The organism is Olsenella uli, from assembly GCF_016900775.1.
In the GTDB taxonomy this organism is placed as follows: Bacteria; Actinomycetota; Coriobacteriia; order Coriobacteriales; family Atopobiaceae; genus Thermophilibacter; species Thermophilibacter uli_A.
The window spans coordinates 1-56,369 of the sequence record NZ_JACJKN010000002.1 but is presented as its reverse complement, the minus strand read 5'-3'; the positions used below and the strand labels follow the sequence as shown (position 1 = coordinate 56,369).

Here is a 56,369-nt window from a genome sequence, read left to right as displayed (position 1 = left end):
AGCGGCTGGTCGAAGTCCTCCTCGGGCAGCGTCGTGGCGTCGATGTGCTCGGCGCGGATCATGCGGTCGACCTCGCGCGTGGTGATGGAGACGTCCACGTCCGCGTCGCCGCAGGCGTCGTTCATGACGGGGATGGCCACCTCGTGCTTCTTGGCCGTGCACGGCATGATCTCAACGCAGAAGATGTTGTGCGGGTCGATGCCCTTGAGCTCGGCGAAGTAGCTCTTGGTCACGGCGCCGAACATCTGGCCCGGGGACTTGGAGGTGGAGAGGTTGTCGGTCAGCTCGGGGCGCACGGCCTTGACGTAGCGCACCCAACCCGGGCAGCAGGAGGTGAACATCGGGAACGTGTTCGTCTCGTCGGCGGGGTCCTCGGCGCGGCGCGCGAGCTTGCGCAGAAGCTCGGTGCCCTCCTCCATGATGGTGAGGTCCGCAGAGAAGTCCGTGTCAAAGACGTAGTCCACGCCCATCTGGCGCAGCGCCGCCACGAGACGGCCGACGGTGGCCTCCTCGCGCGGCAGGCCCAGGCTCTCGCCCCAGGCGGCGCGCACGGCCGGCGCGATCTGCACCACGACGACCTTCTCCGGGTCAGCGAGCGCGTCGAAGACCTTCTGCGTGTCGTCGCGCTCGCGCAGGGCCCCCGTCGGGCAGTGCGTGATGCACTGGCCGCAGAGCGTGCAGTCGGACTCCTGGATGGTCATGCCGCCGCGGACGTTCACGCTCGTGTGCGTGGCGCGGTTGGCGAGGTCCCAGACGCCGAGCCCCTGGATCTTCTCGCACACCTGGATGCAGCGCAGGCAGTTGATGCACTTGTCGTTGTTGCGGATGAGCGGGAAGGACTTGTCCCACGGGTCGTGCATGAGGCGCTTCTCGTAGGGCAGCTCGGAGATGCCGAGGTCGTTGGCGAGCGTCTGCAGGGTGCAGTTGCCGGAGCGCACGCAGCTCGTGCACTCGGAGTCGTGCGTCGCGAGCAAAAGCTCCATGTTCATGCGGCGCGCCACGCGCACCTTGGGGCTGTTGGTGCGCACGACCATGCCCTCGAGCACGGTGTTGTTGCACGCGGCGACGAGCTGGTCGATTCCCTCGACCTCGACTACGCAGACGCGGCAGGCGCCGATCTCGTTGAGCTCCTTGAGGTAGCAGAGCGTCGGGATCTTGATGCCCACGGTGGCGGCGGCGTCGAGAATGGACGTACCCTCGGCCACGCTCACGGCGCGGCCGTCGATGGTGAGGTTTACCACTGCTCGATCCTCCCCCCGCGGAACGCGCCAAAGCCGAAGTGGTCGCAGCGCAGGCAGCGGGATGCCTCCTGGTGCGCCTCCTCGTCCGTGAGGCCGTTCTCGACGATCTCGAAGTCGTTGATGCGCTCGGCCGCCTCGCGCTCGCGCATCTCGCAGCGCGCGCAGGAGATCTTGCCCTTGAACTGCACGGGCGGCAGCTCCACGTCGAGCTCGATCTGGTGGTTGTAGCCGAGGTAGTTGTCGATGTTGCCCGCCGCGACCTTGCCCGCGTTGATGGCGCGGATGACGGTGGCCGGGCCGCTCTGGCAGTCGCCGCCGGAGAAGAGGCCGTCCTGGCCGGGCACGGCGCCGGACGCGTCCGTGACGATGCGGCCCCACTTGCAGGGCACGCCCTGCTCCTCGAAGGTCGCGGAGTCGATGTCCTGGCCAATGGCCACGATCACGCGGTCGCACGGGACCACCACGTCGCCGCCCTCGGCCGGGCGCGGGGCGGGGCGGCCGCGCTTGAGGCCGCCAATGATCTGCGGCTCAACCTTGAGGCCCGCGACGTGGTTCTTCTCGTCCACGACGACCTCCTTGGGCGCGTGCAGGTCCATGACCTCGCAGCCCTCGGCCTCGGCGCCGGCAATCTCCTCGTCCTGGGCCGTCATGTCGGCCACGCGACGGCGATACGCGATGATGACCTTCTTCGCGCCCAGGCGCACGGAGGTGCGGGCCACGTCCATGGCCACGTTGCCGCCGCCCACCACGGTCACCGTGAGGCCCTTGAAGTCGGGCGGGTTGTCGTCTCCCATGTCGCGCAGGAGCTTGACGGCGGACATGACGCCCTCGGCGTCCTCGCCCGGAAGGCCGAGCTTCTTGTCCGCATGCGCGCCTATGGCCAGGTAGACGGCGTCGAACTCCTCGCGCAGGCGCTTCATCTCCTCGCCGTCCACGCTGTGGTTGAGCTCGACGTCAATCCCGCAGTCGAGGATCCACTGGATCTCGGAGTCAAGCTGCTCGCGCGGCAGGCGGTAGTTGGGGATGCCGTAGCGGAGCATCCCGCCGAGGTGTGCGCGCTGCTCGAAGATCTTGACCTTGTGGCCCATGAGGGTCAGGTAGTAGGCGCAGGAGATGCCCGCCGGGCCGCCGCCGATCACGGCCACGGTCTTCTTGGTGGGGGCCTTGATGATGGGGCGGTAGTCGCCCGCGTGGTCCACGGCGTAGCGCTTGAGGCCGCGGATGTTCATCGGGTCGTCCACCATGCCGCGGCGGCAGTGCATCTCGCAGGGGTGCTCGCAGACGAGGCCGCAGACGAGCGGCAGCGGGTTGTCCTTGCGGATGAGGCGCACGGCCTCGGTGTAGCGGCCGGCCTCGACGAGCGCGATGTAGCCGGGGATGTCCACGCCCGCCGGGCAGCCCGAGACGCAGGGCACCGTCTGGTGCTGCGCAAAGCCGCAGGCGTGCTTGGTCACGTGGTGCTCGAAGTCGTCGCGGAAGCCGCGAATGGCCATGAGGGCCACCTCGCCCGCCTCGTAGCCGATCGCGCAGTCGCTCGAGAGGTAGACCGTGCGGGCGGTGGACTCGATGAGGTCGAGCGTCTCCATCGTGGCACGGTTGTTCAGGACGTCGTTGAACAGGTGGCGCAGCATGCGCAGGCCGTTTCTGCACGGCGTGCACTTGCCGCAGCTCTGCGTCGCGCACATGGCCACGTACGAGGCCGTGAACTCGACGGGGCACGGAGCGAGCGAGCTCACCGAGAGGCGCTTCTCGAGCATCTCGTGCATGCTCGACATGATCGCCTGGGACTTGCTCTGCTCCATGACGTGCATTCTTGCCATAGGCCCTCTCCTTGCACATCGGGGAGTCGTGCGTGCCGGGTCCCCTCGACCTCGACACAGTGTGAGAGATGGTAGTAAACGGCACGATGCGTGACGGTGCGGAATCGGCGAGAAGCTCGTTTGGTTGCGTGGGCGGCTGCGACGCACCGGGCCGATGCAACACGCCGCCCCCGGGGCAATGCGCTTACCGACGCATAATATTCCCCCTCCCCTCCCCTGAAAGAAAGCTGATACACTCCGGCCAAGGAAGGCGAAGCGAAGGGAGCATCATGAAGCGTCGTGCCCTTAGGTCACTTACCTGCTCGATCATTGCCGTGCTCGCCCTGGGCGCGAGCCTTGTGCTCGGCGCGTGCGCGGGCCCCAATCCCGAGACGGCCATCCGCGAGGACCTCACGGCCAGCCTCGACCGCATCAAGAACCTCGATGACGCGACCGTCGAGGAGCTCGTCGGCAGCATGGACACCGGAGAGCTCGAGTCCTACGGCATCACGGGCTCGGACGTGGTCAAGTCCCTGCTTGACGGCTTTGACTATGAGATCGGCGCCATCACGGTCGACGAGGGCGGGGAGAGCGCCGTCGCGTCGGTGGACGTGACGTGCAAGTCCGCGACCGACTTCTACGAGCAGGTCGAGCAGGCCGCGACGGACCTTGTGGCCGAGCTGGTGAGCGACCCGTCAAGCCTTGAGCTCCTGAACGACGAGGAGGCCTTCAACGCCCGCGTCGGCGAGGTTCTCATGGAGACGCTCGACGGCGTTGAGCCCCGCCAGACCACCGTGGAGGTCAGCTACTCCAAGACCGACAACGGCTGGACCGCCAGCGACACCTCCCAGCTCTCCCAGATCTTCGCGTAGCCCGCAGCCGCAGCGCACCATCGAAATATGATCGCGCCACGGGCGTCGGGCCCGTTCGACACGCAGGATGGGCGGTCGAACGGGCCCGGCGCCCGTGGCGCATGGGATGTGCGGTAGCCGGCTACCGCACGCGGAAGAACGCGAGCGCGATGGCGCCCGGCCCCACGTGCGTGCCGATGGTGGCGCCCACGGAGGTGATGGGCAGCTCGTCCTCGGCGACCCTGCCCTCCCAGATGGCACGGTTGTCGTCAAGGTACTTGCGCAGGACCTTCTGGGAGAGGCCCGTGTAGCCCAGAAGGACCGGCATGGTGAAGTCGATGCCGTGCTTCTCGACCTGCTGGTGCAGCTGGTTGCGGCCGTTCTTGGAGCCGCGCGCCTTGCCGAGCATCACGACCTCGCCGTCCTCGACGCCCACGACGGGCTTGATGGAGAGGAGCTCGCCGATGGTGCCCACGCTCTTGGGGATGCGCCCGCCACGCTTGAGGTACTCGAGCGTGTCGAGAAGGGCGAGCAGGCAGACGCGGTCGGCGGCGGAGGCGAGCTCCCCCGCGATCTCCGCGGCCGTGCGACCCTCGTCGAGCATCCTCAGCGCAAGAAGCACGAGGAGGCTCTGGCCGATGGTGACGTTCTTGCTGTCGACCACGTGGACCTCGGGGAAGTCCACCGCGGCCGTGACGGCGCTCTGGTAGGTGCCGGAGAGCTTGGCGGAGAGCGTGATCACCACGGCCTCGTCGCCGCGGGCGCGCACGTCCTCGAAGATCTGCTGATAGGTGAAGGGCGTGGCCTGGCTCGTCTTGGGCAGCTCGTCGCTCTCGATGAGCAGCTCGTAGAAGCGCTCGTTGGTGAGGTCGACGCCGTCGGCGTAGGTGGTGGTTCCAAAGGTGATGCCCAGGGGCACCACGGTGACGCGGGGGTCAACCTCGCCGGGGAGGTCGATGCCGGAGTCGGTGATGATGCGGACGGCCATGATCGTTCCTTTCTCTGCTCCCGACGAGCCGCGCCCGGAATGGGCCGACCCCGCGCTAGTCGCGCGCGAAGGTCCTCAGGCGCTCGAAGATGTGGTTGAGCGAATCGTACATCTGCATGCGCTCGCGGTAGGCAAGCTCCCCGCCAGCCTCGTCGAGCACTCGGTGAATGATGTCGTCGAGCGGGCGCGCGGCCTCGCGGCCCTTCTCGGTGAGCGTGATGGGCGCCCGGTAGCGAGAGGCGTCGTCATCGGAGCCCCCCACCTCCACAAAGCCGTCCTCGGCCAGGTGCGCCACGGTGCGCGACATGGCGGCGCGGCTCACGTCGGCCATGCGCGCGAGCTCTGAGGCGGCAAGCCCCTCGGGGTGCTTGACCAGGTAGTAGAGGCACATCACGTCCGAGCCGCGAAAGCCGAGCCGCCTGGCCTCGGCCGTCTTGATGCGCTGGATCTCCTTGTTGAGGGCGCCGATGATGCCCACGAAGTCCTCGAAGCGCTGCTCGGTCACGCCGACTCTCCCCCGTCAGGGCCCTCCGGGCCCGCACCATCAATGTTAACTAATCAACATTATTCCCGAGAAGGACGGCGCTTCAACCGCGGCCACGCGATATTCACATGCGCGGCGATTGTTTCATCCGAAAAAACACCCTTGCGCGCAAGGCGGCGGGCGCGTATTGTGACGGCAAGCACAGAGACGCCTTTAGGCCGGACACAGAGAGGAGCGCCAGACATGAGTCGCATCGCACGCACGTCCATGAACTGGTGGTGGCGCAGCCTCTCCGCGGTCGGTCGATCGTGAGTCTTCTGCGCCGAAAATAGCGCTTGAAGGGCTCCCGGGCGACCGGGGGCCCTTTTTTCGTGGCCACGAGAGGGCCCACGCCACCCAGCGCCGGAAGCGCCCAAGCCAAGAAGAACCCCCTCAGGAAAGGAACTGTCATGTCCCAGAACGTCACCAGCCAGAGCGCCCAGCCCGTCGCCCGCACCGTCGCCGCCGCCGATCACGGCAAGCTCGACATCCAGGCCCTCGTCCTTCTCGCCGTCCTTCTCGCCGCCGGCTTCATCCTCAACTTCACCGTGGGCAAGGCCATCTCAGGCATCTCGGGCGGCCTCATCAGCCCCGAGTTCATCATCTCGGCCTTCTGCCTCACCATCCTCGTGGTGCGCCCCAACGTGGGCCAGGCCCTCGTGATCGGCCTCATCTCGGCCGCCGTCATCCAGATCACCACCACCTCGCCCTTCATCGACTTCGCCGCCGAGGGCATCGCCGCCATGCTCATGGCGCTCATCGTGCGCGCCGGCATGGAGAGCGGCGCCAAGAAGGCCATCCCGCTCATCGGCTCCTTTGTCACCACGGCGGTCTCCGGCGTGATCTTCATGCTCATCAAGATCGCCATGGTGGGCGCCGCCGGCGAGCTCGCCGCCGCCATGCTCCCCGTGGTTCTGCTCACCGCCGTCTTCAACGCCATTCTGGTGCAGGCCCTCTACCTTCCCATCAGGAAGGCCCTCAAGCTCGCCGACTAGTGTGACAATGTCATGACAAACGACCCTGTCACCTTTGTCAGGACTGAAAGGCACCCATGACCGAGGAACCATCTACGATCATCCGGCTCGACGACGTCTCGTTCACGTACGCGGACGCCGTCGAGCCGGCGCTCGACCACGTCACCCTTGAGGTCCCCGAGGGGGGCTTCGTCGGCATCATCGGCCCCTCCGGCGCCGGCAAGTCCACGCTCGCCGCGCTGCTCTCGGGCGCCATCCCCCACCACTACCGGGGAACCCTCTTTGGGTCCACGCTCGTGGACGGCCGCGATACCTGCGAGGTCACGCTCACGGACATCTCCCGCATGGTGGGCAGCGTGGCGCAGGACATCGACTCGCAGATGGTCGCCTCCGCCGTGGAGGACGAGATGCTCTTCGGCCTTGAGAACTTCGGCGTGCCGCATGACGAGATAGAGCCCCGCATCACGGGCGCGCTCGAGGCGTGCGGCGTGCTCGACCTGCGCGAGCGCGAGATCGCCACGCTCTCCGGCGGCCAGAAGCAGAAGGTCGCCATCGCCGCCATCCTGGCCCTGCACCCCCGCGTGCTCGTGCTCGACGAGCCCACGGCGGCGCTCGACCCCGCCTCCTCCACCGCCGTCTTCGAGACCCTGCGCGCGCTCAACGCGGAGGGGGTGACGGTGGTGGTGATAGAGCAGAAGGTGGCGCTGCTCACCGCCTACTGCGACCGCGTGGTCGTCCTGAGCGAGGGCCGCGTCGCCTTTGACGGCGCGACCCGCGAGGTCTTCTCGCACGCCGACGAGCTGCGCGCCCTCGGCGTGGACAGCCCGCGCGTGGCGCGCGTCTCCAACAGCCTGGCGCAGCACGGGGTCATCCCGCCGGCCCCGCCCTGCCTGAGCGTGGCGGAGGCGGAGGAGCTCGTGGCCGGGCTCGTGCGCGGCCGCACCGGGCGCGGCGCCAACATCGCGCCCTTCCGCGCGGGCTCGCGCCACATCCCCGCCGCGGGCGCGCGACCCGCCGGCGCCACGCCCGTCGTGAGCTTTCGCGACGTCCGCTTTGCCTACCCGGGGAGCGGCGCCTGCGTGACCGACCTCACCTTCGACGTCTACCCCGGCGAGCTCGTGGGCATCATCGGCCAGAACGGCGCCGGCAAGACCACGCTCACCAAGCTCCTGAACGGCCTGCTGCGCCCCTCGTCCGGCTCCATCCGCGTGGCCGGGCTCGACATGCGCGACACCCCCACGAGCACCGTGGCCGCGCACGTCTCCACGCTCTTCCAGAACCCGGACCGCCAGATCTGCAAGGACACCGTCCTCGAGGAGGTCGCCTTTGGCCTTGAGCTCACGGGCGCGCCCGCCGCCGAGGCCCGCGAGCGCTCCCGCGCGGTGGCGGGGCGCTTTGGGCTGCCCCTCGACGAGGCGCCCTTCTCGCTCTCCCGTGGGCAGCGCCAGATGGTCGCCCTTGCCTCCGTCGTGGTGATGGAGCCCGAGGTCATCCTGCTTGACGAGCCCACGAGCGGCCTTGACTACCGCGAGTGCATGACCGTCATGGAGACGGTGCGCGAGATGGCCGACCGGGGCTGCGCCGTCATCATGGTCTGCCACGACATGGAGGTCGTCTCGGACTTTGCCGAGCGGCTCCTGGTCATGGCGGACGGACGCATCCTCGGGCAGGGCGAGACGCCGGAGGTCTTTGCGGACGTTGCGCTCATGGACCGTGCTCGCGTGGAGCCGCCGCAAATCATCGCCCTCTCGACCGCGCTCGCGCGCGACGTCTCGCGCGAGTTCGCGGGCGTGAGCCAGGTCTCGGGCATCGTCGACCTCGTGAAGGAGCTGGTCAGCCATGATTAACGTCATCGACTATGTCCCCGGGCAGACGCTCCTCCACCGCCTCAACCCCGTGGCCAAGCTCGCGCTGGCCGCCGCCATCATCGCGGCCACCTTCCTCGCGGACTCCTACGCCCTTCTCCTCGGGCTTCTGGCCCTCACGTTTGCGCTCGCGGCGTACGCCGGGGTGGCGGGAAGGCTCGCACCCCTCCTCAAGGTGCTCGTCCCGCTTGCCGTGGTGATGTTTGCGCTGCAGCTCGTCTTCGTGCGGACCGGCGCGCCCGTCTGGGGGATCGTCACCACCGACGGCCTGGTCACGGGCTCCAAGGTCTGCCTGCGCCTGCTCGGCGTGGCGCTGCCGCTCGTGCTCGTGCTCACGGTAACCAAGCTCACCGACCTCGCCAACGCGTGCGTGGAGGTGCTCCGCGTGCCGTACCGCTACGCGTTCACCTTCACCACCGCGCTGCGCTTCGTCCCCGTGTTCTCGCAGGAAATGAACGCCATCATGGAGGCGCAGACGGCGCGCGGCGTGCAGTACGACACCAAGAACCCCTTCAAGAAGCTGCAGCTCATGCTGCCCCTCTGCGTGCCCCTGCTCGTGAGCTCCGTCGGCCGCACCGACGCCACCGCGCTCGCCGCCGAGCAGCGCGGCTTCTACCTGCGCACGCGCGAGAGCAGCTACAAGCGCTACCCGCTCGCCGCGCGCGACTGGCTCGCGCTCGCGTGCTGCGTGGCGCTCGTCGCGCTCGGCGTGGCGTTCTAGGCGCGGAAGGCCGGTTCGAAAGCCCCGGTGCCGCCTTGCTCGTTTGCAGTGTACTCATTTGCCGCTATGCAAAGTACACTACATTCGAACAGCGAAAAAGCCGCAGGTAAGGAAATGGCACCCGTCAGGCCGTACTTGAGCGGGTCCCAAAAAAGTACACTACTTCTGAACGGAAGCCCCCGGGACGTCGCAGAGGGCCTAACGGGGGCGCCCGCCCGCGTGATATGCGCGGGCGGGCGCCAATCGCAAGGCGCGACATGAGGCGGGCGCCCCGAGAGGCGCCCGCACGCATCCGAAGCCGTCAGCGACTAGTCGTCGTAGCGATCGTCCAGGTCGTCGTCCCAGTCGTCGCGGTCATCATGGTCGTCGTCCCAGTCGTCGCGATCATCGTCCCGGTCGTCGCGATCGTCGTCCCAGTCGTCGCGATCGTCGTCCCAATCGTCATCGCGGTCGTAGCGATCATCGTGCCAGTCGTCCCAGTCGTCGCGGTCGTCCCAGTCGTCGTTGCCGTCGATGTCGGCCTCGAGGACCTTGCCCGTGCGGGCGTCGACCTCGTACTCGTACTCCACGCCGCCGGAGGTGAACTCCATCTCGTAGACGCCGTCGTCGAGCTCGTACTCATGGTCGTTGAAGGAGGCCTCGGAAAGCCCCAGCTGAGAGAGCACGATGTCCTTCGCCGCGTCCAGGCCGATGTAGCCGCGGTCGTCCAGCTGCTCGGGGGCCACGGCGAGCGCGTCGGACTCCAGGCCAAAGCCGCCCACCGTGCTGCGGACGTCATCCTCTATCCCGCGCAGGAAGTCGTCGCCCGGATAGCCCGACCCCTGCTCGAGCTTGACCACCACGTTGCGGTCGTGCCCGTCGACGGTCTGGTTGAAGTGCCCGGCCTCGTAAATCTTGCCCACGAGCTCGGAGACGACGGTGCGGCACTCCTTGCCCCGATAGTCCGAGTAACCGCCCACGATGCCCCTGCCCTCGTCGTTCACGCCCTCGATCTCGGTGACGAGCCCGGCGTCGTCGTACTCGATCTCGATCTCGGGGTTGACGCTCAGGAGCAGGGTTCCCGCGGCCTGGGCGACCGGGGTCTCCCCCGCGTCGCCCGACGCCTGGCCGGAGGGGGTGGCGGGGGTCGTTCCGCATCCGGCGAGAACTGCCGCAAGGGCGGCGCCCATCGTGGCGGTGGCGAGGATGCGCTTCAGGCTCGTGGTCTTCATGGTGTCCTCCTTGGTGTCGGGGAGCCTCTTCTTTGCCTTGCAGTGAGAGGTTGCGCGGGCACCGTCTCAAAACCGGGGTCGACGGGAAATTTTTTTCGCGACCCCGCGTCGAGAAGGGCGTCAGGCCGGTCTAGTCGTCGTCATCGTTGTCATCATCGTCCGCGTCGTCGTCATCGTCCGCGTCGTCGTCATCGTCGTCATCCGCATCGCCATCGTCGTCCCAGCCGTCGTCCCGGTCATCATCCCAGTCGTCATCCTCTGCCGGCGGCACGACCCCCTCGTCGGGTGCGGACTCGGGGGACGGCGCCTGGACGGACGGCGCGGAGGGCTCGGGGGCCGGGGCGGGCGCGGCGGTCTCGCCGGCGCCCGTCACCACCACTCGGTGGTCAAGGTGCACCTCAAGCTCCACGATCAGCCGGTCCTCGGTCGCGGTCTTCCACTCCTCGTCGTCGGACTCCACCGTGAGCTCGATCGTTCCGCCGTCATCCAGATAGCCCCGCTCCTCCGCGCGGTCCGCAAGGCCATCCGAGACCTCGTCTATCGTCCTCCCGTAGTACGCGAACCCCTCGATGAGGTCGTCGCCGTCGCCGTTCTCCCCGTCGAGCCCCACCACGCGGTCAAGGCGGTTGACCGCGATGCTCACCTCGGGGTTGATGCTCATGTAGACCGTGCCCACCGGCACCTGCCAGACCACGGCGCCCGCGATCACCGCTACGGCGAGGCATGCCGCGGCGGCAAGCAGCGCCGCGCGGCGGCCGCGCGTCCTTCTCGCCCGGCGCGCCTCGAAGGGGATGACGTCGGCCTCCCCGAACGGGCTCCCCTCGAAGGTGACAACGTCGTCGACTTCCTGGCCCACCTCGTAGCCGAGGTTGGGGACCTTTACGAAGCGGCCCTCCTCGTCAAGCGCCACGGCATAGCTCGCGGCGCACTCCATGATGAGGTAGCTCATCGAACGTCACCCCCCGTCGGCCCCACGATCTTGTGGAGATGCCCGCGGATGATGTCATATCCGTTGGTGTAGGCCACGAGCAGCGCCACGAGGTAGCGCCGGTGCCGCTCGAGCGTCTTGCGCTCGACGCCCGCCCCGCGCGCAAGCTCCGCGATGGGCAGCCTGCCCGTCTCGGCGACCCCGTCGAGCAGCTCCTGGCGGCCGCGCGCATACGCGAGGGCGCCCCGACACGCCTCCAGGGTCCGCTGCTGACGGGGGCTGTTCTCGGCAACGTCCGCGAGGCTCACCCCAAGACGCTCGAGCTGTCGGGCAAACTCGAGAATCTCCGCCCGGCTGGCGCGGCGCGTCTCGCGCTCCCCGATCTCGTCGCGCTCCGACGCCAGCCGCTCCACGAGCGGGCGGTCGTCCTCGTCGTCCGCGCCGCCGCGGCGCTCGTCCAGCGAGGCAACCTCGGCATGGCGGCGCTCCCGGCGCCGAAAGTCGATCAGCCGGTTCCTCATGCTTATGGACGCGAGGGGCAGAAACGCGCCTCGCCCCTCATCGTACGCAAGCACCGCCTCATGAAATGCGAACATGGCGATCCCCAGCTCGTCGTCTCCCTCCCGCGCGGGCCGACCCGTAAACCGGGCCGTCTCCGCCTTGATGAACGGAAGGTAGTCGCGCACCAGGCCGTCCGCTGCCCGCGAGTCGCCCTTCGCGGCCCGGACGCGGGCGGCCAGGTCCTTGTCCCGTCTCATCGTCCCCCCTCGGCGATAGAGTGCGCACGGGGCATCCCGTTTTCGGGGTCGCGCCATGAATTCGTCTGAACTTTTTCAGGTTACCGGGGTTATCCGCCTGCGATGTAAGCGCCACGTAAGGGCTGACGGACGGTCGCCCGGCGCGCCCCCCGCGATTGACGCGCGCGTCGCGCGGCGGACGCATAGCGCGCACCCCACGCAGTCCCCTCGCGCATCCGCCCGGGATGGCAAGAGGGACTTTGCGCGGGGTGCGCGCTACGAACGACCCGATTTGTCGCGCGTCCGCTACTCCGAGTAGAACGACCCCATGTAGCGGATGTACTCGTCCTCGGTGTGGTTGGCCTTCCAGTCGTGGACGGAGGCCTTGTTGCGCTCGCCCGCGATCACGGAGAGCTCGTGGCCAAGCTTCTCGAAGGCCTCGTCGACGACCTCCTCGGGCGTCTGGGCGATCTTCATGACGGCCTCGCCCTGGGGACCGCCCGGCAGGTTGGAGAGCAGGCTCGGGGTGAGCGTGGTGCCCAGCGTGATGACCTCCACGTCAACGCCGGTCTTCTCGCACTCGCAGGCCACGGCCTCGGTCATCTTGAGGATGTAGGCCTTGCCGGCGCCGTACTGGCCGTTCCAGGGAGAGCTGGAGATGCCGGTCATGGAGGAGACGTTGATCACCGCGCCGCGGTCCTGGGCGGCGAAGATCTTCATGTAGTGATAGAAGCACTTCATGAACGTGACCACGTTGACGTTGATCATGGCCTGATGCTTCTCCCAGGGGGTGTCCTGGATCTTGCCAAAGGAGTGCAGGCAGGCCACGTAGCTCATGAAGCCCATGTCCAGGCCCTCGGTGGCGGCAAAGACGGTCTCGGCGGCCCCCTCCTCGGAGAAGTCGGCGCGCACCACCTTGGTCTCGACGCCGTGGTCCGCCTCGATCTGCGCGGCGAGCTCGCGGAGCTTCTCCTCGCGCCGGCCCACCATGACGACGCTCATGCCGCCGGCGGCGACCTTCTCGCAGAACGCCTTGCCCACGCCCTCGGTGGCGCCAAGGATGACCGCCCACTCGCCGTACTTCTCGCGCAAGTTCATGCTCGTCCCTTCGTCGGTTCCGCTTGATGCGCCGCCATGATGGGACATCGCGGGCGTAGGGACGGCCCTCCAATCCGCGGACGGTAGCAAACGAGGCCGCGGTCAGACGCCGTGGGCGCGTGCGCGCGAAGCGCTATAGTGTCACACAGGTGGCACGCGTTCGGCGCCTTGCGATTAACGCGCACTCGTGCACGGGCTCTTAAATGCCAACTGGAAAAACGCGAGAAGAACCGTGCACGAGTGCGCGTTATTTCTCGTCCCGGGAGTCGACCGCCCGGCGCGTCTGTCCGGCCCGAGGCGTACCATGGCGTAAGACACGCGTCGCGAGGAGCGCCATGACCACACCGCCAACCGCCCTGGACATCCTGCGAGACACCTTTGGCTACCAGAGCTTCCGCCCGCACCAGGCGGAGATCGTGGACGCCGCGCTCCGCGGGCGCGACGTGCTGGCGGTCATGCCCACCTCGGCCGGCAAGTCCATCTGCTACCAGGTGCCGGCGCTTGCCCTCGCCGCGCGGACGGGCGGGCTCACGCTCGTGGTCTCGCCGCTCATCTCGCTCATGGCAGACCAGGTGGGGGCCCTGCGCCAGGCGGGCGTGGCCGCCTCGTACCTCAACTCCACGCTCTCGGGCGGCGAGCGCGCGAGCGTGCTCCACGGCATTGCCTCCGGCGCGCTCGCGCTCGTCTACGTGGCGCCGGAGCGCCTCGACGACCCGGCCTTCGTGGAGACGGTCTCCGCGCGCGGCGTGGCGCTCGTCGCCGTGGACGAGGCGCACTGCATCTCCCAGTGGGGCAACGACTTCCGCCCCAGCTACCAGAGAATCATCGAGTTCTTGCGGGCGCTGCCGGCACGCCCGCCCGTGATGGCGCTCACGGCTACCGCCACGCGCGCCGTGCGCAAGGACATCGTGGGCGCGCTCGGGCTCGTGGACCCCTTCGTGGTTGTTGCCAGCTTCGACCGGCCCAATCTCTCCTTTGCCGTCCAGCGCCCTCGCGGGCGCGCCGAGAAGGACCGGATGCTCGTCGCCTTCTGCCGGCAGCGCGCCGAGCGCTCCGGCATCGTCTACTGCTCGAGCCGACGCGCCGTGGAGGAGGTCTGCGACGGGCTGCGCGACGAGGGGCTTCTCGCCACGCGCTACCACGCCGGCCTCACGTCCGAGGAGCGCGAGCGCAACCAGGACGACTTCCTTTACGACCGCGCCCGCGTGATGGTGGCCACCAACGCCTTTGGCATGGGGATCGACAAGTCCAACGTGAGCTACGTGGTCCACTACAACCTGCCCTTCTCGCTGGAGAACTACTACCAGGAGGCCGGGCGCGCCGGGCGCGACGGCACCAAGGCGGAGTGCCTCCTGCTCTACTCCCCCGGCGACGTGCACACGGCGGAGTTCCTGCTCTCCCGGGGCGAGCCGCGCGAGGGGCTCACGGACGAGCAGGTCGAGGCGCTCGCGGAGCGCGACGCCGAGCGCCTGCGCCAGATGGTCTTCTACGCCACCACCACCGAGTGCCTGCGCGCCCACATCCTGCGCTACTTCGGCGAGGAGGCGCCCGCGTACTGCGGAAACTGCGGAAACTGCCTCACGGACTTCGAGGAGGTGGACGCCACCACCGACGCCCTCAAGGTGGTGAGCTGCGTGGCGCGCATCGCCCAGCGCGGGAGGTCGGCCGGGGCGGCGATGATCGTGGACGTGCTGCGCGGCTCGCGTGGCGAGAAGGTCCTGCGGCGCGGCTTTGACACGCTCTCCACGTACGGCATCATGGCCGACGTCCCCGCCGCGCGGGTGCGCGAGCTGATTGACGAGCTGGTCTTTCGCGGCGTGCTCGCGCGGACGGGCGGGGACTACCCCACGATCGTGCTCACGGGCTCGTCCGGCGCGTTCCTGCGCCGGGAGGCGCCCTGGGACGGGCCCTTCGTCCTCAAGGTGGCACGCGGCGTGCCCAAGGCGGCGCGCATTCCGGCGGCGCCCGAGAAGACCCGCGCGGCCACGGACGTCTCCGAGCTGGACGAGGTCGGGCAGATCCTCTACGCCGAGCTCACGGAGCTGCGCGGCGAGCTCGCGCGCGAGCAGGGCGTGCCGTCGTACTTCATCTTCTCCAACGCAACGCTGGTGGACATGTGCGCCAAGCGGCCGCGCACGCGCGAGGAGTTCCTCGGCGTCTCCGGCGTGGGCGCCAAGAAGGCCGAGCGCTACGGCGACCTCTTCCTCGCGCGCATCAACAGCTGAGCGGGCGGCTCCTGGATTGTCGCCGCGGCCCCGCAGACTGGCCGCGCGGGGGTTTGGCGACGTTTCGGCTGGCGGAAGTGTCGCCAGCACTCCGCAGCGCGGCCGCGCGGAGGGTTTGCGACGCTCCGGGAAGCCAAACCGTCGCAAAGGCCCCGCATCCCATCTGGGCGGGGGTTTGACGACGGTTCGGTGGGTGAAAGTGTCGCCGCGGCCCCGCGACCCTACGTGCCCGCTCGGAGCCCCACCGTGTAGAGCGGCTTGTAGCGGGCGCCGCGCGGCTCGAGGATGCTCCGGAAGAGCGTGACGTCCCGGGCCTCGTCGGGCAGCGGGAACGCCAGGTCGCCGAGGTCGCCCCGGGGCATGCGGGCGCGCCGCGCCAGCGTGACGTGCGGCAGGAAGCCCTTCTCGTCATAGGGGAGACCGCGGGCGGCAAGCTCCTCTCGCACGCGACGCGCGAGCGCCATCAGCTCCGCGTTCTTCTCGACGCCCAGCCAGAGCGTGGCGTCACGGCCCCGGCCAAAGGTCCCCAGGCCGCCCGCCGCAAGCGGCACCGGCCCCACGCCCGCGCACGCCGCGTCGAGCGCGGCCATGGCACGCCGCGCGTCCGCCTCGTCCACCTCGCCCAGAAACGCCAGCGTGAGATGGAGGTTCTGGGCAGGCAGGAACCGGCCCTCGCAGGCCCCGGAGAGGCGCCGCGCAAGGGCCGCGACCTCGTCCGCAAACGCCTCCGGCAGCTCAAGCGCAACAAACGCCCGCATACGACCTCCCTTGCCGAGACCCCTCACCCGAGGGTATCACGTCCCTCCCCTACCCAAAATGACACCTATTTACTATCATTAACCTCCCAGACGACCGAGCGACGGGAGACCCCGTGAACGTAGAGAAGAGAGACGGACGCACCGAGAAGTACGACGGCGAGAAGATCGTCTCGGCCGTGACGCGCGCCTTTGCGGAGACGGGCCCCACGCCGCCGCGCGCGGAGCTCGACGCGATCCGCGCCGACGTGGAGGCGCGCCTCGGCGGCAGCGCGCGCGTCGAGGAGATTCAGGACCTCGTGGAGCGGGCCCTCATGCGGCGCGGCCACTTCGACGTGGCAAAGCGCTACATCCTCTACCGCCACCGCCGCTCCGAGCTGCGCGCCGCGCGCGACGAGGTGGTGCGCGAGGTCGCGGGGGACGACGCCGCGCTCGCCTCCGAGCTCTCGGCCGTCCTCTCCCGCGCGCAGCGCGACTATCCCGACGAGGCCTACTCCCTCGCCGCCCTTCTCGCCCGCCTGCGCGGCTTTCTCAAGGGCGGCATGCGCCCGGACGAGCGGCTCTCCGCGCTCGTCCGCTCCGCCGTGGAGCTCACGAGCCAGGAGGCTCCCCGCTGGGAGATGATCGCCGGCCGGCTGCTCGCGCTCTCCGCGCGCCGCTCCATCGCGGACGCCTGCGCGCGCCGGGGCATCTCCGGCTTTGCCGACAAGGTCCGCCACCTCACGGACGAGGGCCTCTACGGCGCCTACATCCTCGAGCACTACGCCCCCGCCGAGCTCGAGCGCGCGGCCGCCCTCATCCGCCCGGAGCGCGACGACCTGCTCACCTACGCCGGGCTCGACCTCCTGCTCAAGCGCTACGTGATCCGCTCGCACGACCACGTGGCGCTGGAGGGCCCCCAGGAGATGTTCCTCGGCATCGCGCTGCACCTCGCCATGGAGGAGCCCGCCGAGGTCCGCATGGCCTGGGTCGGCCGCTTCTACGACGCCCTCTCCACCCTGCGCCTCACCATGGCCACGCCCACGATGGGCAACGCGCGCAAGCCCCAGCACCAGCTCTCCAGCTGCTTCATCGACACCGTCCCCGACAGCCTCACGGGCATCTACCGCAGCATCGACAACTTCGCCCAGGTCTCCAAGTACGGCGGCGGCATGGGCATGTACCTCGGCAAGGTCCGCGCGCAGGGCGGCTCCATCCGCGGCTTTTCCGGCGTGGCGGGCGGCACCACCCGCTGGATCCGCGTGATCAACGACACCGCCGTGGCCGTGGACCAGCTCGGCATGCGCCAGGGGGCCGTGGCCGTCTACCTGGACGCCTGGCACCGCGACCTCCCGGAGTTCCTGCAGCTGCGCACCAACAACGGCGACGAGCGCATGAAGGCGCACGACGTCTTCCCGGCCGTCTGCTGGCCCGACCTCTTCTGGCGGATGGCCGAGAAGGACCTGGACCAGGACTGGTACCTCATGTGCCCGCACGACATCCTCGTCGCGAAGGGCTACGCGCTCGAGGACAGCTTCGGCGAGGAGTGGGAGCGCCGCTACTGGGACTGCGTGGCCGACCCGCGCATCAAGAAGCGCGTCATCTCCGTCAAGGACCTCGTGCGCCTGGTGCTGAGGAGCGCCGTCGAGACGGGAACGCCCTTCGCCTTCATGCGTGACGCCGTGAACCGGACCAACCCCAACCCGCACGCCGGCGTCATCTACTGCTCCAACCTCTGCACGGAGATCGCCCAGAACACCTCGGCGATCGAGGAGGTGAGCCGCGAGGTCGTGAGCGAGGACGGCGACACCGTGGTGGTGACCACCACCCGCCCCGGCGACTTCGTGGTCTGCAACCTCGCGAGCCTCACCCTGGGCCGCATCCCCGTGGAGGACGACGCCGCACTCGCCGAGGTTGTGGAGACCGCCGTGCGCGCGCTTGACAACGTGATCGACCTCAACTTCTACGCCCTGCCCTACGCCCGGCTCACCAACCGTCGCTACCGCTCGGTGGGACTCGGCGTCTCCGGCTACCACCACCTGCTCGCCCGCCGCGACATCTCCTGGGAGAGCGAGGAGCACCTCGCCTTTGCGGACGAGCTCTTCGAGCGGATCGCCTACCACGCCATCAACGCCTCGGAGCGCCTGGCCGAGGAGCGCGGCGCCTACCCGCTCTTCCCCGGCAGCGACTGGGCCACGGGCGCCTTCTTCGAGAAGCGCGGCTATGCGTCCGAGCGCTGGCGCGAGCTCGCGGCGCGCGTGGCCGGGCACGGGATGCGCAACGCCTACCTGCTCGCCGTGGCCCCCACGAGCTCGACCTCCATCATCTCCGGGACCACGGCCGGCGTGGACCCCGTCATGCGGCGCTTCTTCCTCGAGGAGAAGAAGGGCTCCATGCTGCCGCGCGTGGCACCCGACCTCTCGCCCGAGACCTACTGGTACTACAAGCCCGCCCACCTCGTGGACCAGCGCTGGAGCGTGCGCGCGGCCGGCGTGCGCCAGCGCCACATCGACCAGGCGCAGTCGGTGAACCTCTACATCACCAACGACCACACCATGCGGCAGGTGCTCGAGCTCTACCTCGAGGCGTGGCGCTCCGGGGTGAAGACGATCTACTACGTGCGGAGCAAGTCGCTCGAGGTCGAGGAGTGCGAGAGCTGCAGCAGCTAGCGCCCCTCGCGGTACGGCCACCGTTCTTCTCAGGTCGAATCTCTACAACCGTTTCTAGACGCAGGAGGCCATCGTGAACGAAAAGCTTACAAGAACGCCGCTGTTCAACCCGGGCGGGGACACGGACGTGAGGCTGCGCCGGATGATCGGCGGCAACACCACCAACCTCAACGACTTCAACAACCTGCGCTATCCGTGGGTGTCCGACTGGTACCGCCAGGCCATGAACAACTTCTGGATCCCCGAGGAGATCAACCTCTCCCAGGACGTGAAGGACTACCCCCTGCTCTCGGAGACGGAGCGCACGGCCTATGACAAGATTCTCTCGTTTCTCGTGTTCCTCGACTCGCTGCAGTCCGCAAACCTGCCCAACGTGGGCGAGTACGTCACAGCCAACGAGGTCAACCTGTGCCTGCACATCCAGGCCTTCCAGGAGTGCGTCCACTCACAGAGCTACTCCTACATGCTCGACACGATCTGCTCGCCCGAAAAGCGCGACAAGATTCTCTACCAGTGGCGGACCGACGAGTGCCTGCTGGCGAGAAACACCTTCATCGGCGAGCAGTATAACGAGTTTCTTGAGCATCAGGACGCCTTCACCCTGCTCAAGGTCATGATGGCCAACGTCATCCTCGAGGGCGTGTACTTCTACTCGGGGTTCATGTTCTTCTACAACCTCGCGCGCAACGGCAAGATGCCCGGGAGCGCCCAGGAGATCCGCTACATCAACCGTGACGAGAACACGCACCTGTGGCTCTTCCGCAACATGATCGTGGAGCTCCAGCGCGAGGAGCCCCAGCTCTTCACGCCCGAGCGCGTCGACGTGCTGCGCGGCATGCTCGAGGAGGGCGTGCGCCAGGAGATCGCCTGGGGGCGCTACGTGATTGGCGATGACATCGACGGCCTCACGGGGCAGATGGTCGAGGACTACATCCGCTACCTCGGCAACCTCCGCTGGCACTCGCTCGGCTTCGGCACGCTCTTCGAGGGATGCGACCGCGAGCCGGCCGACATGGCATGGGTCTCCCAGTACAGCAACGCCAACATGGTCAAGACCGACTTCTTCGAGGCCAAGAGCACCGCCTACGCCAAGTCCACCGCCCTCGTCGACGACCTGTAGGCCCGGTTGTGACAAAGGAGGCCTGTCACCTTTGTCAGGCCGCTAAACCGAACAAGTGTTGCAGAAATGGTGAGCGCCCCGGGCAGGATGATTTGTGTCCGGGGCGCGTTGCATCATGGTCTCACGAGAAGAACGTCTGTTTGGGAGCAGCCATGGGGAACGCCTATCTCTGCATTGACCTCAAGTGCTTCTACGCCTCCGTCGAGTGCGTGGACCGCGGGGAGGACCCGTTCGAGTATCGGCTCGTGGTGGCCGATCCCGAGCGTGGCGAGAAGACCATCTGCCTTGCCGTATCCCCGGCCATGAAGGCGGCGGGGGTCCGCAACCGCTGCCGCGTCTTCGAGATTCCGGACGGCATCTCCTACGAGAAGGCCAAACCGCGCATGCGGCGCTACATGGAGGTCTCGGCCGGCATCTATGGCCTCTACCTCAGGTACTTCTCGCCCGAGGACATCCACGTCTACTCGGTGGACGAGGTCTTCATAGACGTGGGGCCGTACCTGGCGCTCTACGAGACGACCCCGCGCACGCTCGCCGCGGAGCTCATCGAGCTCGTGCGCCGCGAGACGGGCATCTGCGCCACGGCAGGCATTGGGACCAACCTCTTTCTTGCCAAGGTCGCCCTTGACGTCACGGCCAAGCACGCGCCTGACAACATTGGGGAGCTGGACGAGGAGCGCTACAAGTGCCTCATCTGGCCGCACCGGCCCATCACGGACATCTGGGGCATCGGCCCCGGCATCGCGCGGCGGCTCGCCGCGATGGGGGCGCATGACATGGGCGGCGTGGCCCTTCTCCCCCAAAAGGCGCTCTATGACGAGTTTGGCATCAACGCGGAGCTGCTCATCGACCATGCCTGGGGCATCGAGCCCTGCACGATGGCCGAGATTCACGCGTACCGCCCGCGGGCTCACTCGGTATGCTCAGGACAGGTTCTCTCGCGCGACTACGAGTTCGAGGAGACGCAGGTCATCCTGCGCGAGATGGTGGACGCGCTCGCACTCGACCTTGTGGAGAAGGGGTTGGCCGGCAACCACATCTCGCTCTTCGTGGGATACGCGCGCGAGCGTGGCCCGCTGGAGGAGCTTGAGGGGCCTCCCGGGGGCATGTCGCCGGAAACGTTCACGGGCGAGCACGGGACGCGCCTCATCGGGCGGCATGGCGAGGGGGCGAGCGCCTCGCGCGGCATCGGCGCAGCCACCAACTCGCGCGAGGCCCTCACGGCAGCCTTTCTCACGCTCTTCTCGGAGATCGTGGACCCCAACCGGTGCGCGCGGCGCCTCAACCTCTCCGTGGGCGGACTCGTGCCGGAGGAGTTCTCCGAGCTCACGCTCTTCTCGGATCCCGAGGCCGAGGCCGCCGAGCACCGCCTTGCCGAGGCAACGATCGCGGTGAAGCGGCGCTTTGGCAAGAACGCGCTCGTGAGGGGCATCAGCTACCGTCCCGCCGCAACGGGACGCGAGCGCAACCGGCAGGTGGGAGGACACCATGAGTAGGCAGGGGGCGGCCAAGGGGCGCCACGCGGACCGGGCCGCGCAGTTCATGCCCTTCGCCGCCCTTACGGGCTACTACGACCTCGTGCGGGCGCAGGAGCGCGTCTCCGAGCCGCGCCACGAGCTCACGGAGGAAGAGGCCGGACGCATCTCGGCCGAGCTTAGCGCCGTGCGCAAGGGGCAGCTCGTCCGCGTGACGCACTACGAGCGCGACGCCTACGTCACGACCGAGGGAATCGTGACCGGCATGGACCCCGTGGCGCGCGAGCTCACAATCGTGCGGCGGCGCATCCGCTTCGACGACATCTGGGGCGTGAGGCCAATCCCCTAGCCCTGGCGGTAGTGGGCGAAGAAGTCCGCCAGGTCGGTCATGGCCTCGCGCAGGACCTCCATGCGCGGCAGGTAGACGATGCGGAAGTGGTCCGGCTCCGGCCAGTTGAAGCCTCCCCCGCGCGTGATGAGGATGCGCTTCTCGTGCAGCAGGTCGAGCGCGAACTGCTCGTCGTCGGTGATGTTGAACTTCTTGACGTCGATCTTGGGGAAGATGTAGAACGCCGCCTTGGGCTTCACGGCCGTGATGCCATCGATGGCGTTGAGCGCCTCATAGACGTAGTTGCGCTGCTCGTAGACGCGCCCGCCCGGCTCCACGTAGCGCTCCACGCTCTGGTAGCCGCCGAGCGCCGTCTGCACGACGGACTGGGCGGGCACGTTGGAGCACAGGCGCATGTTGGAGAGCATGTTAATGCCATAGACGAAGTCGCGCATGCAGCGCCTGTTGCCGGAGAGGACCATCCAGCCGATGCGGTATCCCGCGATCATGTGGGACTTGGAGAGGCCGGAGAACGTGACGCACGGCAGGTCGGGCGCGAGCGAGGCAATGGAGACGTGCTCGTGGCCGTCCATGCACAGGCGGTCGTAGATCTCGTCCGAGAAGATCATGAGCTGGTGGCGACGGGCGATCTCCACGATCTGCTCGAGCACCTCGCGCGGGTAGACGGCGCCCGTGGGGTTGTTGGGGTTGATGATGACAATGGCCTTAGTGTTGCTCGTGATCTTGGACTCCATGTCGGCCAGGTCGGGGTTCCACTCTGCCTGCTCGTCGCAGAGGTAGTGCACCGGCGTGCCGCCGGCGAGCGTGGCGCACGCCGTCCAGAGCGGGTAGTCGGGGCTCGGGATGAGAATCTCGTCACCGGTGTCCAAAAGGGCGTTCATGCAGAGCTGGATGAGCTCGGAGACGCCGTTGCCCGTGTAGATGCCGTCCATGCTCACGTTGGGCAGGTGCTTGAGCTGGGCGTACTGCATGATTGCCTTGCGAGCCGAGAAAAGGCCGCGCGAGTCCGAGTAGCCCTCGCACTCGGGCAGCTGCTGGCGCATGTCGTGGACGACCTCGTCGGGCGTGCGGAAGCCGAAGGGCGCCGGGTTGCCGATGTTGAGCTTCAGGATGCGCAGGCCCTCGTCCTCCATCCGGGCCGCCTCGTCGGCGACGGGTCCGCGGACGTCATAGAGGACGTTCTCGAGCTTTGAGGACTTCTTGAACTCTCGCATGGGAGTGCTCCTTTGCTGGTACGGGGTACGGGAAACGGGCTCGCTCGCGGTCTCAGGCCGCGCGGCAGCTCGCGCGCCCTCCCCCGTAGCAAGCCAGCTATCATCAACGGAGAGCAGGTCGGCGAGCAGGCGCATCACGTTGGCACGCGGCACCACCTTCCCGCTCACGTATTGGCTGACCTGGCTTTTGCCCAACTTCTCACCGCGCTGCCCCGCGGCATGAACGAGGTCTGCCTGCTTGAGGTTCTTCTCGGCCATTGCCTGGGCGAGCCGCTCGGCAAAGGAGTTCTGCGCCATGACGCTCCTTGAGGTTCAATTCGCTCATAGAATTGAACTACTCGTCACGTAGTTCAATTTCAGGCGAGTATAGCAGTTCATAATTGAACTCACAAGACGATCCTGTGCCCTGGCGCGCCCGGCTATCATGGAGGGCGTCACCGAGAGACGAGGAGGCGGCAATGCCGCGAGAGACCAAGCAGGCCAAAGTTGAGCGTGCCATAGAGGTATGCCGACGCCTTGACGAGAAGTACGGCCCCGTCGAGTGCTTTCTCGACCATGCGAACCCGTTTCGTCTGACCATCGCCGTCCTGCTTTCCGCGCAGACCACAGACGCGCAGGTCAACAAGGTGACGCCCGCGCTCTTTGAGCGCTTTCCCACGCCGGAGGCCATGGCCGCCGCCACGCCCGAGGAGATTGCGGAGTACATCCACAGCCTCGGCTTCTACAAGTCCAAGGCGCGCCATTGCGTGGAGTGCGCACAGATGATCGTCTCCGAGTTCGGCGGCGAGGTGCCGCACACGATGGAGGAGCTCACGCGCCTGCCCGGCGTGGGGCGCAAGACGGCCAACATCGTGATGAACGTGGGGTTTGGCATCGTGGAGGGGATCGCGGTGGACACGCACGTCAACCGCATCGCGCATCGCCTCGCGCTCTCGCCCAAGACGCACGAGAAGGAGCCGCTCAAGACCGAGCAGGACCTGCTACGCCTGCTGCCACGCGAGCTCTGGGGCCCGGTGAACCACCAGTGGATCCGCCACGGACGCGACACCTGCGTGGCGCGCGGCCCGCACTGCGACGGCTGCGTCCTCGAGGACATCTGCCCGAGCGCCCACCGCTGCTGAGCCGTGGGACAAGGGGGCGAACCCGTCCCCCTTCTCTCCCCCCGTCTCACAGGTAGCGGCCGGTGACGCTGTCGGGGCAGGCGGCGACCTCCTCGGGCGTGCCGGCGCAGACGATGCGGCCGCCCTCCTCGCCGCCGCCGGGGCCCATGTCAATCACGTAGTCCGCATTGCGAATCACGTCGAGGTCGTGCTCAATCACGATCACGGTCGCGCCCGCCTCCACGAGCCGCTGGAACACCGCGAGCAGCGTCTGCACGTCGAGCGGATGAAGGCCAATCGTGGGCTCGTCGAAGACGAAGACGGCGTCGTCCTGCGCGCGACCCATCTCGCTCGCGAGCTTGAGGCGCTGCGCCTCGCCGCCGGAGAGCGCGGGCGTGGCCTCGCCGAGCGTGAGGTACCCCAGACCCAGGTCGTGCAGCACCTGTAGCCGCGAGGCAACACGTCGCAGGTCAGAACAGGCGTCGAGCGCCTCGTCCACGGAGAGCGCCATCAGCTGCGGCAGCGTGAGGCCCGTGCCCGCCGGCTCGCCCTTGCGCGGGCGATGCACCTCGTCCGCCGCCGGGGCATAGCGCGATCCGCGGCAGTCCGGGCACGGGATGTCCACGTCCGGCAGAAACTGCACGTCGAGCGAGACCTCGCCCGTACCGTCGCAGGTGGGGCAGCGGAGCCGTCCGGTGTTGTACGAGAAGTCGCCGGCCTTGTAGCCGACGGCGCGCGCCTCGTCGGTGCGGGCGTAGGCGCGCCGCAGCTCATCGTGGACACCGGCATAGGTGGCCACGGTGGAGCGCACGTTGATGCCGATCGGTGTGGCGTCGATAAGGTTCGCGCGCCGCACGCCCTCGGCGTCCACCCAGCGCACGTGCGCGGGCAGCCGCTCCCCCGCCGCCGCGGCGGCAAGCGCCGGTACCAGCGTCTCCAGCACGAGCGTGGTCTTGCCCGAGCCCGAGACGCCCGTCACCACCACGAGCCGCCCGCGCGGCACCTCCACGTGAAGCGGGCGCACGGTATGCAGCGCCTCGGTCTCCATCGAGATGGTGCCGAGGTCGAACATCTCCTCTGCGTCCGCGCGCGGGCGCGAGAGCACGTCCTTCTCGCCCGTGAGAAAGCCGCCGACGCGCGAGGACGGATCCGCCGCCACCTCGGCAACGCTCCCCTGGCAGATCACGTGGCCGCCATCGGCGCCGGGCCCCATCTCGATGAGGTGGTCCGCCTCGGCGAGGATGCGCGCGTCGTGGTCAACCATCACGACGGAGTTTCCGTCCGCCAGAAGGTCGCGCATGACGCCGAGAAGCCCGTCCACGTTGGCGGGGTGCAGGCCGATGGACGGCTCGTCGAGCACGTAGAGCACGCCCGTCGTGCGGTTGCGCACGGCACGGGCCAGCTGCACGCGCTGACGCTCGCCGGTGGAGAGCGTGGCCGCCGCGCGGTCGAGCGAGAGATAGCCAAGGCCCAGATCCAAGAGGCGCTGCGCCGTATGCCGGAAGGACTCGCAGATGCTCTCCGCCATGGGCCGCACGTCGCTCGGCAACGTCGCGGGCACCGCGGCAACCCACGCCACGAGCTCGCCAAGCATCATCGCCGTGGCGTCTGCAAGGCCAATCCCCGCCACGCGCGGGGCCCGGGCCGCGTCTGAGAGGCGCGTGCCGCCGCAGTCCGGGCACGGCCCCTCCGTAAGGAACCGGCTCACGCGCTTGAGGCCCTTCTCGTCCTTGACCTTGGCGAGCGCGTTCTCAACGGTGTAGACCGCGTTGTAGTAGGTGAAGTCGAGCTCGGCGAAGTCGTCGCCCTTCTTGGACTTGTAGAGGATGTGCTTCTTGACGGCGGGACCGTGGAAGACGATGTCGCGCTCCTCGGGCGTGAGCTCGCAGAACGGAACGTTGGTGCGCACGCCCATGGCGCCGCAGACCTGCTTCATGAGGTCCCACATGAGGCTGCCCCACGGGGCCACCGCGCCCTCGTCGATGGAAAGGGACTCGTCGGGCACGAGCGAGGCCTCGTTCACCGTGCGCACCACGCCCGTGCCCTCGCAGGCGGGGCAGGCGCCGCCGCTGTTGAACGCCAGGTCCTCGGCGCCGGGGCCAAAGAACCTCTCGCCGCAGGCGGGGCAGCTGATGGGCTGGTCCGTGGCGACGGCCGTCGAGGGCGGGGCGTAGGCACCGCAGTGCGGGCAGCGGTGGCTCGCCACGCGCGAGAAGAGGAGGCGCAGGCTGTTGAGCAGCTCGGACATAGTGCCAAACGTGCTGCGCACGCCCGGAACCGCGGGCCGCTGGTGGAGCGCCAGCGCCGCCGGGACGTAGCGTACGTCGTCCACGGCGGCGTGGCCCGCCTGCGTCATGCGGCGGCGCGTGTAGGTGGAGAGCGACTCGAGGTAGCGGCGGCTGCCCTCGGCGTAGAGCACGCCAAGTGCGAGCGAGCTCTTGCCGGAGCCGGAGACCCCGGCCACGCCCACGAGCTCGTTCAGCGGGATGTCAACGTCGACGTCCTTGAGGTTGTGCACGCGGGCGCCGCGGACCTCGATGTGGTCGGGCGCCGCGGCGCCGCGGCGCGTGGGCATGCTAGACCAGCTTGCCCTTGCAGTGGTCGACCATGTGCTGGATCATCTGTGCGGTCCAGCCCATGTAGTCGCGGCGGCGAGACTTGAGCTGGCCGTCCACGAGCTCGTCGAAAGAGACCTTGATCTTGGCGAAGCGCGTCACGCGCACGGGCTCCTCGTGGGAGAGGCAGGCCTCCTCGACCTTGGCGCCCCCGAGCCCCATGAGGACCTTGGGGTTGTACATGACGTGCGCGGCGCCGTCGTCGTCCTGGTAGGCAATGATTGCCTTGGTGACGCCGATCTGGTTGGCAGCAAGGCAGACCGCGTCCTCGATGGATGCGAGGGTGTCGACGAGGTCCTGCGCCACGGCGGCGTCCTCTGCGGTTGCGGGCTCGCACGGCGTGGAGAGGATGGCCTCGTCCTTCACCAGCTCCTTGATCATGGAAGTCCTTTCAATCCTTGGAATCATGCACGTTCAGTATACCGGGCCTCAGATGTGCAATCAGGGCCTTGGTGCGAAACTTTTGCCTCCTCTTGCGCAATCAGGGCCTTGGTGCGAAGCAGTTTTCCCGATAACGGGGCCTTCCATGAGGTATCAGCACCAGAAAGGCCAGTTGAGTATCGCGGGCACCCTCGAAAGAGCTACGCACCAAGGAGCCGATTGCGCAAAAGCGGGCGCCTGCTTCACACTTAGGGGCTGATTGCGCAGACCAGCCATCACAAGGGAGCCGCCTCTCATGTTCAACGTCGTGCTCGTGGCGCCGGAGATCCCGGCAAATACCGGCAACATCGGACGCACCTGCGTGGTCACCGGCTCACGCCTGCACCTCGTGGGTCCGCTCGGCTTCTCGCTGGATGAGAAGTCGCTGCGCCGCGCGGGCCTCGGCTACTGGCAGAGCCTGGATGTCACCGCATACCGCGACTGGGATGCTTTTGTTGACCAGAACCGACTCGTCGAGCACGATGCCCGCCTCCACCTTCTCACCAAGAAGGCTCGTCGCACCTACGCCGAGGCGCGCTATCGCGACGGAGACTTCCTCGTCTTTGGCTGCGAGAGCGTAGGGCTGCCGGAGGGCCTGCTTGCGGCGCACGCAAACGGCTGCGAGCGCATCCCCATGCTGCCTGACGCCGCCGCGCTCGAGAACGCGGACAGCTGGCGTGCGGCGGACGAGACGGGCGAGGCGCGCGACCACGCCGCGCTCCTCGCCCAGGACGTATGCGGCAACTTCATAGACCCGGAGGACCACCGCATCAGCGCACTCAACCTCTCGAACGCCGCTGCCATCGTGCTCTACGAGGCACTCAGGCAGAACGGCTTTCCCGGCATGTAGGAATCACGCGGTCAGGGCCCGCGGCGTGCCCGCGCGCTCCGCTGGCACGCCCACGAGCTCCGCTCCGGCAGAGGCAAGATACTCGTCGACGGAACGGCGCAGCTCGTCGAGCGACTCGCGGTCCGGGGACGCGGCCGAGTCGTCAAACGGGATGAACTCGCTCGGACGATGCCGCCCCAACCGGTCGCAGAGGCGCGAGTAGCGCAGCGCGATCTCGTGCGCCCAGGGGTCGTCCGGCGACACGCCGGCCGCCATGAGGCCGAGCGCGGTCACGATGACGTCTCGCCACTGTGCCGCCTCCCCCGGCTCCTCGCCGGGCCTGCGCGACCGCTCCTCATGCATCGAATGCCTGAGTGTGGACGGATTGGACCCCGACTCGTCGATGAGCCCGGCGATGCCCGCCCAGTCGGGACTCTCGCCGTCCCCGACCTGCGCCCTGAGGGCGCGCAGGGCAGACATGCGGTGCATGAGCCGCACAAGGTCTCGTCCGAGCAGCTCCACCTGCCGGTCAATCAGCTCGGAGAGCTCACCGCCGTCAAGCTTATGCGCAAGCACCTTCCTGATGTCGGAAAGCGAGTTTCCCAAGAACTTGAGGACGAGGATCCTCTGCAGCTCGCGCTCGTCCTCCTCCGAGTACAGGCGACGGTTCTGCGGCCCCTTGGCCGAGGGGGCGAGCAGCTTCTGCTGGTCGTAGAACTGCACGGTTCGTACCGTCACCCCCGCGCGTCGCGCGAACTCTCCAACGGTCCAATACTCTGACATCTCTGCCCCTCGCACGTTTCGTCTCTATACGTAACGGCTACCCAGTTTGTTATTCCTCAGACCACGCTTTTCCAAAAATGATGCTTTTGACATAAATTCAGTCACAATTTGCTCTCGAGCTTGACCGGCGTGCGCACCACGTCCCATAGAGTACAAGCGCGCCCACGAAAAAACGCGACTCCCGCAGCCTCGGACGAGCGAGAGAGGTCCCCCGTATCTGGAACGGCCTGCCGGGAAGGCCGCCCGGCATCCCCCCTGCGCGCTCATCGCGGCGATGTCCTCGTCGGAGATCTTGTCCGGGAAGGGGCTCTCCACCGTCTGGCTCGCATCGAGAAGATAGGGGTTGTCCAGCGAGTCCCCGGGGTAGGACTCCGCCCGGGCCACGCCCGCGGGAAGCGCGACGCCAGGGACGAGGGCGAGAAGCGCCGTCAGCAGCAGCGGCTTGGTACGCATCATGTGCGGCCTCGATTCTCGAAGAGTTGAGCCACGTTACGGCTGTCCTTGGCCAACGCTACGAGACGACGCAAGGTAGCTGTCAACGGTAATTCCCACCCCCGGCCTCGGAAATCTCGCTCGCCGATGGCATGCGGCGCCAAGTGGCCTGCCCCGGCACAATGGGGCCACGTCACAAGACAACGAGAAGGGAGCCCCGATGCTCGACCACCTGATCATCCGCGTGTCCGATCCCGAGGTCATGGTCCCCTACTACGATCGCGTCATGGCGACGCTCGGCTACCGCAGGGGCGTGGAGTACCCCGGCGGCACGCAGTTCGTGAACGACGAGGACGGAGACTCCGTCTGGATCTCCCCCGCCAAGGAGGGCGTGGCCCCGTCGCCGAGCCACTACGCCTGGCGCGCCAAGACCGTGGCCGACGTGCAGGCCTTCTACGAGGCGGCGCTCCAGGGCGGCACGGACAACGGCGCGCCCGGGCCGCGCGACTACCACCCCGGCTACTACGCCTGCTTCGTGCTGGACCCCGAGGGCAACAACATCGAGGCCGTGCTCCACGACTACGGGGGATAGCGCCGAGCGGCACGCTGGGCCGTCGTGACGTATGATGTATGGAATCGTTTACGCTTCTTTCGGGAGGTCCCATGGACATCGTGTCCATCGTGCTCGGCGCGCTCTCGCTCGCGACGGCATTCACCCCGTTCATCTGGCTGCAGGTCATCGGCGGCTTCGTCGGCATCGCCGGCATCGTGCTCGCGCGCAAGGCAAAGAAGGCCGACTACCGCAAGAGCCTCACCACGGCCATCGGCATGCTCTGCTCGATCACGGGCACGCTCCTGTGCTTCCTCGCCCCCGTGCTCTCCCTTCTGAGCAACATCGCCCTCTACTTCATGACAAGCTAGGGGGCATCCCCAGACTGGCCCCATCGGTAAATCGGAAACAGCCCCCAGCTTACGCAACCCAGTCGAAGAGCCGAGAGGCAAGGCCCGTCGCGCCAGAGCGTGCCACAAGATAGAACGTCACCCGAGCCTCGGCGTCCTCGAGCGGCACGGACGCACGCCCGGGAACGGGGTCGTTTTCCATGTACGGAGCATCCGTCACGAAAGTACAGTGCGGCGTGGTGCGCGCGAGCTGAGCAAACACCATGCGATCATCCTGCTCGATGAAGGTCGCGTGCGGAAGCGCCCGCTCGACAAGCCCCCTCCAGAATCCGATGCCCGTGAGGATGAGGAAAGTACTGCCGTCAAGCTCCGCCAGCGGCACGGATGCACGCGAGGCAAGAGGGTGGTTTGGTGGAAGCGTGACCGAAAGGCTCTCGCGCATGAGCTCGTGGGAGCGCAAAAGCGAGCTCGTCGGTCGCTCGCAAACAATGCCTAGGTCAAAGGTTCCGTCAAGCACGCCGCGGATAACCTCCGACTCCTCCACGGTCTCCGAGGTGAGCGTCTCACGAGGGAACGCCTCGACCATGAGGCTCGTAAGACGCCATAGCGGCGCCGGAGCCACCGTACCCACGCGAAGGGCGCGGGCACGACGGGCGGCGGCATCTATCGCGTCGCGCATGAGCCGCTCGTCGCGCAGGATCTGCCGGGCCCAATCCACCGCCGCACGACCCGCATCGTTGAGCGTCACGCCCCTACCCGCACGCGAGAAGAGCGATGTGCCGAGGTCTGTCTCCAACCGCTGGACGGAGCGGCTGAGCGCGGGCTGCGAGATGTGCAACGCCCGTGCCGCCGCCGACATCGTCCCCTCCCGCACGATGGCGTCAAGCTGACGCAACTGCTCGAACTCCATGGGCACTGCCCTTCTCACTCATGCGTTTCATGCATAGATAATTTCTATCTTGGTATTTTACAACAGGTTCTTCTCGTCAAATCATATGCATGTATGCAATCAACCAAAGGAGAAAGACATGCAGAGTCTCACGCTTGCCAACGGCCGGCCCATCCCGCAGCTCGGCTACGGCGTCTACACCATGACCTCAGGGGAGGTCGAGCGCTGTCTGCCCGAGGCCATCGCCACCGGCTACACTCACATCGACACCGCCAACGCCTACTTCAACGAGGTCGCCGTCGGCCGCGCCATCCGCGAGTCCGGCGTCCGCCGCGAGGACCTCTTCGTGACCACCAAGCTCTTCCCGCAGAGCTACTCCTACGAGCAGTGCAGCTCGGATATCGACGCCTCGCTCGAGCGCCTGGACATGGACTACGTCGACCTCATGCTCTTCCACCAACCCTACGGCGACTACGTCTCCGGCTGGCGAGCGATGGAGGAGGCAGTGCGTGCCGGCAAGGTTCGTGCGATCGGACTCTCCAACTTCCCGCTCCACAAGGTCGACCAGATTCTCGAAGTTGCCACGATCAAGCCATCCGTGCTCCAAGTTGAAATCAACCCCTACTGGAACCAGCACGAGTACAAGGCCGCACTCGCCGCGCGCGGACTCGAGGGCGCGGTCTTTGAGGGCTGGTACCCGCTGGGCCACGGTGACAAGGGCCTTCTCGGCGAGCCGCTCTTTGCGAAGCTAGGCGAGAAGTACCGTAAGACGCCGGCCCAGATCGTGCTGCGCTGGCACCTGCAAGAGGGCAACGTGGTCTTCCCGACCACGCGCAGCGTTGAGCACCTGCGCGAGAACCTCGATGTCTTTGACTTCGAGCTCGCGCCGAACGAGATGGCACGCGTGAATGCCCTGCCGCAGCGACCCTACTACGTGGTGCCCGAAGACGCGCCAGGCTTCGTCCTCGCGCACAACGACTACCGCAAGCAGGCGTAGACCGCGCAGAAGTGCCTGTCCCTTTTGTTGCGCACAGAGGAGGAGAGATGGAATACCAGATTCTGAACAACGGCGTTCGCATGCCCATGCTCGGCTTTGGGGTGTACCAGATGCCACCGGAGGACACCGAGCGCTGCGTGGCCGAGGCGCTGGCCGTAGGCTACCGCCTCATCGACACCGCACAGGCCTACGACAACGAGGAGGGCATCGGCGGCGCCATCGCTAAGTCCAGCGTGCCCCGCGACGAGATATTCATCACATCCAAGGTCTGGGTCTCCAACATGAACTATGAGCGCGCCGCGGCCTCGATCGACGAGTCCCTACGCCGCCTGAGGACCGACCACATCGACCTCATGCTGCTCCATCAGATGATGGGCGACTACACGGGCGCCTGGCGCGCGATGGAGGACGCCTACAAGGCCGGCAAGCTGCGCGCGATCGGCGTCTCCAACTGCTACCCGGAACGCCTCGTGGACCTCTGCTGCCTGGCGGAGGTGCCGCCCGCGGTCAACCAGATCGAGACGCACCCCTTCCGCCAGCAGCGCGCGGCACACGAGAACATGGTCGAGCTCGGCGTGGCTCACGAGGCGTGGGCACCCTTCGCAGAGGCAAGCAACGGCATCTTTGAGAACCCGGTCCTTCTTGCCATTGCCGAGAAGCACGGGCGAACCGTGGGCCAGGTCATCCTGCGCGCGCTCATCCAGTCCGACGTCATCGTCATCCCCAAGACCGTGCGCCGCGAGCGCATGGAGGAGAACCACGACGTCTTTGACTTCACGCTCGACGCTGAGGATCTCACCGCGTTTGCCAGTGTGGAGGACCCGAGCCTCCCACCCATCTTCGATCACTTTGACCTGGAAACGGTGAAGTGGCTGCTCGGCGACCTCGTGCGCCAACAGCAGCTCGGTGGCGCAACGCTGTACTAGCCATGAACCGGAAAAGAAGAGAAATAGCCCGTTCCCTTTCCTCTCACGGCAAGGGCAAACTCGATTGCCGTCCCGGCAGCCCGGCAATCACCATCTCGAGCACGGTCTCCTTGAATTCCTCCATCGCCTCGTCAAGGCCCCGAGCTGCATCCTTATCGGTGATTGCAGTGCCCCCATCGAACTCGCGACACCTCAGCCAAGCAGAGCGCCAGATATAGTACCCAACCAATTGGATGAGATATGCATATCCCGCCGTCGAGGACGCCGTCCTGTCAAGGGCCGCCTCCTCGACGGCCCGCAATGCGCATCTTGGAACCCCCCATTCTCAAACCCCTCGATGAAGTCGTTGACGACCCTACCTCGGCCGACCAGCATCGAAGACATCTTGCCCGCCGTTGGCCTGAGGGGATTGCGATGGCTCATTGCTCCTCGCCTCTCCCGGCAACACCCCCCATTATCACCTCGCATAAGACGCATAAGAGTGAACGCATCCTTCGGGTATCATCTACGCAGCTGGCTAAGGAGAGAGAGGACCCGAATGGATGCCAGCAGCGTGGAGATTCGCCCCGTCACCGACCGCACGCCAGAGCTCGTCGAACGGCTCGTCGCCGTCTGGGAGCGCTCCGTGCGCGCCACGCACGCGTTTCTCTCCGACGCCGAGGTCGCGGCAATCAAGCCGTTTGTCCCGCAGGCGCTCGCGGGCGTGGGGGCACTCTTCGTGGCCGAGAAGGACGGCGTGCCCGTGGGCTTCATGGGCGTTGAGGACGGCCGCCTCGAGATGCTCTTCCTCGACCCGGACGCGCGCGGGCGGGGACTCGGCCGCACGCTCCTCACGTACGGCATCGAGCGCCTCGGCGTCACCGAGCTCACCGTCAACGAGCAGAACCCGCAGGCCGTAGGCTTCTACGAGCACATGGGCTTCTCCACGTACCGCCGCACCGACCTCGACGAGGAAGGCCGCCCCTACCCGCTGCTCTCCATGCGCCTGTAATTTGGGGACGGCAGCGTGAAGGCGCAACTGATGGCATTTCCTAAGCGCGCATCTAGCTGCGAAAACGCAGAAATCAGCAGGTAGATTGCTCGTTTTTGATGATTAGAAAATCGAGGTTGTTGCAGGGCGATCGCCGTCACGCGCGCGGTGTGACAAACCACGTGCCCACTGCCATGAGCACCAACGCAACCACAAAGGTCGGTGCGAGTGGCGTCTGGAACAGCGCGAGTCCCAGCGCGCTCCCAATGAACGGGTTCACGGCGTAGAAGGCGCTCGTGCGCGCGGCCCCGAGCTCGCGCTGCGCCCGCACGTAGCAGGCAATCGAGAGGCCATACGCAACGAAGCCCAGTGCCAGCGCGCAGACGGCGTCAGCGGCCGCTGGCAGCGCGTCCCCCGCAAGCAGCGCCACGACGAGCGCCCCTGCGCCCGAGCCCCAGCCCTTTGCCACGACCACCTGGACCGGGTCGCGCCCCGAGAGGCGGTTGGTGCAGTTGTTCTCCACGCCCCAGCACCCGCACGCACCCAGAACGAGCAGCGACCCCGTCGAGAGGCTCACGCCCGACCCGCCCCACGAGAGCAGCAGGCACGCCACGGTGATGACGCCGATGCCCAGGGCCGCCCGCCCGCCGACCCGCTCCCCGAAGGCCAGGCGCGCCACGACGGCCGTGGCCACGATCTCGAAGTTGTTGAGCAGCGAGACGGTCTCCGCGGAGGAGAGCGAGAGCCCTGCCATGAGCAGGATGGGCGCCGCCACGTCCAGCGCGATCATGGCGAGCACATAGGGCGCGTCCTCGCGCACGAGCGGGTTGCCTGCCGTGACGTCCTCGCGCGCCAACGCCCGGCGCCCAAGCGCAAGGAGCGTCATGCCCGCCCCGGCACCCAGGTACAGCAGGGCCGCCATCATGTTGGGGGCAACACCGCCAAGCAGCAGCTTTGAGAACGGCGTGCTCAGCGCGTAGAGCGCCGCGGCGAGAAACGCGAGCGCGATGCCCGCCCGTTGGCTACGACCCCGCATGTCTCCCCCCCTCGTCGGGAACCACCACTTTTAGAGGGCTGACGCCCCATCCCCTCGATTCTCCACGAACAGGCGGGCTCGCTCACACCCATCTCCGCCCTACGCGTGAATCTAGGATAGCGTGCGAGCGGGTTGAGCCGGCACTCCCCGTACGCTATCATAGTGAGAACATTTGTACTGATTCTGTAGCTGGAGCATAATCAGGCGGCGGCGCTGACGAATGGGGAGGACACGGCCGCGATCTCGCCCGGCGGCACCCCCCTCCCCATCGTGGCGTCCCAGGCGAGCGAGCGGAACACGCCCCCGTCGCCCCAGTGGCTGCAGAGCCACGCGAACCGGCCCGCGTACGACCGGAGCCACCGCGCGGCCACGCCGCGGCAGGTCCCCACGAGCGTCGCCTTGAGGTTCGAGATGACGTGGCGGACGGCCCGCGGGGAGGCCCGGTCGTCCGAGGCGTCGAGCCTTCGGGCGTCGAGGCCGGGCCACGCCGCGAGCCCGCCCCCTATGGCGGGGAGCGCATCGCTCCGCACGGTCGCCGACCTCGGGATGTGGGCCCGGCCGAAGGCGGCGTAGGCCGCCTTCGCGGCCGAGTCCACGACCCTCGCGCAGCGGCACCCGTCGCCGACGCCGACGATGGCTCTGGCGCGGGTCGTCCCGCGCCCGTCCCGGCCGCGGGCCGGGGCGCCGACGTAGGCGTCGCCGACCTCGATCTCGCCGACGAGCTGCAGGCAGGCCCGGGAGACGCCCGTCGCCGCCCGAAGCCTCCGCAGGACGCAGCTCGCGCTGCGCCAGTTGACGCAGGGCTCGCGGGCGAGCGCGGACGCGGAGACGCCCCTGCGGTCGCGCGTGGCCATCCACATCGCGCGGAACCAGTCCCTGAGGGGCGGCCCGCCCCCGTGCATCGCGGCCCCCGCGGCCGCCGAGAGCTGCCCGCGGCACCTCGTGCACTGGAACGCCCCGGGGCGGCCGCTCACCGGCGAGCAGGTCCGGCACCCGCACCCCGGGCGGGGGAACCCCGCCGGCCACCCGAGCGCCAGCAGGTACCTGGCGCAGGCCTCCTCGTCCGGGAACGCCCGGCAGAAGTCGTCCCAGTTGCCCCTCTCCTCGCGCTCCTCCAGCATCTCCCTCCTGCTCGCGCACGCCACGGCAGTCTCCTCTCGACGCCGCGACCTTACCCCCGGAGCCGGACGGAAATCCCTCGGTTATGCGCCGGCTACAGAATCAGTACATTTGTTCTTATAAGGGAGACACCATGATCATCAACACCGGCGCGCGCACAGACACCGTGCAGTGGTACACGCCCTGGCTGCTCAGGCGCTTTGACGAGGGGTTCGCGCTGGCGAGAAACCCGCTCTTCCCCGCCAAGGTGACGCGCTACGAGCTTACGCCGGACGTGGTCGACGTCGTGGTCTTCTGCTCCAAGAACTACGCGCCCATCCTGCCGCGCCTGCACGAGATCACGGAGCGCTTCAACACGTACTTCCACTACACCATCACCGCCTACGGGCGGGACATAGAGCCGCGCGTCCCCAGCATCGAAGACTCCGTGGAGACCCTCTACGACCTCGAGAAAATCGTGGGCGCGCGACGCATCGCCTGGCGCTATGACCCGGTGCTCCTCACGCCCGCCTACACCGTGGAGCGCCACCTGGAGACGTTCGACCACCTGTGCGGCCGCCTTGCCGGCCACGTGGACCGCTGCATCTTCTCGTTCGTGGAGCTCTACAAGAAGCTGCGGTTCAACATGCCCGAGCTCGCCCCCATCGGCCCCGAGGACATGGACCGGCTCGCCCGCGGCATGGGCGCCATCGCCGCCGAGCACGGCATCTGGCTCCAGACCTGCGGCTCCAACGGAGACTGGAGCGCATACGGCATCCACCCGAGCGGCTGCACCACGCTCGACATCCTGGGCGCCGCCAACGGCATCACCTTCGCGCCGCGCAAGCACAAGGGCCAGCGCGCCGGCTGCGGCTGCATCGAGAGCCGCGACATCGGCGCGTACGACTCCTGCCCAAACGGCTGCCGCTACTGCTACGCCAACAAGGACCCCGAGCGCGCACTCCGAAACTACCGCACACAGCACGACCCTGAGTCGCCTCTGCTCCTGGGCCACCTGCGCCCCGAGGACACGGTGACCCAGGGCACGCAAAGGCCGCTCCGCCGCCTGCAGCCCACGCTGCTGTGACGTGAGGGGCGTACGGACCCGACACCCGTCGAACGCATTTGCCCAGACCTCGAAGTACAATTGCCCAAAACGCTTACCGTAAGTCGGGGAGGGAACATGCCAACCATCTCACTCTTTCTCGGCATCAGAATCACAATGTACTACGACGACCACAACCCCCCACACTTTCATGCCGAGTACGCCGGTCACAAGGCGCTTATCGATATCCGACGCGGCTGTGTCATGAGCGGCTCCTTGCCTGGCAGACAGCTCAAATTTGTCCTCGCATGGGCAGAGCTCCACCAAGATGAGCTGATGCAGAACTGGCAACTCGCCGCAGAGGACAAGCCCCTCAACCTAATCTCCCCCTTGATGTAGGAGACGCCCATGGAGTACATCCCCTCTGTTGTCCAGGCGGTAGCCGGCGAGAACTACACCGTGTATGCATACTTCACAGACGGGACAGTCCGCTTGTTCGACGTCAAGCCCCTCATCAATCGCGGCGGCGTCTTCGCTCAAATCAGCGACCGAGAGACCTTCGCCGGTCTGCTCACCGTGCTGAACGACACCGTCGCATGGGACCTATCGGGCACCCGTGACGAGTCCTCGTGCATCGACCTCGATCCAATAACCGTCTATCGCAAGGGTGTCGAAGTCGACGACCCCCTAGGGTCGGTCGCATAATCGCGGCACGCCTGCAGAGGCGGCAGCGGAAACTCGGCGCCGGAGCGGCAGACCAGAGGACGCCATGGCCAACGCACCAGCTCTTGAGAGGAGGCGCAGTGCCCAAACCTCACCGTCCTCGCGTCAGGCGCCGTCGAACGTGAGCCGTGTCACGCGCGACGGGTCGATTGCGCGCTGGCTCCCGCGACGGTGGCGAATCTCCGGGTAACCAAAGCCGAGGGGCATGGCGACGTAATGACCCTCCGGAATGTGCAGCCACGCCTTGAGCTCCGGCATGAGGTCGAGCCAGCCAAGCGGGAACGTCATTATCGCGCATCCCAGCCCGCGCGAGGCGCACAGCAGCTCAAAGTACGCGCACGCGATGTTCACGTCCGCAACCGGCTCCCCCGCCCCGAGGGGCGCGTGCGGCACGAGCAAGTGCGGGGCCCCGCAGAAGAGCATGTCTGGGCGCACGCGTTCCTCCCAGCGGCGCATGTCGTCCACGGAGGCCCGGTCAAAGCCCTCGGGATAGACGCCTTTCTCGCACAGGTGCTCCATCTCCGCGCGCACGGCGGTGCGAAACGCCCGCATCTGGCCCCCGTCGTCGATGAGCGCAAACTCTACCTGCTGTTTGTTGCCGCCGTTCGGCGCATTGCCCAACCGCGAGATCATGTCGTCAATTACCGCCCGGTCCACGTTCTTGTCAAGGAACCGCCGGCACGCGTGCCGGTTGGCAATGAGCGAGTCGAGCACGGGTGCCGCCTCCTCGGGCCCGCACGGCGCGAGGCTGTCCTCCGGGCGCAGCCCAAAGATCGAGATGGCACCAACCGGGCACGCAGAGAGGCAGTGCTGGCACTTCCAACAGCCGTTCCAGCCAAACCCCTCATAGGCGGCCATGTGCGGCCGACCGTCCGGGCCCATCTCGAGCGCCTGGCCAGGACAGACCCTCGTGCATGCGCCGCAACCCACGCACGCGTCGCCCACCGTGAAGCGGGCCTCGCCGGAGACGTCGCTCATTTTGCAACCTCTGTCGCCGCGGCGCTCATGGGACACTCCCACAGCTGGTCCTCCGGTAGCCGGCACATCCTGCGCTCGCGCTCCACCAGGCGCGCCACAAAGGGCGTCGCCGGACGGGTGAGAAGAACCTCGGGCCGGTCGCACTGCTCCACGCGGCCCTCGTCCATCACGAGCACGCGCGTCCCCAGCTTGAGCGCCTCGGAGATGTCATGCGTGACGAACATCACCGTGATCCCCGTCTCACGCCAGATGCGCAGGAGCTCGTCCTGCAGCTGACCGCGCGTGATCTCGTCCACCGCGCCGAAGGGATCGTCCATGAGCAGGATGTCCGGGCTCGCCGCGAGCGCCTGGTACTTAACCCCAATATCCATGTCCATCGTGTCGCCGAAGCTCATGCCGTAGGCCGCGCACAGGGCATCGTAGCCGTCCGGACGCTCGTAGAAGTCGTACTCCGCGCCCAGCGTGAGCTCACCGGCAACGCGAGCCAGGTCAGAGTAGGTGCGCAGGTCGTACTTCTCGGCCACCTCGCGGCACACCACGAGGCCGTACTGGTCGGAGAAGCCGTGCATGCCGCGCCACGTCATGCCCAGGTCGTCCTCGTAGGCGGCCGCAAGCTCCCCGAAGAGGTCCTCCGAGTAGACGCCCTCCTCGCCGAGCACCAGGTTCCAGCCCGTGGAGGTGTACTCGGGATAGAGGTCGAACTCGCCGGACTCCATCGCCGGCATGATGTTGGACGTGCCGCCGCCCACGCCCTGCGTGAGCTCCACAGAGAGGTCCGTGCGGCCCTCGATGAGCTCGCGCAGTATCTCCGTGATGACGTACTGCTCGGTCATGGGCTTGCTGGCAATGCGGACGGTGCCCGCAGACCCCGGGGCGAGAAGGGCGCTCACACCGGCGGCCACCGCGGCCACGGCACACGCCACCGCCACGACGCCTGCGGCCACCCGGTTCTGCCTGCGCGCCTTGGCCGTGCGAAGCCGCATGCGCCTCTCCACGACCCCGAGCAGCGCGTCCACCACGAGCGCCAGCGCCGCGATCACGAGCGAGCCCGCCATGGTCATGGCGGCGTTGTTGGTGGTGATGCCGCGGTAGATGGCCACGCCGAGGCCGCCCGCCCCCACGAAGCTCGCGATGCCGGCGAGCGCGATGGACATCGTGGCCATGTTGCGGATGCCCGCCATGATGACGGGCGCCGCGAGCGGCAGGCGCACCTTGAGGAGCACCTGCAGGCGCGTGGAGCCCATGCCGCGAGCGGCCTCCACGATGGCCGGGTCCACGCCGGTGAGGCCGGTGTGGGTGTTGCGCACCATCGGGAGCAGCGCGTAGACCGTAAGGGCGATCACCGCCGTGACGTCGCCACGCCGGAGAACGGGATGAGGAAGCCCAGCATCGAGATGCTCGGTATGGTATAGAGCAGGTTCACCACGGCGAGCGTGGGCTTGGCCGCGCGCCGAAACCCCGCGATGAGGATGCCGGCGAGCCCGCCCACCACGATGGCGATGAGGATGGCGAGGCCGGAGATTGCCAGATGCTCGAGCGCGAGCCCCGCGTAGAAACCGGGGTTGCCTGCAAGCTCGGTCAGCATGCCCTGAACGACGTCCATGCTACTCGCCTCGTCTCTCGATGGCGCCCACGGGGCAGACCTCCGCGCAGCGGCCGCAGCGCAGGCAGTGCTCCCGCGCGATGCGGGCCCGGCCGTCGTCGCCGAGGCGGATGGCGCCCTGCGGGCAGGCACGCACGCAGCGGCTGCAGCCGATGCAGGAGCCCGTGACCGCGAAGCCCGCCTCCGGAGCCGACGCCCCGCCAAACGAGAGGGATGCGCGCTCGATGGGCTGCACGCCCAGGTCAAAGAACTCGACGGTCCCCGCCGCCAGCTCGAACGCCTCCAGCGCGTAACGCGCCTCGCCCGGGTACACGCCCTCCATCGAGGGGTTGTCCGCGAAGATGCGGTCGATCCAGGCGCGCTGCTCGTCGTCAGGCAGGCGGCGCGCCTCGCCCATCGCCCGCACGGTCTGCCAGCGGTCGTTCATGCCGGCGATAGCCACGTGGCCGTCCCGCATGAGCTGGCGGTGGAACTCCTTGCCGCGCGCGGTGCAGAACCAGAGGCGCTCGCCCTCCTGGAGCATGACGTCGATGAAGCGCGCCTGCGGCAGGCCCCTCTCGTCCACCGTGCAGAACACCACGTCCCTGATCTGGCGCACCAGGGCCAGGCACTTCTCGGCCGTCCACGCCGCCTCTTCCGTTGCCACCGTATCCACCCCTTCTTGTCGGAGGTCCTTCCGTTGGCAACGTTGTATGCTGGACGGTGTCCAAAGGGAAGTAAGCACAATATTGTGCGCTAGTTCCCTCTGGGAAACCATCGAGGAAAATGAGGGTAGGCCATGACCGCAAGCACAGCAACACGACTCGAGGAGCTCCCGGCGTGCCCGGTGGAGACCACCCTCACGCTCATCGGGAACAAGTGGAAGGTCCTCATCATCCGCGACCTCCTGGACGGGCCCAGGCGCTTTGGCGAGCTCAGGAAGTCCGTGGGCGACGTGAGCCAGAAGGTCCTCACCGCGCAGCTGCGCTCGATGGAGGAGGACGGGCTCGTCTCGCGAACGGTCTTCCCCGAGGTGCCGCCGCATGTGGAGTACGCGCTCACGCCGCTGGGAATGAGCCTCTCCCCCGTGATCGACGCGCTCGGCTCCTGGGGAACGAGCTACAAGGCATCGCTCGCGTAGGCACGGCCCGCACGACCCGCGCCCCTTTCTCTCTGCACGGCTCATCGCCATTAGTTACCCAGAGGTACTTACCGCACTTTATTGTGCCTACTTCCCAACGGAAACCATCGGCGGGACCATGCAGGTGTCAGCACGAACGCAGGAGAAAGGAACCGCAATGTCCGAGAAGAACCTCAAGGTCGCCGTCGTCGCCGCCAACGGTCGCGTGGGCCAGCTCGTGGTGGAGGAGGCGGTGGAACGCGGCGTGGACGTCACCGCCATCGTGCGCGGCGAGAACAAGACCGCGGCTGAGAAGGCCCTCGTGAAGGACGCGCTCGAGCTCACCGCCGCCGACCTCGCCGGCTTTGACGCCGTGGTGGACGCTGCGGGCGGCTGGACGCCCGAGACCATCCCCGCAATCACCAACGTGGCCGTCCACCTAGCCGACTGCGTGGCCGGCACGCCCGTGCGCCTCGTCGTCGTGGGCGGCGCGGGCAGCCTCTTCGTGAACCCGGAGCACACCGCCACCGTTGACCAGGGGCCCGACTTCCCCGAGGACTGGAAGCCGCTCTCGGCCGCCCACGGCGCCGCCCTCGCCAACCTGCGCGAGCGCACGGACGTGGCGTGGACCTACGTCTCCCCTGCCGCCGACTTCCAGGCGGACGGGGCTCGCTCCGGCGCGTACACGCTCGCCGGCGAGGAGCTCACGCTCAACGCGGCCGGCGAGTCCTGCGTGAGCTACGCCGACTACGCCATCGCAATCGTGGACCTCATCGAGAGCGGCGAGCACGTGCGCGAGCGCGTCTCCGTGGTGAGCAAGTAGGCACGGCAAGAAGGGCGGGCGACGGTCATGACCCAGGAAGAGCGCAGGATCTACCTCATCGAGGCGCTGCTCGCCGAGCGCGCGGACGGAGAGCACATCGCGGTGCCGGAAGGCGACGACGACCAGCGCGCCCTCCTGCGCGCGCTCACGAACGTTCGCCCGCCCGCTCCCGTGGCGCCCGAGGTGCTGTCCGTGCAGGACGCCTACCTCGCGGAGCGCCTGCGCGAGCGCGGCGGGGCCGCGGACGCGGCGGCCCTGCCGCCCGTGAACGCCGCGGACCCCACGCTCTCCCGCGTGGCGCTCTGGCGCGGGGACATCACACGCCTCGCGGCGGACGCCATCGTGAACGCCGCCAACAGCCAGATGCTCGGCTGCTTTGTCCCCGGGCACCACTGCATCGACAACGCAATCCACACCTACGCCGGCATGCAGCTGCGCCTGGACTGCGCCGGGCTCATGGCCGCGCAGGGCCGCGCGGAGCCCACGGGCCAGGTCAAGGTCACGTCCGCACACAACCTGCCGAGCCGGTACGTGTTCCACACCGTGGGGCCCATCGCGCAGAGCGGGCGTCCGACGCCGCACGACGAGGATCTTCTCGCCAGCTGCTACCGAGCATGTCTAGCGGAGGCCACGCGCCGCAGACTCCGGACGCTCGCGTTCTGCTGCATCTCCACGGGCGTCTTTGGCTTCCCGCAGGAGGAGGCGGCGCGAATCGCCGTGCGCGCCGTCCTCGACCACCTCGCAAACACCGACCACAGGCTCAAGGTGATCTTCGATGTTTTTCTCGACGCTGACCAGCGCATCTACCAGGAACTCCTCGACGGAGCTCGAGCGGCTCGCCGCCGCGCTTGACGCGGCCGACGCCGTGCTCGTGGGCGCCGGCGCCGGGCTCTCCACGGCCGCTGGACTCACGTACTCCGGCGCGCGCTTCCGCGAGCACTTCGCCGACTTCATCGAGCGCTACGGCTTCACGGACATGTACTCCGGCGGGTTCTTCCCGTTCCCGACGGAGGAGGAGCGCTGGGCCTACTGGAGCCGCTACATCAAGATCAATCGCTACGACCCGGTGCCCACCCCGCTCTACGAGCAGCTTCTTGAGCTGCTGGCCGAGAAGGACCTCTTCGTCCTCACCACCAACGTGGACCACTGCTTCCAGCGCGCGGGCCTTCCCAAGGGACGCCTCTTCTACACGCAGGGCGACTACGGCCTCTGGCAGTGCAGCGTGCCGTGCCACGCGCGCACCTACGACAACGAGGCGCGGGTTCGGCGCATGGTCGCCGAGCAGCGCGACCTGCGCGTGCCCACGGAGCTCGTGCCGCGCTGCCCGATCTGCGGCGCGCCCATGACCATGAACCTGCGCGCGGACGACACCTTCGTGGAGGACGAGGGCTGGCACGCCGCCGCAGCGCGTTACCAGGACTTCGTTCGCCGCCACCGGGGGGTCGCGACTAATCCTTCTGGAGCTTGGCGTGGGCGGCAACACCCCCGTCATCATCAAGTTCCCGTTCTGGCGCATGGCGGCCGAGAACCCGCATGCCACCTATGCCTGCGTGAACCTTGGCGAGGCATGCGCGCCGGCAGAGATCGCCGAGCGGAGCGTCCTTCTCGACGCGAGCGCGGCGGACGTGGTGGACGCGCTGCTCGGCTGACGGCGCGGCAACCCCCGGGCAATTATTGTCCGGTCCATAGCGTACGTTTGTTCTATCGAAGGAGCGGCAGAACGGAGGCACGCATGGACCGGGAGAAGAGCATTGTACTGTTTGAGTCGGCTGATGGGGCGATTGAGCTGCCGGTGAAGCTCGACCCGGAGCGAGAGGACGTCTGGCTGAGCCGCGCGCAGCTCTCGACTCTCTTTGGGCGCGACGTCAAGACCATCGGCAAGCACGTCGCCAACGCGCTGCTGGAGGAGCTCGCGGGGTCCGAGAATCGAGTTGTCGCAAAATTTGCGACAACTGCCCGCGACGGCAAGACGTACCAGGTCGAGCACTACAACCTCGACATGATCCTCTCCGTAGGCTACCGCGTGAAGTCCGCGCGCGGCGTCGAGTTCCGCCGCTGGGCCACGGACGTGCTACGTCGCTACATCGTGGCCGGCCACGCGGAGAACGAGCGACGGCTCGAGCAGCTGGGGCAGGTCGCCAAGATCATGGCGCGCGTCCCCGAGAGCCTGGAGTCCCGCCAGATCCTCGACATCGTCCAGAGCTACACCGGAGCGCTCGACCTTCTCGATGACTACGACCACCTCTGCGTGACGGCGCCCGAGGGCACGCCCTCCACACGCGCTCTCTCCTACGAGGAGTGCCGCAAGGTGATCGACTCCCTGCGCTTTGGCGGAGAGAGCACGCTCTTTGGCGTGGAGAAGGACGCCTCGTTCAAGGGCGCCGTCGGCAACGTCTTCCAGAGCTTTGACGGACATGACCTCTATCCCACGCTCGAGGAGAAGGCGGCCCACCTGCTCTACTTCGTCGTGAAGGACCACAGCTTCCTCGACGGCAACAAGCGCATCGCCGCCGCGGTCTTCCTGTACTTCCTCGACCGCAACGGGGCGCTGTTCACGCCCGCGGGCGAGAAGACCATCGACGACAGCGCACTCGTGGCCATGACGATCCTCATCGCCGAGTCAAAGCCGGAGGAGAAGGACGTGATGGTGGCACTCGTCAGGCACTTCATACGGCGGGGCTAGGGACGGACTGCGCCGACCCGCCCGCCACCGGCGAGAAACGCGTCGAGCGCGGCAAGACCCGCCGCAAGGCGCTCGGTCACGTGCTGCATGTGGCTGCCGGGGCCGAGCGCCACCTCGACCTGGCGCCCGCGTGTCCGCAGGACGTCCGCGCAGGCGGCAAGGTCCTCCTCCACGTGGCGAAACGGCAGCCCCGCGCGCTTCTCCTTCTTTCCCACCGAGAAGAACACGTAGCGCCCGGCGCAGTCCGGCGCGTTTGCGCGGAGCCAGTCGACCCAGCCCTCGTACCAGACCGAGCCCGAGAGGCAGGCGCAGGCCGCGAGCCGCGGCTCGCGCACGAACGCGTAGAGCGCAAAGAGCCCGCCGAGCGAGTAACCGCAGACGGCATGGGGCCCGGGCACCCGGCCGAGCTCCTGGGCGAGCGCAGCGAGCGTCACGTCCGCCCGTCCGCCAAAGTCCTTCTCGCCCGGGCGCAGCGCGGGGGCGGGCCACGGCGTGAGCGCATCTCCCCAGTCCGCGACCGGCACGCTCACCACGCGCGAGCGCAGCCCCTCCGCGGCCGTCGCCACGTCCATCGGATGCTCCGACGAGTCAATGACGTAGATCAAGCAACCTCCCCGTCAGTCCGCCGCCTCGTCGAGCGCGCGATACTCCGCGCTCAGCTCGAGCGCCAGCTCCTCCTTGGAGGGCAGGTGCGAGAGATACTTGGCAGCGAATATCTGCGCGTTGTCCTCGGGAAGAGTGTACTCGACGAGCGAGTCGCTCTTGTCGGTACAGAGCACGATGCCCGAACGTGGCGCGGGAGCGGAACGGCGGCAACCCTTCCGTTCCCGCGCCAGCGTGCAAAAGTGACCGTCCCCTTTGCACGGCGCCTACGCCAGCTGGGCGAGAAGGGCTGGCAGCTCGGCCATGGCACGAATGACCGCGGTGGCCCCGGCGGCGCGAAACGTCGCCGCCACGCGCTCGCAGGCGACATCCCTCTCGTCCGTGGAGAGCGCCTCGTACTCGGCCTGGGAAAGGCCCATCTCCGAGCTGCCCTCGATCACGCTAATCGAGATGACACCGGCCGCGAGGCCCTCGCGCACGTCCGAGACGGTGTCCCCCACCTTGGCAACGCGCCGCACGTCAGAGCACCCAAGGGCCTCCATGTTGCGGAAGATCATGTACGGGTACGGACGCCCGTGCCCGCCCACGGCGTCCGGCGTGACGGAGAAGTCGGGCCGATAGCCCTGCTCGGCCGCGCACGGCTCCACGATGGCCATCATCTTGTCGTTGTAGCCGGTGGTGGAGCCAATCTTCACGCCCGCGGCACGCAGCTCGGAGACGGCCTCGAGCACGTGCGGCTTGGGCGTGGCAAAGTTGTCCAAGATGGAGAGCAGCCGCTCCTCATAGGGGATGTAGAGCGCCTGGACGTCGCCCTCGTCGGGCGCGTGGCCGTGCACGCGCTCCCACTCCGCCTTGATGCGCTCGCCGGCGAGCATCGCGCGGATGTGGTCGATCTTGAGCATGCCCATCGGCGCACGCGTCTCCTCCATCGTGGGCTCCACGCCCGCCGCCCTGAACGTCTCGATGAACGCCTGCACCGGCGCGAAGCACCCGTAATCCACCGTCGTGCCCGCCCAGTCAAAAATCACAGCCTCAACCATAGAAACCCCCTCATCTCGCATCCTTGTTTCCTCGTCCACCGACCGTCGACCGCCGGCGGAGCACAGCAGTCCTCAGCGTGGTCCGCCCCGTTGTCCCGCGCGCAGTTCTTGCGCAGCAAGCTGTTTGAGCACGGGGCAATGGGGCGGACCGCCCGGGAGGACTACTTGTGCTCCGCCAGGAAGTCGGCGATCGCGTCGGTGACGTTCATGATGTCGGCCGGGTAGATCTCCCCGATGTTGCCCAGGTGGAAGGTCTCCTCGTCCGTGAGCTTGCCCGGGTAGATCACGTAGCCGCGCTCCTTGATGTAGTCGTAGAGCTCACCAAACCCAAACGTCGCGCCCTCGGGATAGAAGAACGTCGTGATGACCGGCCCCTGGTGGTGGGCAAGGTACAGCCGGAAGCCCAGGGCCTCCATGCGCTCCGTGAGCAGGCGCTGGTTCTCCGCGTAGCGGGCCGCGCGCGCCGGGATGCCACCCTCGGCCTCGAGCTCGCGCAGCGCCTGGCGGAAGGCCAGGACCACGTGCGTGGGCGAGGTGTAGCGCCACTTGCCGTCCTTCTCCATGGCCACCCACTGGTCGTAGAGGTCCATCGAGAGGCTGCGCGCCTTGCCGCGGCTGGCCTCGAGCAGGTCGCGCCGGCAGAGCACGAACGAGAAGCCCGGCACGCCCTGGACGCCCTTGTTGGCGCTCGAGACCAAAAAGTCGATGTGCCAGTCCTGGACGGGGATGTCAACGCAGGCAAAGCTCGACATGGCGTCCACCATGAAGACCTTGCCGCGCTCGTGGCAGAGCGCGCCCACGGACTCGACGTCGTTCATGAGGCCGGAGGTGGTCTCGGAGTGGGCCATCATCACGTGCGTGATGGCCGGGTCGGCGTCAAGCGCCGCCGCGACCTTCTCGACCTGCGGAATCTGGTCATAGGGCTCGGCGTAGACCGCGTGCGGCACGCGCGCGTGGCGGCAGATCTCCACCATGCGCTCGCCATAGGCGCCGTTGGAGCACACGAGGACCTTCTCGTCGTCTCCCACCACGCCCGTGAGCACGGCCTCGTCGCCAAAGGCGCCGGAGCCCTGCATCAGCACGGCGGTATAGGCCGCAGGGTCGCAGTGGCCCAGGCGCACCAGCTCCGCGCGAATCTCCTGCGTGATGGCTTTGTAGTCGTCGTCCCACGTGCAGTGGTCAAAGAGCATCTGCTCCTTCACCGTCATGGTGGTGGTAAGCGGGCCGGGGGTGAGCAGCTTGTAGGTGTTCATGGCTTCCTTTCTTGAGATCGTCCGGCAAGAGGAACCCGCGGTGGGTCCTGGCCACGCCGCGCAGCATGCATTCTGCGCGAGGTTCTTCTCGCCATCTGGCGTTCTATTGGCCGCACGGCGCAGAATGCATGCTGCGGGTGACCCGTGCGGCCGGGCTACGCGGCGGCGCGCTTGGCGGCCTCCGACAGCTCCTGGTGGCGATCGAGCAGCCCGACGGTCAGCGGCTCGGGGAACTCACGCTGGTCGGCAGGGGTGTTGTCGGCCGGAACCTCGCCTTCGTAGAGCGTCTTGGCGTAGGTCTGCATGAGCTCGGCGCGCCCGCCGTCGATGATCGCGGCGGCCATCTCCTGCGCGAGCGGGTTGGTGGCGCCGCCCTTGTCGACCACCGCCACGGACTCCGTGAGCGAGTAGGTGCCCTCGGCCGGGTCCACGACCTCGATGGGCAGGCCCTCCGCCTTGTCCGCGAGCGCCTGGTGGCGCAGGCCAAAGCCGATGGCCACCTCGCCGGCGCGCACGTTCTTGATGGGCGCGGAGCCGGACTGCGAGAGGTACGGGCCGGCGTTGCGGTAGATCCCGGTGAGGATCTCCTGCGCCTCGGCCTCGCCGTAGGCGTCGACGAGCGCCTGGATGAGGAGCCAGGCCGTGGAGGACCCGGTGATGTCCGGCAGGGAGACCATGCCCTCGTAGACCGGGTCGGCAAGGTCGCGCAGGCTCGTGGGCACGGGCAGGCCCTCGCTCGCCAGCACCTCGGTGTTGTAGAAGATCGCGCCCTCCTGGGCCTGCGCCGGCGCGCGCCACGCGGGCGTCATCTCGTCGAGCGGGACCGCCTCCACGTCGGTGAGCTCCGCGAACATGGCGTTTTGGTCCTCGGCGCTGTCCACGTAGCAGGAGGACATCGTGATCACGTCCGCCTCGAGGTTGGTGCCCTCGGCCAGGAGCTTGCCGCCGAGCTCGCTCGTGCCGAAGCTCTGGATCACGTACTGGCCCTCGTAGCCGGCGGCGTCGAGCGCGTTGCGGTAGGCGGCGAGCGCCTCCTCGTCCGCGTTGCTCGCAATGACCACCTGGCCTTCGGCCGGAGCCGCCGCCTCGCCCTCGCCGGGTCGGGTGAGGCCCGCGAAGGTTGTCACGGCGAGCACGGCCACCACCACGACGCCCGCCACGACCAGGCCGCGGTTGTTGGGCGGCTCGGGCTGGCCGAGCAGCCCCTGCGCGAGCGACTGGTCGGAGCGTCCGGTGTCGCGCATGCGGATGGACTTGCGCGCGGTGCGCGCGGAGCGGTCTCGCGTGAGCAGGGCGATGAGGCCCTTCACGGCGAGGTTGATCACGAGGATGCCGAGCGAGAGCGCAAAGATGCTGTCGAACTCCGCCAGGTGCTGGAGCGAGGAGATCTTGGTCGTGATGACCATCGTGTGGGCGCCCGTGAGGAAGACCACGGCGGAGATCGTGACCATGGCGCTCACGAAGTAGTAACCAAAGACCTGGAGGATCGTGGGCCAGGCGTTGGGCGTGACCACGCGCACGATGGTCTTCCACCAGGAGTCGCCCATGAGCTTGGCCGTGGTCTCCCAGCTGGCGTTCATCTTGGTGAGGGAGTCCTTCATCATCTGATACGGCGTGGCAAAGTAGTGGACCACGTTGCAGACGATGAGGATCACGAAGGTGCCCTGGATCGGCGTGCCCGAGAACGCGAACAGAAACGCGATGCCGAGCACCATGCCCGGCACGACGTTGATGGCGCCGGAGACCGAGTCCACGATCCGCTTGGAAACCGGAGAGAGGTTGAAACGCGCCGTGACGAGCGCCGCCGCGTAGGCGAGCGCACAGCCCAGAAGCGCCGTGAGCACGGCCACAATGAGCGAGTTGGAGAGCGTGCTCGCGAGGTCGGGGTCGGTGAAGACAGCAGCCACGTGGTCGAGCGTGAAGTTGGGCCGGTAGGGCACATCTCGATGAACGGCACGATCAGGATGACGAGGAACACGGAGAGCACACCCACGATCACGGCCACCGAGAGGCCGCCCGCCACGCCATCGCGCACGCGGCTCTTCTCGAGCTCCACGGGCGTGACCTTGTTGTAGCGGATGGCAAAGCGCTCGAGCACCGCCATGAGGATGATGCTCGCCACGGACGGGATGAGCATCACGACGGCGATGACCGCGCCCTTGTTGAAGTCCGGCAGCGCGCCGAGCATCTGGTTGTAGAGCTCGAGGGCCACCACGTCGTACTGGCCACCCACCGAGGTAGGGATGCCATAGTCGGTGAACGCGAGGAAGAAGCTCTGGACAAAGGCGACGCAGAGCGCGCCGGCGAGCGGGCGGAGCACCGTGCTCACGAACGTCTGGAGCGGCGAGTCGCCCATGACGCGGCTCACGATCATGAAGCGCTTGTCGATGAAGCGGAGGCTGTTGTCCACCAGCAGAAACGCAGTAGGCAGCGTGTAGATCACGTAGCCCAGGAGAAGGCCGTTGAAGTCGTAGATGTCGAAGAGCTGAAATCCCAGGAGGCGCGTGAGCAGGCCCGTGCGGCCAAAGGTGTAGATGATCGCAAAGCCGTAGGTGATCGTGGGCAGCAGCATCGGCAGCTGCGCGAGGAGCCCGATGGCGCGCTTGAGCAGGGGCGGCACATTCGTGCAGTTGATGGTGTAGGAGAGCAGAAACGCCAGCGCCACGGAGACCAGCGCGGCGGCAGCGGAGACCACGAAGCTGTTGGCGATGGACTGCAGGAACTCCGGACGCCCCAGGACCTCGGCAAAGTTGGCGGCGGTGAGCCCGCCGTCCGCCGTGGTGACGGAGCGCACCAGCACGAGCACCATCGGGATGGCGAGAAACGCGACAAAGATGGCAGCGATGACCACGAAGATGGCGCGGAGCTCCTTTTCCTGGAGCGTCCTTCTCGGACTGGCGGCCGCGAGGGTGGAGAATTACCCGCCTTCCGCATTTCGATTGCATGGCAAAGAGCCGTATGGACACCGCACGACGCGGGCGCCGCGCGGGGGTGTTCGGTTTTTTGTCATGCCGCGGGAAGACGCGTTGCATGCGACGCCGGGACGGCATCGATGAGTGGCGGGAGACACGGCGGGCCGCGCGAGTCTCCACGCGCGACCGAGAAGGGATTCTATGAGGCGTTTTTCAGCCGTCGGGAAGGTCTTCGTAAGGGCTCCGTCAGAGGGCGGTCACGTTTCCGCCTGAGCCGCAATGGCCCGCGCCCCGCCGTGACGGCCTTGGACGCGCGCCCGCGACGACCGCTGGCCGCGCGGGCCCTCCGTCTGGAGCGGCTTTTATCGCCCCGGCGGCACATAATTTGAATACTAATATTTGGTACGGCGCAGGTACTTGCCAGGGCCCTATAAAAACACCTACAACCGTCACCACCGGATTACGTCAACTGGTGTTTTGCGAAACTCGATGCCGATTGTAGGTGTTTTTTCCAATCCTTCCGAGGTATCAGACGACCAACCCCAGACACGCTAAGGGATGCCCGCACCTTACGTGCCCCCGGCGCCAGAAAAGTCGCAGCTTCAAGTCCACAACCGGCCATTCGGGGGTATTCTTACTAGTGACGTTGTGTCACTAAAGAGAAAGGACCCCCATGAGCACTCTGGTAGCGTACTTCTCCGCCTCCGGCACCACGAAGCGCGCGGCAAAGGCCCTCGCGGAGGCGACGGGCGCCGACCTCTTTGAGATCACGCCCGAGCGGCCCTATACGCCCGCGGACCTCGACTGGAACAACGGGGGCAGCCGCAGCTCGCGCGAGATGGCGGACGAGGGCAGCCGCCCCGCCATCATCGGCCGCGTGGACAACATGGACGCCTATGACACCGTCTTCGTGGGCTTTCCCATCTGGTGGTACGTGGAGCCGCGCATCATCGACACCTTCCTCGAGTCCGAGGCCCACGACCTTGCCGGCAAGACCGTTGTCCCGTTTGCCACGAGCGGCGGCAGCGGCCTCGGGCGTGCGCCGGAGCGCATGGCCGCGCTCGTGCCGGAAGCCACGGTCCTCGAGGGCCGGCTGCTCAACGGCCGCCTGGACGCAGACGAGCTGCGCGCGTGGGCGGAGGGCATCGCACGCTAGGCGGCAGGAAGCCCGGATGGTTGCCCAGCCCTGCACAAACAGGTACAACTGTTGGCTAGGGAAGGGCGGGTCATGGTAAGAATCGGAATCGTAGACGACGAGGCGGCGGCCCGTCAGAAGCTCGAGGCGGCCGTTGAGCGCTTTGGCATGCAAAACGACCTGGAGCTCTGGGTTCGCACCTACTCCAGCGCCGGGGCCTACCTCGCCGACAAGGACAGTCAGTTTGACATTCTCTACCTGGACATCGACATGCCGGGGATGTCGGGCATGGAGCTCGCCGCGGCCATCCGCCAGACCAACTCGAGCCTCGTCATCATCTTCTGCACCAACCTCCAACAGTTTGCCGTCAACGGCTATGAGGTCTCTGCGCTGGGCTTTCTCGTGAAGCCCGTCGAGTGGTACCCGTTCAAGCTCTACCTGGAGCGGGCGCTCAAGGCCATTGCCGCACGGGCCCGCCTGCGCGAGCGCCCGGGCAAGCGCATCATCGTCAAGGACGGGGCCTCGTCACGCGTGGTCGACGTGGGCGGCCTGGCCTGCGTCGAGGTCCGCAAGCACAACCTCATCTACACCGTGCTCGACCGAGCCACCGGCCGGGAGACCACCCTTCAGTCGCGTGGCTCGATGCGCGACCTCGCCACCGAGCTGGCGCCCCACGGATTTGCCCGCTGCTCGGCCAGCTTCCTCGTCAACCTGAGCTTCGTGACCGCGATCAGCGGCTCGGACGTATACGTCGGCGAGCGCGTCCTGCCCATTGGCCGCACGTATCGCGACTCCTTCAAGCGCGAGTTCGCCCGCCGCCTTGCCACGCAGGACTGGGAGGCGCCGTGCCCGTAATCGACGCCCTTGGCGACTTCGTCTTCTCCAACCAGGTCATGCTTGGCCTTCTCGTGGGTGCCTGCCTGTTCTCTCCCTGGGACTCCCGTCGCGACCACTTTGCGGCGCGGGCCGCCCTGGGCGCCGCGGCCCTGCTTGCCCTCTCAGAGCTCCTCTACATGACGGCCATGCCTTCGATTCTCAACCTCATCTCCTTTGTGGCGCTCGTCTTGCTATGGGTCCTCCTGTGCTTTGACTGCTCGGTCGTGCACGCGGTCTTCACGGCAACCTGCGCCTACACCGTTCAGCACATCACGAGCAAGCTCGCCTACATGGCGCTGATACCTCTCGCCATGAGGTGCCCGGCCATTCCGTCCTGGCTTGCCCTCGTTTTTCTCGCCACGTTCAACGTCCTTGTGTGCATACCCATCTACCTCAATTTCACGCGAAGCCTCCTCAGGGACGTCCAGCTCATGTTCAACAGCGTGCGCACGGTCCTCTTTTCTGCGTTCTTCCTGGTGGTGGCCGTGTTTTTGAGCTCCATCCTAGAGGGCAACCTCGACACCGGGGCGCCCACCTATCTCTCCAGCTACCTCTCGCTGGGCGCCTTCTGCGTGCTTTTTGCGGTAACCATCCTCTCCCTCGAAATCACCAACTGCGGAGTCAAGCGCCTTGAGGCGGAAAACGGCGTCCTCGAGCGCCTGCTCGAGAAGGACCGCCTGCAGTACGAGCGCGCAAAGGAGGACATGGAAAAGATCAACATCCGCTACCACGACCTCAAGCAGCAGTACTCGCGCGTATCCGCCGAGGAGCGCGCCAACCTGGAGAGCGAGATGAGGAGCCTCAATCTTCGCTACTTCACCGGCAACAAGGCGCTCGACATCGTGATTACGCAGAAGGCCTCGCTGTGCGCGCAGAAGGATGTGCAACTCATCTGCTCCGCAGACGGAGAGGCGCTCGGCTCGATGAAGAGCTACCACATCTACTCGCTCTTCGGCAACGCGATTGACAACGCCATCGAGTGCCTGGAGCAGGTGGCGGACCGCTCGCGCCGCACGATCAGCGTGAGCGTCACGCGCTCGGGCGACATGGCGGTCATCCGCTTTGAGAACTACACGCCCACCAAGCCAGTGGTGGAGAAGGGCTCGCTCGTAACCACCAAGGAGGACTCGGAGTCCCACGGCTACGGCATGAGAAGCATAAAGGGCATCGCCGAGAAGTACGGCGGCACCGCGGAGTTCTTCGTGCGCGACCACGTCTTCTACCTCGTGGTCGCCCTTCCCATCGCGCGCCTGGGCTGACGGGGCGGTCCGCCCCTGCCGCGCTTCTGCGATTTGGGTCGCGTTTTGCGACGATTGTGCCCGCTTCGTTGACCCTCCACAGCCCTGAAAAATAACGTGGCCTCATCGGGGCGCCCTCCCGCGCGCGGTGCACAGCGCGCGAGCGGCGCGGCTCACCATGAATCAGGGAAAGGGAGGTCACATGACAGAACCAAAAGCGCCCAGGAACGTCACCAGGCGCTGGCTCGGCGCCGCAGGTGCCGGCGCGCTGCTCACGAGCCTTGCCGCGTCGGCATCGACCGTCGCCTTCCAGCAGGAGGGCGAGATCAACCACGCGCTGGGCGTGAGCGAGGCCGGCACGGGCTATGGCGGCACCGAGTTCACCGCCGACGGCACGCTCTCCGACGAGGGCTTCAACGCCTACATAACCGCCGCGTACCAGTTCTGCGAGCGAGAGGAGGAAGAGGGAAGCGTCCTTCTGTATAACAAGGACAACGCACTGCCCCTCGCCGAGTCCGAGCGCAACGTCACGGCCTTCGGCCGCGGCAGCATCGATCCCGTCTTCCGCAGCACCGCGGGCGGCTCCTCCACCAACCTCGACTTCCAGAAGACCCCGGTCGACGCCCTGCGCGCCGCGGGCTTCAACGTCAACGAGACGCTCCTCGACGCCTACGCCAACGCCTCCGCGCCGGCGGACCGTACCGTAAGCAACGTGGGCGAGTACGACGCCTCCGTTCTCTCCGACGACGTCAGGGGGTCCTTCGCAGGCTACGGCGACGTGGCGTTTGTCACCCTCTCGCGCTTTGCGACCGAGGGGCAGGACCTCGCGATGACCAACGAGGCCGGCAAGCGCATGCTTGAGCTCGACGACAACGAGAAGGCCATCTTCGAGGCCATCAGGGGGTCCGGCGCCTTCTCCAAGACGGTCGTTCTCCTCAATAGCGTCTTTGCCTTCGAGCTAGGCTGGCTCGAGGACTACGACGTGGACGCCGTGCTCTGGGTGGGCAACCCCGGCTTCTACGGCATGCCCGGCGCCGTGCGCGTGCTCACCGGCGAGGTCAACCCGTCCGGCCACACCCAGGCAACCTTCGTGGCCAACTCGCTCTCCGCCCCGTCCGCAGAGAACTTCGGCCTGCATCAGTTCAACTACGGCTCCAAGGCCCCGCGCGCCGCAGGCGACGTCTTCGTCTCCTACAACGAGGGCATCTACGTGGGCTATCGCTACTACGAAACCCGCTACGAGGACTGCATCCTGGGCCAGGGCAACGCCAGCTCCAAGGCGGGCGTCAAGGCCTCCGCAGACGGCTGGAACTACGCCGAGGAGGTCTGCTTCCCGTTTGGCTTTGGCCTCTCCTACACCACCTACGAGTACACGCTCGACGACGTGACCTACAACGCCGGAACGGACACCTTCACGGCCACCGCCACCGTCTCCAACACGGGCGATGTTGACGGCAAGGCGAGCGTCCAGCTCTACGTGCAGTCCCCCTACACGGACTACGACAAGGCCAACGGCGTGGAGAAGTCCGCAATCCAGCTTCTTGCGTACGACAAGGTCGACGTGGCCGCGGGCGACTCACAGACCGTGCAGCTGGAGGTTCCGGGCTACCTGCTGGCCTCCTACGACTCAAAGACCGCCAAGGGCTACATCCTCGATGCCGGCGACTACTACTTCGCCGTGGGCAACGGCGCGCACGAGGCCCTGAACAACGTCCTCGCGCTCAAGTGCGGCACCGAGGTCGCGGGCAAACTCTTTGACCACAACGGCCAGACCGTCGAGGGCAGCACCGACGCAGCCAAGGTCTGGGTCTCCGAGAACACCGAGACCGATGCCGAGAAGTACCGTCAGTCCCCCTACAACGCCGAAGCCGAGGTCACCAACATCTTCGACGACGCGGACATCAACTACTGGGTGAACGACGACGAGAAGATCACCTACCTCAGCCGCTCCGACTGGGAGGGCACCTACCCCGTCAACGTTGCCACGCTGACCGTCAACGACGCCATGTACGATGGCCTTGACATGCAGTTCTACGAGAAGGCCGCCGACGCCAAGAGCGTCAGCGACTTCCAGCTGGGCGTGGAGCTCGACCAGAAGATCAACTTCCTCGACATGAAGGGCGTCGAGCTCGACGATCCCAAGTGGGACGACTTCCTCTCCCAGCTCACGATGGACGATCTCCTGATCAACATGGGCGACTCCAAGGGCATCAAGACCGTCAAGGCAGTCAACAAGCCCGGCTGCACCATCGTCGACGGCCCCGAGGGCATGAACGGTCAGTTCAAGTACGGTGACCGCCGCAATTGCACCGGATGGGCCACGCTCTCCATCGTGGCGGCCACCTGGAACCCGGAGCTCCAGTACCGCTTTGGCCAGATGTACGGCGAGGACGCGCTCTACGCCTCCATCCCCATCGCCTACGCGCCGGCCACCGACATCCTGCGCTCGCCGTACTCCGGTCGCACCTCCGAGTACTTCTCCGAGGACCCGATGGTGGGCTACTGGGCGTCCAAGAACGTCATCTCCGGCATGGGGACCAAGGGCCTCATCGGCACCATCAAGCACTTCTTCCTCAACGAGCAGGAGGCCGGACGCCAGGGCATCGCCACCTTTGCCAACGAGCAGTCCATCCGCGAGATC

General features: G+C 67.3%; 53 protein-coding genes (1 of these 53 running past the window's edge). 27 read left to right on the top strand and 26 right to left on the bottom strand.

Features of this window, described 5'->3' with window-relative positions; genetic code table 11:
* Together H6A23_RS01825 and H6A23_RS01820 are read right to left on the bottom strand one after the other, a co-directional pair.
* Positions 1–1,241, bottom strand: partial view of an NADH-dependent [FeFe] hydrogenase, group A6 gene (locus tag H6A23_RS01825; RefSeq protein ID WP_204830498.1) — the 5' portion only. The gene continues 502 nt to the left of window position 1, outside the view; the window shows 1,241 of its 1,743 coding nt (coding positions 1–1,241); its start codon is at positions 1,239–1,241; the stop codon falls past the left edge of the window.
* Positions 1,235–3,061, bottom strand: coding sequence for an NAD(P)-binding protein (locus H6A23_RS01820; protein ID WP_204830497.1), 1,827 nt, complete (start codon positions 3,059–3,061; stop codon positions 1,235–1,237). The genes H6A23_RS01825 and H6A23_RS01820 overlap by 7 nt, the downstream gene beginning before the upstream one ends.
* Positions 3,062–3,330: 269 nt before the next feature.
* Between H6A23_RS01820 and H6A23_RS01815 the strand changes: the two genes are divergently transcribed.
* Positions 3,331–3,912: a hypothetical protein gene (locus H6A23_RS01815; protein ID WP_204830496.1), complete on the top strand. Its 582-nt coding sequence runs from the start codon at positions 3,331–3,333 to the stop codon at positions 3,910–3,912.
* 121 nt (positions 3,913–4,033) lie between these two features.
* Here the strand turns inward: H6A23_RS01815 and H6A23_RS01810 are convergent, their stop codons facing one another.
* Positions 4,034–4,879, bottom strand: coding sequence for a DegV family protein (locus H6A23_RS01810; protein WP_204830495.1), 846 nt, complete (start codon positions 4,877–4,879; stop codon positions 4,034–4,036).
* Positions 4,880–4,934: 55 nt separating this feature from the next.
* Entirely contained in the window at positions 4,935–5,384 is a 450-nt protein-coding gene (locus tag H6A23_RS01805; protein ID WP_204830494.1) for a MarR family winged helix-turn-helix transcriptional regulator, read from the bottom strand.
* 428 nt (positions 5,385–5,812) lie between these two features.
* Between H6A23_RS01805 and H6A23_RS01800 the strand changes: the two genes are divergently transcribed.
* The 3 genes from H6A23_RS01800 to H6A23_RS01790 are packed head-to-tail and all read left to right on the top strand — an operon-like array spanning position 5,813 to position 8,962.
* Positions 5,813–6,397: a hypothetical protein gene (locus H6A23_RS01800; protein ID WP_204830493.1), complete on the top strand. Its 585-nt coding sequence runs from the start codon at positions 5,813–5,815 to the stop codon at positions 6,395–6,397.
* A 56-nt stretch (positions 6,398–6,453) separates the two neighbouring features.
* Positions 6,454–8,223 carry an ABC transporter ATP-binding protein gene (locus H6A23_RS01795; RefSeq protein WP_204830492.1) on the top strand — a complete coding sequence of 590 codons (1,770 nt, stop codon included), beginning with the start codon at positions 6,454–6,456 and terminating at the stop codon, positions 8,221–8,223.
* Positions 8,216–8,962 (top strand): energy-coupling factor transporter transmembrane component T family protein, encoded by a 747-nt coding sequence (locus H6A23_RS01790; protein ID WP_204830491.1) that lies wholly within the window; start codon positions 8,216–8,218, stop codon positions 8,960–8,962. Before H6A23_RS01795 ends, H6A23_RS01790 begins: the two co-directional genes overlap by 8 nt.
* Before the next feature lie 308 nt (positions 8,963–9,270).
* Here H6A23_RS01790 and H6A23_RS01785 read toward each other — a convergent pair whose 3' ends face one another.
* The 4 genes from H6A23_RS01785 to H6A23_RS01770 all read right to left on the bottom strand — a co-directional run bounded on the left by H6A23_RS01785 (position 9,271) and on the right by H6A23_RS01770 (position 12,936).
* Positions 9,271–10,173 (bottom strand): PepSY domain-containing protein, encoded by a 903-nt coding sequence (locus H6A23_RS01785; protein ID WP_204830490.1) that lies wholly within the window; start codon positions 10,171–10,173, stop codon positions 9,271–9,273.
* Positions 10,174–10,303: 130 nt separating this feature from the next.
* Positions 10,304–11,122 (bottom strand): anti-sigma-I factor RsgI family protein, encoded by an 819-nt coding sequence (locus tag H6A23_RS01780; protein ID WP_204830489.1) that lies wholly within the window; start codon positions 11,120–11,122, stop codon positions 10,304–10,306.
* Positions 11,119–11,859 carry a sigma factor gene (locus H6A23_RS01775; RefSeq protein ID WP_204830488.1) on the bottom strand — a complete coding sequence of 247 codons (741 nt, stop codon included), beginning with the start codon at positions 11,857–11,859 and terminating at the stop codon, positions 11,119–11,121. Before H6A23_RS01775 ends, H6A23_RS01780 begins: the two co-directional genes overlap by 4 nt.
* A gap of 285 nt (positions 11,860–12,144) precedes the next feature.
* On the bottom strand, positions 12,145–12,936 hold the full coding sequence (locus H6A23_RS01770; protein WP_204830487.1) for a 7beta-hydroxysteroid dehydrogenase: 792 nt from the start codon (positions 12,934–12,936) through the stop codon (positions 12,145–12,147).
* Between the two features lie 335 nt (positions 12,937–13,271).
* On the opposite strand from H6A23_RS01770, the gene recQ reads away from it, so the two are divergent.
* On the top strand, positions 13,272–15,161 hold the full coding sequence (recQ, locus tag H6A23_RS01765; protein ID WP_204830486.1) for a DNA helicase RecQ: 1,890 nt from the start codon (positions 13,272–13,274) through the stop codon (positions 15,159–15,161).
* 221 nt (positions 15,162–15,382) lie between these two features.
* On the opposite strand, the gene thpR is transcribed toward recQ, so the two are convergent.
* The gene (gene thpR / locus H6A23_RS01760; RefSeq protein WP_204830485.1) at positions 15,383–15,919 is read right to left on the bottom strand and encodes an RNA 2',3'-cyclic phosphodiesterase; all 537 of its coding nucleotides are present in this window, start codon (positions 15,917–15,919) and stop codon (positions 15,383–15,385) included.
* Positions 15,920–16,032: 113 nt separating this feature from the next.
* On the opposite strand from thpR, the gene H6A23_RS01755 reads away from it, so the two are divergent.
* The 4 genes from H6A23_RS01755 to H6A23_RS01740 all read left to right on the top strand — a co-directional run bounded on the left by H6A23_RS01755 (position 16,033) and on the right by H6A23_RS01740 (position 21,508).
* The gene (locus H6A23_RS01755) at positions 16,033–18,564 is read left to right on the top strand and encodes a ribonucleoside-diphosphate reductase subunit alpha (protein WP_204830484.1); all 2,532 of its coding nucleotides are present in this window, start codon (positions 16,033–16,035) and stop codon (positions 18,562–18,564) included.
* 73 nt (positions 18,565–18,637) lie between these two features.
* Entirely contained in the window at positions 18,638–19,684 is a 1,047-nt protein-coding gene (locus tag H6A23_RS01750) for a ribonucleotide-diphosphate reductase subunit beta (protein ID WP_353652991.1), read from the top strand.
* Between the two features lie 152 nt (positions 19,685–19,836).
* A complete protein-coding gene (locus tag H6A23_RS01745; RefSeq protein ID WP_204830483.1) occupies positions 19,837–21,180 on the top strand; it encodes a DinB/UmuC family translesion DNA polymerase in 1,344 nt (447 codons plus the stop codon).
* Positions 21,173–21,508: a YolD-like family protein gene (locus H6A23_RS01740; protein WP_204830482.1), complete on the top strand. Its 336-nt coding sequence runs from the start codon at positions 21,173–21,175 to the stop codon at positions 21,506–21,508. Before H6A23_RS01745 ends, H6A23_RS01740 begins: the two co-directional genes overlap by 8 nt.
* Here H6A23_RS01740 and H6A23_RS01735 read toward each other — a convergent pair.
* The gene (locus H6A23_RS01735; protein WP_286165745.1) at positions 21,505–23,019 is read right to left on the bottom strand and encodes an aminotransferase class I/II-fold pyridoxal phosphate-dependent enzyme; all 1,515 of its coding nucleotides are present in this window, start codon (positions 23,017–23,019) and stop codon (positions 21,505–21,507) included. The two genes, H6A23_RS01740 and H6A23_RS01735, sit on opposite strands and share 4 nt — an antisense overlap.
* 161 nt (positions 23,020–23,180) lie before the next feature.
* Here H6A23_RS01735 and nth point away from each other — a divergent pair, with 161 nt between their 5' ends.
* Entirely contained in the window at positions 23,181–23,843 is a 663-nt protein-coding gene (gene nth, locus H6A23_RS01730) for an endonuclease III (RefSeq protein ID WP_204830481.1), read from the top strand.
* A 46-nt stretch (positions 23,844–23,889) separates the two neighbouring features.
* Here the strand turns inward: nth and H6A23_RS01725 are convergent, their stop codons facing one another.
* A complete protein-coding gene (locus tag H6A23_RS01725) occupies positions 23,890–26,397 on the bottom strand; it encodes an excinuclease ABC subunit UvrA (protein ID WP_204830480.1) in 2,508 nt (835 codons plus the stop codon).
* Between the two features lies 1 nt (position 26,398).
* A complete protein-coding gene (locus H6A23_RS01720) occupies positions 26,399–26,818 on the bottom strand; it encodes a peptide deformylase (protein WP_204830479.1) in 420 nt (139 codons plus the stop codon).
* Between the two features lie 295 nt (positions 26,819–27,113).
* Here H6A23_RS01720 and H6A23_RS01715 point away from each other — a divergent pair, with 295 nt between their 5' ends.
* Positions 27,114–27,707 (top strand): tRNA (cytidine(34)-2'-O)-methyltransferase, encoded by a 594-nt coding sequence (locus H6A23_RS01715; RefSeq protein ID WP_204830478.1) that lies wholly within the window; start codon positions 27,114–27,116, stop codon positions 27,705–27,707.
* A gap of 3 nt (positions 27,708–27,710) precedes the next feature.
* Here the strand turns inward: H6A23_RS01715 and H6A23_RS01710 are convergent, their stop codons facing one another.
* Entirely contained in the window at positions 27,711–28,469 is a 759-nt protein-coding gene (locus tag H6A23_RS01710) for a MerR family transcriptional regulator (RefSeq protein ID WP_204830477.1), read from the bottom strand.
* A gap of 652 nt (positions 28,470–29,121) precedes the next feature.
* On the opposite strand from H6A23_RS01710, the gene H6A23_RS01705 reads away from it, so the two are divergent.
* Together H6A23_RS01705 and H6A23_RS01700 are read left to right on the top strand one after the other, a co-directional pair.
* Positions 29,122–29,493, top strand: coding sequence for a VOC family protein (locus tag H6A23_RS01705; RefSeq protein ID WP_204830476.1), 372 nt, complete (start codon positions 29,122–29,124; stop codon positions 29,491–29,493).
* 71 nt (positions 29,494–29,564) lie between these two features.
* Complete coding sequence (locus H6A23_RS01700) at positions 29,565–29,822, top strand: hypothetical protein (RefSeq protein ID WP_204830475.1); 258 nt, start codon at positions 29,565–29,567, stop codon at positions 29,820–29,822.
* Positions 29,823–29,871: 49 nt separating this feature from the next.
* Here the strand turns inward: H6A23_RS01700 and H6A23_RS01695 are convergent, their stop codons facing one another.
* On the bottom strand, positions 29,872–30,711 hold the full coding sequence (locus H6A23_RS01695) for a LysR family transcriptional regulator (RefSeq protein WP_204830474.1): 840 nt from the start codon (positions 30,709–30,711) through the stop codon (positions 29,872–29,874).
* Positions 30,712–30,829: 118 nt separating this feature from the next.
* On the opposite strand from H6A23_RS01695, the gene H6A23_RS01690 reads away from it, so the two are divergent.
* From H6A23_RS01690 to H6A23_RS01680, 3 genes are all read left to right on the top strand, one after another.
* The gene (locus H6A23_RS01690) at positions 30,830–31,687 is read left to right on the top strand and encodes an aldo/keto reductase (RefSeq protein ID WP_204830473.1); all 858 of its coding nucleotides are present in this window, start codon (positions 30,830–30,832) and stop codon (positions 31,685–31,687) included.
* A 47-nt stretch (positions 31,688–31,734) separates the two neighbouring features.
* Positions 31,735–32,613 (top strand): aldo/keto reductase, encoded by an 879-nt coding sequence (locus H6A23_RS01685; RefSeq protein ID WP_204830472.1) that lies wholly within the window; start codon positions 31,735–31,737, stop codon positions 32,611–32,613.
* 337 nt (positions 32,614–32,950) lie between these two features.
* Positions 32,951–33,604 carry a GNAT family N-acetyltransferase gene (locus tag H6A23_RS01680; protein WP_286165744.1) on the top strand — a complete coding sequence of 218 codons (654 nt, stop codon included), beginning with the start codon at positions 32,951–32,953 and terminating at the stop codon, positions 33,602–33,604.
* Between the two features lie 136 nt (positions 33,605–33,740).
* Here the strand turns inward: H6A23_RS01680 and H6A23_RS01675 are convergent, their stop codons facing one another.
* Positions 33,741–34,619 (bottom strand): DMT family transporter, encoded by an 879-nt coding sequence (locus H6A23_RS01675; RefSeq protein ID WP_204830470.1) that lies wholly within the window; start codon positions 34,617–34,619, stop codon positions 33,741–33,743.
* Between the two features lie 200 nt (positions 34,620–34,819).
* Complete coding sequence (locus H6A23_RS01670; RefSeq protein WP_204830469.1) at positions 34,820–35,764, bottom strand: transposase; 945 nt, start codon at positions 35,762–35,764, stop codon at positions 34,820–34,822.
* 107 nt (positions 35,765–35,871) lie between these two features.
* Between H6A23_RS01670 and H6A23_RS01665 the strand changes: the two genes are divergently transcribed.
* The 3 genes from H6A23_RS01665 (at position 35,872) to H6A23_RS01655 (ending at position 37,467) form a co-directional block, all read left to right on the top strand.
* The gene (locus H6A23_RS01665; protein ID WP_204830468.1) at positions 35,872–36,804 is read left to right on the top strand and encodes a DUF1848 domain-containing protein; all 933 of its coding nucleotides are present in this window, start codon (positions 35,872–35,874) and stop codon (positions 36,802–36,804) included.
* A 96-nt stretch (positions 36,805–36,900) separates the two neighbouring features.
* Entirely contained in the window at positions 36,901–37,161 is a 261-nt protein-coding gene (locus H6A23_RS01660; RefSeq protein ID WP_204830467.1) for a DUF4160 domain-containing protein, read from the top strand.
* A gap of 9 nt (positions 37,162–37,170) precedes the next feature.
* Positions 37,171–37,467, top strand: a complete 297-nt coding sequence (locus H6A23_RS01655) for a DUF2442 domain-containing protein (protein ID WP_204830466.1) — start codon at positions 37,171–37,173, stop codon at positions 37,465–37,467.
* A 123-nt stretch (positions 37,468–37,590) separates the two neighbouring features.
* Here H6A23_RS01655 and H6A23_RS01650 read toward each other — a convergent pair whose 3' ends face one another.
* The 4 genes from H6A23_RS01650 to H6A23_RS01640 are packed head-to-tail and all read right to left on the bottom strand — an operon-like array spanning position 37,591 to position 40,712.
* Entirely contained in the window at positions 37,591–38,463 is an 873-nt protein-coding gene (locus tag H6A23_RS01650) for a nitroreductase family protein (RefSeq protein WP_204830465.1), read from the bottom strand.
* Positions 38,460–39,806, bottom strand: coding sequence for a glycine betaine ABC transporter substrate-binding protein (locus H6A23_RS01645; RefSeq protein WP_353652990.1), 1,347 nt, complete (start codon positions 39,804–39,806; stop codon positions 38,460–38,462). The genes H6A23_RS01650 and H6A23_RS01645 overlap by 4 nt, the downstream gene beginning before the upstream one ends.
* Positions 39,803–40,066, bottom strand: coding sequence for a hypothetical protein (locus H6A23_RS11395; RefSeq protein ID WP_286165743.1), 264 nt, complete (start codon positions 40,064–40,066; stop codon positions 39,803–39,805). Before H6A23_RS11395 ends, H6A23_RS01645 begins: the two co-directional genes overlap by 4 nt.
* A 1-nt stretch (position 40,067) precedes the next feature.
* Positions 40,068–40,712, bottom strand: coding sequence for a 4Fe-4S binding protein (locus H6A23_RS01640; protein ID WP_204830464.1), 645 nt, complete (start codon positions 40,710–40,712; stop codon positions 40,068–40,070).
* A 132-nt stretch (positions 40,713–40,844) separates the two neighbouring features.
* Between H6A23_RS01640 and H6A23_RS01635 the strand changes: the two genes are divergently transcribed.
* The 4 genes from H6A23_RS01635 (at position 40,845) to rhuM (ending at position 44,671) form a co-directional block, all read left to right on the top strand.
* Complete coding sequence (locus H6A23_RS01635) at positions 40,845–41,186, top strand: winged helix-turn-helix transcriptional regulator (RefSeq protein ID WP_204830463.1); 342 nt, start codon at positions 40,845–40,847, stop codon at positions 41,184–41,186.
* A 157-nt stretch (positions 41,187–41,343) separates the two neighbouring features.
* Positions 41,344–41,988 carry an NAD(P)-dependent oxidoreductase gene (locus H6A23_RS01630; RefSeq protein WP_204830462.1) on the top strand — a complete coding sequence of 215 codons (645 nt, stop codon included), beginning with the start codon at positions 41,344–41,346 and terminating at the stop codon, positions 41,986–41,988.
* Positions 41,989–42,015: 27 nt separating this feature from the next.
* Positions 42,016–42,840 carry a protein-ADP-ribose hydrolase gene (locus H6A23_RS01625; RefSeq protein ID WP_204830461.1) on the top strand — a complete coding sequence of 275 codons (825 nt, stop codon included), beginning with the start codon at positions 42,016–42,018 and terminating at the stop codon, positions 42,838–42,840.
* Entirely contained in the window at positions 42,764–44,671 is a 1,908-nt protein-coding gene (gene rhuM, locus H6A23_RS11390; RefSeq protein ID WP_286165742.1) for a RhuM family protein, read from the top strand. Before H6A23_RS01625 ends, rhuM begins: the two co-directional genes overlap by 77 nt.
* Here rhuM and H6A23_RS01610 read toward each other — a convergent pair.
* The 6 genes from H6A23_RS01610 to H6A23_RS11375 form a co-directional block, all read right to left on the bottom strand.
* Entirely contained in the window at positions 44,668–45,276 is a 609-nt protein-coding gene (locus H6A23_RS01610) for an alpha/beta hydrolase (RefSeq protein WP_204830459.1), read from the bottom strand. The genes rhuM and H6A23_RS01610 overlap by 4 nt on opposite strands.
* Positions 45,277–45,288: 12 nt before the next feature.
* Positions 45,289–45,450, bottom strand: coding sequence for a hypothetical protein (locus tag H6A23_RS01605; RefSeq protein WP_286165741.1), 162 nt, complete (start codon positions 45,448–45,450; stop codon positions 45,289–45,291).
* 90 nt (positions 45,451–45,540) lie between these two features.
* Complete coding sequence (phnX, locus tag H6A23_RS01600; protein ID WP_204830458.1) at positions 45,541–46,314, bottom strand: phosphonoacetaldehyde hydrolase; 774 nt, start codon at positions 46,312–46,314, stop codon at positions 45,541–45,543.
* Positions 46,315–46,475: 161 nt separating this feature from the next.
* A complete protein-coding gene (locus H6A23_RS01595; RefSeq protein WP_204830457.1) occupies positions 46,476–47,567 on the bottom strand; it encodes a 2-aminoethylphosphonate--pyruvate transaminase in 1,092 nt (363 codons plus the stop codon).
* A 155-nt stretch (positions 47,568–47,722) separates the two neighbouring features.
* The gene (locus H6A23_RS11385; RefSeq protein ID WP_353652997.1) at positions 47,723–49,321 is read right to left on the bottom strand and encodes an extracellular solute-binding protein; all 1,599 of its coding nucleotides are present in this window, start codon (positions 49,319–49,321) and stop codon (positions 47,723–47,725) included.
* Positions 49,219–50,418, bottom strand: coding sequence for an ABC transporter permease subunit (locus tag H6A23_RS11375; protein ID WP_353652989.1), 1,200 nt, complete (start codon positions 50,416–50,418; stop codon positions 49,219–49,221). Before H6A23_RS11375 ends, H6A23_RS11385 begins: the two co-directional genes overlap by 103 nt.
* A gap of 734 nt (positions 50,419–51,152) precedes the next feature.
* On the opposite strand from H6A23_RS11375, the gene H6A23_RS01585 reads away from it, so the two are divergent.
* The 4 genes from H6A23_RS01585 to H6A23_RS01570 all read left to right on the top strand — a co-directional run.
* The gene (locus tag H6A23_RS01585) at positions 51,153–51,635 is read left to right on the top strand and encodes a flavodoxin (RefSeq protein ID WP_204830455.1); all 483 of its coding nucleotides are present in this window, start codon (positions 51,153–51,155) and stop codon (positions 51,633–51,635) included.
* 72 nt (positions 51,636–51,707) lie between these two features.
* Positions 51,708–52,469 carry a LytR/AlgR family response regulator transcription factor gene (locus H6A23_RS01580; RefSeq protein ID WP_204830454.1) on the top strand — a complete coding sequence of 254 codons (762 nt, stop codon included), beginning with the start codon at positions 51,708–51,710 and terminating at the stop codon, positions 52,467–52,469.
* Entirely contained in the window at positions 52,460–53,749 is a 1,290-nt protein-coding gene (locus H6A23_RS11630) for an ATP-binding protein (RefSeq protein ID WP_204830453.1), read from the top strand. The genes H6A23_RS01580 and H6A23_RS11630 overlap by 10 nt, the downstream gene beginning before the upstream one ends.
* Before the next feature lie 181 nt (positions 53,750–53,930).
* Positions 53,931–56,369, top strand: a 2,439-nt coding sequence (locus H6A23_RS01570; protein ID WP_204830452.1) for a glycoside hydrolase family 3 protein, incomplete at its 3' end; no start/stop codon positions are given.

Bases quoted from the DNA above. Each gene is read 5' to 3' on its own strand.
- H6A23_RS01710 (WP_204830477.1), bottom strand. From the start codon at position 28,469: ATGTCAGAGTATTGGACCGTTGGAGAGTTCGCGCGACGCGCGGGGGTG.
- H6A23_RS01675 (WP_204830470.1), bottom strand. From the start codon at position 34,619: ATGCGGGGTCGTAGCCAACGGGCGGGCATCGCGCTCGCGTTTCTCGCC.
- H6A23_RS01685 (WP_204830472.1), top strand. From the start codon at position 31,735: ATGGAATACCAGATTCTGAACAACGGCGTTCGCATGCCCATGCTCGGC.
- H6A23_RS01665 (WP_204830468.1), top strand. From the start codon at position 35,872: ATGATCATCAACACCGGCGCGCGCACAGACACCGTGCAGTGGTACACG.
- H6A23_RS01680 (WP_286165744.1), top strand. From the start codon at position 32,951: ATGAAGTCGTTGACGACCCTACCTCGGCCGACCAGCATCGAAGACATC.
- phnX (WP_204830458.1), bottom strand. From the start codon at position 46,314: ATGGTTGAGGCTGTGATTTTTGACTGGGCGGGCACGACGGTGGATTAC.
- H6A23_RS01700 (WP_204830475.1), top strand. From the start codon at position 29,565: ATGGACATCGTGTCCATCGTGCTCGGCGCGCTCTCGCTCGCGACGGCA.
- H6A23_RS01775 (WP_204830488.1), bottom strand. From the start codon at position 11,859: ATGAGACGGGACAAGGACCTGGCCGCCCGCGTCCGGGCCGCGAAGGGC.
- H6A23_RS01580 (WP_204830454.1), top strand. From the start codon at position 51,708: ATGGTAAGAATCGGAATCGTAGACGACGAGGCGGCGGCCCGTCAGAAG.
- H6A23_RS01595 (WP_204830457.1), bottom strand. From the start codon at position 47,567: ATGAACACCTACAAGCTGCTCACCCCCGGCCCGCTTACCACCACCATG.
- H6A23_RS01780 (WP_204830489.1), bottom strand. From the start codon at position 11,122: ATGAGCTACCTCATCATGGAGTGCGCCGCGAGCTATGCCGTGGCGCTT.
- H6A23_RS01795 (WP_204830492.1), top strand. From the start codon at position 6,454: ATGACCGAGGAACCATCTACGATCATCCGGCTCGACGACGTCTCGTTC.
- H6A23_RS01695 (WP_204830474.1), bottom strand. From the start codon at position 30,711: ATGGAGTTCGAGCAGTTGCGTCAGCTTGACGCCATCGTGCGGGAGGGG.
- H6A23_RS01810 (WP_204830495.1), bottom strand. From the start codon at position 4,879: ATGGCCGTCCGCATCATCACCGACTCCGGCATCGACCTCCCCGGCGAG.
- H6A23_RS01635 (WP_204830463.1), top strand. From the start codon at position 40,845: ATGACCGCAAGCACAGCAACACGACTCGAGGAGCTCCCGGCGTGCCCG.
- H6A23_RS01790 (WP_204830491.1), top strand. From the start codon at position 8,216: ATGATTAACGTCATCGACTATGTCCCCGGGCAGACGCTCCTCCACCGC.
- H6A23_RS01705 (WP_204830476.1), top strand. From the start codon at position 29,122: ATGCTCGACCACCTGATCATCCGCGTGTCCGATCCCGAGGTCATGGTC.
- H6A23_RS01715 (WP_204830478.1), top strand. From the start codon at position 27,114: ATGTTCAACGTCGTGCTCGTGGCGCCGGAGATCCCGGCAAATACCGGC.
- H6A23_RS01820 (WP_204830497.1), bottom strand. From the start codon at position 3,061: ATGGCAAGAATGCACGTCATGGAGCAGAGCAAGTCCCAGGCGATCATG.
- H6A23_RS01735 (WP_286165745.1), bottom strand. From the start codon at position 23,019: ATGGCGCAGAACTCCTTTGCCGAGCGGCTCGCCCAGGCAATGGCCGAG.
- H6A23_RS01785 (WP_204830490.1), bottom strand. From the start codon at position 10,173: ATGAAGACCACGAGCCTGAAGCGCATCCTCGCCACCGCCACGATGGGC.
- H6A23_RS01660 (WP_204830467.1), top strand. From the start codon at position 36,901: ATGCCAACCATCTCACTCTTTCTCGGCATCAGAATCACAATGTACTAC.
- H6A23_RS01800 (WP_204830493.1), top strand. From the start codon at position 5,813: ATGTCCCAGAACGTCACCAGCCAGAGCGCCCAGCCCGTCGCCCGCACC.
- H6A23_RS01655 (WP_204830466.1), top strand. From the start codon at position 37,171: ATGGAGTACATCCCCTCTGTTGTCCAGGCGGTAGCCGGCGAGAACTAC.
- rhuM (WP_286165742.1), top strand. From the start codon at position 42,764: ATGTTTTTCTCGACGCTGACCAGCGCATCTACCAGGAACTCCTCGACG.
- H6A23_RS01815 (WP_204830496.1), top strand. From the start codon at position 3,331: ATGAAGCGTCGTGCCCTTAGGTCACTTACCTGCTCGATCATTGCCGTG.
- H6A23_RS01770 (WP_204830487.1), bottom strand. From the start codon at position 12,936: ATGAACTTGCGCGAGAAGTACGGCGAGTGGGCGGTCATCCTTGGCGCC.
- thpR (WP_204830485.1), bottom strand. From the start codon at position 15,919: ATGCGGGCGTTTGTTGCGCTTGAGCTGCCGGAGGCGTTTGCGGACGAG.
- nth (WP_204830481.1), top strand. From the start codon at position 23,181: ATGCCGCGAGAGACCAAGCAGGCCAAAGTTGAGCGTGCCATAGAGGTA.
- H6A23_RS01625 (WP_204830461.1), top strand. From the start codon at position 42,016: ATGACCCAGGAAGAGCGCAGGATCTACCTCATCGAGGCGCTGCTCGCC.
- H6A23_RS01650 (WP_204830465.1), bottom strand. From the start codon at position 38,463: ATGAGCGACGTCTCCGGCGAGGCCCGCTTCACGGTGGGCGACGCGTGC.
- H6A23_RS01725 (WP_204830480.1), bottom strand. From the start codon at position 26,397: ATGCCCACGCGCCGCGGCGCCGCGGCGCCCGACCACATCGAGGTCCGC.
- H6A23_RS01585 (WP_204830455.1), top strand. From the start codon at position 51,153: ATGAGCACTCTGGTAGCGTACTTCTCCGCCTCCGGCACCACGAAGCGC.
- H6A23_RS01740 (WP_204830482.1), top strand. From the start codon at position 21,173: ATGAGTAGGCAGGGGGCGGCCAAGGGGCGCCACGCGGACCGGGCCGCG.
- H6A23_RS01720 (WP_204830479.1), bottom strand. From the start codon at position 26,818: ATGATCAAGGAGCTGGTGAAGGACGAGGCCATCCTCTCCACGCCGTGC.
- H6A23_RS01745 (WP_204830483.1), top strand. From the start codon at position 19,837: ATGGGGAACGCCTATCTCTGCATTGACCTCAAGTGCTTCTACGCCTCC.
- H6A23_RS11395 (WP_286165743.1), bottom strand. From the start codon at position 40,066: ATGGACGTCGTTCAGGGCATGCTGACCGAGCTTGCAGGCAACCCCGGT.
- recQ (WP_204830486.1), top strand. From the start codon at position 13,272: ATGACCACACCGCCAACCGCCCTGGACATCCTGCGAGACACCTTTGGC.
- H6A23_RS01690 (WP_204830473.1), top strand. From the start codon at position 30,830: ATGCAGAGTCTCACGCTTGCCAACGGCCGGCCCATCCCGCAGCTCGGC.
- H6A23_RS01630 (WP_204830462.1), top strand. From the start codon at position 41,344: ATGTCCGAGAAGAACCTCAAGGTCGCCGTCGTCGCCGCCAACGGTCGC.